The sequence below is a fragment of the Arthrobacter ramosus genome, from assembly GCF_039535095.1.
GTDB lineage: Bacteria > Actinomycetota > Actinomycetes > Actinomycetales > Micrococcaceae > Arthrobacter > Arthrobacter ramosus.
In genome coordinates this window covers 1-56910 of record NZ_BAAAWN010000001.1, presented here as the reverse complement: position 1 = coordinate 56910, position 56910 = coordinate 1, and the positions used below count along the sequence as shown (strand labels likewise).

Here is a 56910-nt window from a genome sequence, read left to right as displayed (position 1 = left end):
TCGCTGACGACGGCGATCGGCTGGGTGACCGTGTCCGGGTCGGCAGCGTGTGAAATCCGGCTGCTTGCGGCGAGTGAATCGATGATGGGTTGGCTGACGTTTGCCGCTGAGGGCGGTGGGGGTGCCAAAAGTAGTCCTTGGATAGACGTTTCGCTGGGATGCCTTTAACGCTAGGGTTGGCCGCGGTGATTATGGAAGTGAATTGGCCGTATAACTAGCATTGCGAAGTGCAATACACCGGCGCGAGCGGCGGTGAACGTAGCTATTCAAGGAGACCCGTGTTCGAACCCGTGCAGCTGCGGTCCTTCCTGGCCGTGGCCGAGACTTTGAGTTTCACGAAGGCAGCCGAGCGCCTCGGCCTGGCCCAGCCCACAGTCAGCCAGCACGTGAGAAAGCTCGAGGCGGCGGCCAAACGGGCGCTCGTAGCGCGCGACACGCGGGATGTCCGGCTCACGGACAACGGGGACGCCATGGCAGGCTTTGCCCGCAATATCCTCTCCGCGCACGATTCCGCAGCCAGGTACTTTTCCGGTTCCGCCATGCGCGGCCGTTTGCGGTTCGGAACCGCCGACGATCTCGCCATCACGGGCTTGCCTCGGATCCTGCGCGAATTCCGGCAGCTGTATCCACAGATCAACCTTGAACTTACCGTCAGCCAGAGCGACCAGCTCTACAAACGCCTTAACGCGGGCCAGTTGGACCTCGTCTTCGTGAAATGGGTGGGCGAGGCCAAGGACGGCACAGTAGTCCGGCACGATAACTTTGCTTGGGTTGGCGTCGAACAGACGGTGCTGGACCCTGCAAGCCCCGTACCGCTGATCTGCTATCCAGCCCCGAGCGTCAGCCGCAAACTGGCCATCGATGCCCTTGAGGCCATGGGCAGGACGTGGCGGGTCACCTGCTCAACGAAGCAGATCGCGGGCGTCCTGGCAGCGGTGCGTGCCGGCATCGGCGTCGCGGTCATGCCGTCATCCCTGGTTCCCGAGGACCTTACAGTGATCACCCGGCGCTTCGGCCTCCCGCCCGTGGGCGACGTCGACTTCACCCTGATCCGCAACCCGCTGGCGAACGCCGAAGTGGTGGATGCGCTGACGCAGGCGATCATCGGCAGGACGCTCAACAAGCAGGCGTAGCTAGCGCCTGTGCGGCCAGGAGGACAGTCCGGACGATCGCCTTCCGGCGCCGCTCCGCCCTGCTTGGTCCCTTGCCGGCCATGAGGCCGTCCAGCTCGGGCAGTACCGGCCAGGCGTCACACAGCGCAATGATGGTGAGCATCAGATCGGCCGCATCTTCCCTGGACGTCCCCGGCATGGCCCGGATGACACCGTCAACCTTGTTTCTGCAGTTCGCGGCCCGGTCCGGACGGTTCACCACATATTCACCCCGCTCCAAACCCTCCCAAAAAAGCAGCCTCGGAAGGGTGGCATCTTGATGGTGATGGTCGAACAGGCGTCCGGCATAGTCGGCCAAGGCTTCGGGACCAGCACCCTCGATGGGCACTTCGTCCACCACCTTGCTGAGCTGGGACGCGATCACGGCGTCGAAGAGAAGATCCTTCTTGCCGAAGTACTGATAGATGCGTTCCTTGTTGACTCCGGCCGCGGCGGCGATGCGGTCCACCCTGGCGCCGGCGAGTCCGAATTGGCAAAACTCGGCAGTCCCTGCCTCAAGGAGGAGTCGTTTGGTCCGCTCGGTATCCCATGCCATGGGTCCATCTTAACAGATTCCAACCAAGTAGTTGCAGTTTTTGATGGTGCGGTCTAGTCTGAACTCACGCCGAAAGCAACCAATTAGTTGGAGAATGTCATGAGCACCCAAATCCCCGTTGCCGCACCCGCGGACGCCGCCGCAGTTGAGCCAGTTGCCCCGCCCGCTGCGCACACGTCTTCTGCGCACTCCATGCACCTGCCTTCCGTACACCTACCTTCCGTGCACATGCCTTCTGTACACATGCGTGCGGTCATCACGTGGCTGGCCATCTTCCCCCTCGTGGCGATCGGCATGACGATCCTCGCTCCGCTCTCGGAGTCATGGCACCCCGCGCTGCGCGCCCTCGTCCTGACGATCGTTGTGGTTCCTGCCGCCGTCTACCTGGTTGTCCCCAAACTGCTCGCTGGCTACGGCTCCCTGAAGAGGCGGCAGGCACGGAAGGCCACCGCCAAGGCCTAGCCTGTGTCAGGCATCACCCGGCGATCGAGCGGCCACGCGCTAAACTTGTCACGTTATGAACCGCACAATGTTTAAGTCCAAGATCCACCGTGCCACGGTGACCCATGCCGACCTGCACTATGTAGGTTCAGTGACGGTCGACCTGGATCTGCTGGATGCTGCGGATATTCTCCCCGGCGAGCTCGTCTCCATTGTTGACGTGACTAATGGCGCGCGCCTTGAGACTTACACCATTGCCGGCGAACGCGGCTCCGGGGTCATTGGCATCAACGGTGCCGCAGCGCATCTCGTGCACGTGGGCGACGTCGTCATTCTCATCACCTATGCGGAGATGACCACCGAAGAGGCCAAGGCCTACCAGCCCAAGGTTGTCCATGTGGACAGGGCCAACAAAATCGTCCAGCTCGGCAGCGATCCCGCCGAAGGCATCACTCCGGGCGTCATGCGCCCTCCGCACGCCCTCAACAACGCAGACCTGAACTAGGTTCCCCTCTTCCGTTGCCCCTGAGGGCACCCCTTCTGCACGGTCCACATGGCGGAATATGCCGCCGTCGGGCCTTACAGCCGAATAAAGCTGATTTAGGCTGGGACTGTGAACCCACGCCGCCCCGCGCCCGTCCCCCTCCGGATGCCGTAGTGCTGGGCGTCCTTTCCGGGTTCTTCGTAGTGTGGGCCATCATTCTGGTGGGCATGTTCGTCGGCAAGCGCGGGATCCTGGGGGACAACGCGCGTTCGGTCCTCAGCGGCCTGACATTCTTCGTCGCAAGCCCCGCGCTCCTCTTTGAGACCCTGGGCAAGGCCCGTCTTCACGACATCTTTGCCGCTCCACTCCTTGTGACGGCGGTGGGCGCCGTTGCCACAGGCAGCTTGTTCTTTGTCATCGTGAAGTTCTGGCTCAAACGCTCCCTGCCCGAATCGCTCATGTCCTCCATGAGCGCTTCGCTGGCCAACTCCGCGAACCTCGGCATCCCCATCGCGGTGTTCGTCCTGGGCGACGCAAGCTATGTGGCACCGCTGCTGATCTTCCAGCTCGCGTTCTTCACGCCCATGTACCTGATGGCGCTTGACGCGAGCACCAGCGCCCACCGCACCACTCCCCTGCGGTTCGTCCTGATGATCGTGCGGAACCCGATGATCGTGGGATCTGCCCTCGGCTTGGTCGTGGCTGGAACGGGCTGGCAAGTGCCCTCGCTGATCATGGACCCGATCCATTTGATCGGAGGAGCCGCCATTCCCGCGATGCTGATGGCGTTCGGGATGAGCCTGAACGGCTCCCGGCCCCTGCAAAAGGACACGGGTCGCCGGACGGACGCGCTCCTGGCCAGCGGCTTCAAGTTGTTTGTCCACCCCACGATGGCGTACCTGTTCGCCCGCTTCGCGCTGGGCCTGGAGGCACATGCCTTGTTCGCCGTGGTGGTCACGGCGGCCCTACCCACTGCGCAGAACGTGTTCGTGGCTGCGAGCCGCTACAACACGGGAATCACCGTGGCCAAAGACACGGTCCTGATCACCACCGTGGTGGCGGTCCCGGCAATGATCGCAGTGGCCCTGCTGCTCACTTAGCCCAACTAGCTCGCATTAAGTGTCGTTTTGGGCGCTGAAAACGACATTAACTGCGAGCCAGTTGGGTGGGCTTACTGTTCGTCTACCGAGTCCAGGTACCTGTCCAGCAGCTGCGCGCAGCGGATGAAGCCCAAATGCGAATACGCCTGCGGGTGGTTTCCCAAGTGGGTCTCCGTGCCGGGATCGAACTCCTCAGGAAGCAGACCGGTGGGACCGAAGAGCGCCACGAGCTGGTTGAACAATTCCAGCGCATCGTCCAGCCGGCCCACGGCCAGGTACGCCTCGATCAGCCAGGTGGTGCAAATGTGGAACCCGCCCTCCAAACCCGGCAGGCCGTCGTCGTACCTGTATCGGAACACGGTGGGACCCACCCGAAGTTCGCGCTCGACGGCGGTGACGGTGTCCAGGAAGCGCTGGTCGCGCACGTCCAGCAGGCCCGAGAGCCCGATGTGCAACACGGCAGCATCCAGGTCCGGGCTGTCGTAGGCCACGGTGTAGGAACTCGCGGAATCATCCCAGCCCTCGCGGAGGACTTCCGCGCGGATGATGTTGGCCGTTTCCTCCCACTCGGCCCCGATGGGGCGCCGGAACCGGACCGCCGTCTGCATGGCCCGGTCGAGCGTCACCCAGCACATCACCTTGGTATAGATGTGGTGCCGTGGCGCCCGCCGGGCTTCCCAAATGCCGTGGTCGGGTTCGTGCCAACGGGCCAAGACGGCCGAGGCCATCTGCTCCATGAGTCTCCAGTGCTCGTCCGGCAAGGTGCCGCGACGCTTGCTGAGGGTCTGGATGAGCTCGGCGATCGGTCCGAAGACGTCCAGCTGCACTTGGTGGTCGGCGGCGTTCCCGATCCGCACGGGCCGCGAGCCGGCGTAACCGGGGAGGCTCTCGATAATGGCCTCCGTCGACAGCGGGGAGCCGGTCACGGAGTACAGGGGGTGCAGCCATTCCGGACCGGGCGCGTTCTCAAGGATGCGGCCCAGCCAGCGGAGGAACCCGTCTGCCTCCTCGGTGGAACCCAGGTCCACGAGCGCATTGACCGTCATGGAGCCGTCGCGGAGCCAGCAATAGCGGTAGTCCCAATTGCGGGTGCCGCCGATCCCTTCCGGCAACGACGTGGTTGGAGCTGCGAGGACAGCCCCGGTCGGCTCGTGCACCAGCGCTTTCAGGACCAGTGCCGAGCGCCGCACCAATGACGGTTTCATGTCGGGCAGTTCCAGCCCGCGGACCCACAGCCGGGATTGGTGCGCGACGGCGGCCCGCCGGGCGAGCTCTCCGGCGGGGTCCGGGGTCGTCGGCTCAGTGTCTCCGCACCTCAGGTTCATGACGACAGGACCGTACGCGAGGCTGACTTCCGCGGTGGCGGTGCCGTGTTTGCCGTCGCTCGTGACCGTGAAGGGCACTCCGGGAGCGAAGAGAACGATGGGATCCGAGGTGCCCACGACGTGCAGCTCTTCGCCGCGGACCTCCATGTTGAACGGGGCGTTGGCATAGTCCGGCCGCGGTGCGAAAACAATCCGCGCGCTGCCGGTTCCGGACAGGACCCGGACCAGGCTGGTGATGCCGTCCGGTGCCGGCTCAAGATAGTCGGTGACCGTCACGTCCGCCCAGCGCGTCTCCACGATCATGGTGTTGTCCACATAGCGCTGGCCCAGCACCTTCGATGTCTTGACCGGTTCCACGCTGAAGTGGCCGGCCGGGTCACCGCCAAGGATGTGGGCAAACAAGGAGCCGGAATCCGGGAGGGGATGGCTCATCCAGCAGATCTTGGCCTCCGGGGTGAGCAGCGCCGTCGAGGTCCCGTTGCCGATCATCGAATGCCGCTCCAGCCCCACCGCGTCCTCGCCGAACAGCCACGCACGGCGCAGCTCGAACAGGATGGCGAGCACTTTGGCGAAGGATTCCGGGTCCGGCAAGCGGTGGCGCGCCGTGGATTCTCCATCACCAACGTGCAGGCCAAGATCCGGGCCCCGCAAGGTGGCGATCGCGAACTCATCGCTCTCCGCGTCGCCGGCAAACAGGGCCGCGCTGGCCCCCAACTGTGTGCGCAGATGCTCCAGCGCGGCGTCTTTGGAGGGCTCCACGATGGACAAGTCCAGGACGGATCCGTCCACAATGAAAAACAGGCCCAGTTCACGGGCGATCTGGTGCGCCTCGCGCGTCACCCGTGCCACGACGGCAGGAGTGGCCGGCCTGGTGTGGATGGCTACCGCCACGGGCTTGCGCTCGATGCTGATGCCCTTTTCGAAACCGATGGATTCGTTCAAGGCGGTCGCTGCCTGCTGAAGGATGGCTTCTGTGGCCATCGAGACGCTGTACGCGTAGGTCATGTCGAATTCGGCGCCGTGCGAACCTACCAGGTGGACTTCCGCCGGCAACCGCGACACCGCGGCAAGGTCCCGCAGCGACCTGCCGGAGATGACGGCTGTGTGCGTGTTCGGCAGTGCTGCCAGAGCCCGGAGCGCGACGGCGGCACTCCCCAAGGGGAGCGTCTCAGTGGATACGCCTTCCGCAGCGCAGAGGGTTCCACCGTAATTACAGGCCACCAGGAGCCCCGGAGTCCGGGCCAGCATCCTCAGTTCTGCTAGCAGCTCCGGAGTGATTCCATCATGGGCCGCCTCGGATTGGACTGCCGTCCGCAGGAGGCCCAACGGAAGCGATTTTGTCAGCAATGCCGAATCGGCCACGGACAAATTGAGCGGAGTAGCCATGGGGGACGATCCTTCCGGGTGGTTCGTCCAGTTTCCGCCCGGCGGGTTTCGCCTCCATGACCCGCGTATTGCCGGGGTGTAACGAGTTTGCCGTGGCGCTACACCCGGGTCAGCCCCACGGCCTCCGCGACCAGCTCCACGGAACGCAGTCGCTGCTCTGTGCCGGTGCTTTGGTGGGCAACGATCAGTTCGTCGGCGTCGGCGTGGCGGGCAAATTCGTCAAGGTACTCGCGCACCACTTCCGGGGTGCCCACCGCCGAGTACTTCACCATTTGTGCGATGTGCTGGCCCTGCGGCGAGTCGAGGATGAGGTCCGCTTCGGCGTCGGTGAATTCGCGGCCGCCGCCCAGGAAACGCGAGACGCGGTCCCGCTTGATTTCGAGGAAGAGCCGTTGGGCTTCGGCCGCCGAATGCGCGGCCACCACGTTCACGCCCGCGATCACGTAGGGCTCCTGCAGCTGCTCGGACGGCTTGAACTCGCGGCGGTAGACGGCGACGGCGTCCTGCAGCGCGTTGGGCGCGAAGTGCGAGGCGAAGGCGTAGGGCAGGCCGAGCTGCGCCGCCAGATGCGCCCCGAACAAGGAGGAGCCGAGGATGTAGAGCGGCACGTTGGTGCCCTTGCCGGGCGTAGCTTCCACCCCTTGGATCCGCGTGGGTCCCGTGAGGTAGCCCTGCAGCTCCAACACGTCCTGCGGGAAGGTGTCGGCAGCCATGGGATCGCGGCGGAGTGCACGCATAGTGTTCTGGTCACTGCCGGGCGCCCGTCCGAGACCGAGGTCGATGCGGCCCGGGTGAAGCGTCTCGAGGGTGCCGAACTGCTCCGCGATGGTGAGCGGCGAGTGGTTGGGCAGCATGACGCCGCCGGCACCGAGCCGGATGCTGCTTGTGTTGGCGGCGATGTGGGCAATCAGCACGCTCGTGGCCGAGGAAGCGATCGAGCCCATGTTGTGGTGCTCGGCGTACCAGATCCGCCGGTAGCCGAGCCGTTCGGCCAGTTGCGCCATGGCGACGCTCCCGGCGAAGCTCTCCGCCGCCGTCTGGCCTTTGCCAATAATTGCCAGGTCGAGGATGGAGAGGGGAACAGTCACGTTATGCCGGCCTTTCGAAGGTGGTTTCGTTCGAGGGGCCGGTTTCCCGGCCACTCTTGCGACAACGACGGCGGCGCCCGGGTTATTTCTCTTCCTTGCGTGGGTTCCGTCTCAGCTCGTGAAGATGCCTTTGCCGGTCTCCATATCGATGGGCAGCGAAGAGTGCTCGTGGGAGATCTTCCAGGTGTCGTCCTTCTTCTCAAGGCAAATGGTGAAGCGGTTGGTCATCGCCCGGAGCCGTTCCCCATCAGCCGAGATCCCGGCGAAGGTCACGGCCGCATGCCCGAAAGCCACGTCGGCCCCGACGACGGACTGCACATCGTTGAATTCGACCTGCACGCGCTCATCGCCAAGCGAAGAGAACCATTCGCCCGCCATCGACCGCCAAGCCTCGATTCCCGTGTATTGCCATTGCCCCCAGGAGTCGTAGATGTGGACGTTGTCATCGTAGAGCGCTGTGAATGCGTCAACGTCTTTCGCGTGGACAGCAGCTGCGTAGGAATCCAGCGCCTGATTGACCGGGGTTTGCTCGTTGCTCACGAAAAATCTCCTCAAGTGTCGGCGGTTGTGTGGGAAGCCTACACCGTGGCTGCAGTGTGACTCTTCGGGACCTCGAATGAACCTCCGTTAACCCCTGTAGCCCAGCGTTTCACAGCGCTTTGACCGGTGCTGGGCCCTGCCGGATAGTTGCTGCAACGCACACCATCCATCACTTTCGAAGGGGACTCTATGGCTACTTCACGCCTCAAAACAGGCACTGCACTGGCACTCGCGGTGACCACTACTCTCGGCCTCGCTGCGTGCTCGGACCCGGGCGCCTCAGCCGCGTCAGCGCCGTCGTCGTCGTCCACTGGCTCTTCCGCTGGCAAAACCTTCAACCTGGCGCCCGAGCAGCACCGGTTCCCTGTGCAGGTGTCGCCGGAAGCCGCCGCCCTCGTGCCGCAGTCGGTCAAGGCAGACGGAAAGCTGACCGTCGCGGTGAGTCCCTTCGCCGCGCCGCTGGCCGTCTACGCCACGGACAACAAGACGCCGGTGGGCAACGAGGTGGACATCGCGGTCGCCCTGGCAGAATCACTGGGACTCAAGGCGGACATTGTCCCGACGGCGTGGGCCGACTGGCCGTTGGGCGTGGAATCGGGCAAGTACGAGGCCGTCATCTCGAACGTCACCGTGACTGAAGAGCGCAAGCTCAAGTTCGATTTCGCCAGCTACCGCGAGGACAAACTGGGCTTCTACGCCAAGAGCGACAGCTCAATCACGAAGGTGGACTCGGCTCCGGACGTGGCGGGCAAGCGGATCATTGTGGGCTCGGGCACCAACCAGGAAGCAATCCTGTTGCGCTGGGACGCCGAGAACAAGAAGAACGGCTTGAAGCCGGTTGAATTCCAGTATTACGACGACGACTCGGCCTCCACGCTCGCGCTGCAGTCGGGCCGTGCGGACCTGACGTTCGGGCCGAACGCGACCGCGTCCTACAAGTCGCAGACCGATGGCAAGACCAAGAGCGTGGGACTGGTTGACGGCGGGTGGCCGCTCAAGGCGAGCATCGCGGTGACCACCAAGAAGGGCAACGGCTTCGCTGCGGCGGCCCAGGCCGGCCTGAACTCGCTCATCAAGGACGGTACGTATGGGAAGATCCTTGACCGCTGGGGTCTTTCGGCGGAGGCAATCCAGACGTCGCAACTGAATCCGCCGGGCTTGCCGAAGAGCTAGGGTTCCCTGGGAGTGTAACTTTCCACATAGCCGCGATCCCTCCCAGCGAAAGGGAATTCCATGGTCCAGCGCCTTGCCATCCTCGACGACTACCAAGCCGTCGCCCACGACTACGCGCCGTGGGCTGAGCTCGCCGACGACGGCGTCGATGTCACCGTTTTCAGGGAGCCTTTGGCGGACGCCGTGGCCGCGCTCCGCGACTTCGACATCATCATGGCCATGCGGGAACGGACCGCTTTCGACGCCGAGTGCCTCCGGCAACTGCCCAAGCTGAGGCTCCTGGTCACCACCGGAATGGCCAACGCAGCCATCGACATGCGCGCAGCCGAGGAGCAGGGCATCACTGTCTGTGGGACGGGCGGCTCACCCTCCGCTGCTCCCGAGCTGACGTGGGCCCTGCTCCTGGCTTTCGCACGGAACGTGCCGTTCGAGGACCGTCGGCTGCGCGCGGGAAATTGGCAGAGCACCGTGGGTTTCGAAGTGTCAGGAAAGACGCTCGGCGTGCTTGGACTGGGCAAGATCGGGAGCAAGATCGCAGGCTATGGCAAGGCGTTCGGCATGGATGTCATTGCTTGGAGTCCCAACCTCACCGAAGAGACCGCCGCCGCGGCCGGCGCCAGAAAGGTGAGCAAGGAGGCACTCTTCCGGGAGGCCGACGTCGTCAGTGTCCACGTGCGGTTATCGGAACGGTCCCGGGGGCTTGTCGGGGAGGACGAACTGCGGCTCCTCGGCCCTAAAGGCGTCCTGGTGAACACAGCCCGCGGGCCGATCGTGGACGAGGCTGCCCTCCTCCACGGCCTCAACGAAGGGTGGCTCGGCGGCGCGGCCCTGGACGTGTACGACGTCGAGCCCCTCCCGGCGGACCACCCCTTGCTCACGGCGCCGCGAACCGTGCTGACACCGCACTTGGGTTACGTCAGCTCGCAAAGCTACGCCCGCTTCTATGGCGAGGCCTTCGAGGACATCCGCGCGTGGGTGCGGGGAAATCCGGTGCGGGTGCTCACGGCTTAGGGCGTCGATTGGGGTTGAATAGTCCAGTGGCTGCCGAATTCTCACTCCGTCCCGCCCTGCCCACCGCTGCCGACTGGATCGCCGAACTGCGCGCCGTCGTCATGCGTCCGGATTTGGAACGGCTTGGTCGCTGGGATCCGGTCCGGGTTCGCGAGCGGTTCTTGAATGCGTTCCAGTCAGATCACACCTTCGTCATTCTCGTCGAAAAGCAACGTGCCGGCGTCATTGCTGTCCGTCCCGAGCCCGAAGCGTTGTGGATCGAACACTTCTACATCGCACCTGGATTCCAAGGGCAAGGTCTTGGATCCGGCGTGCTTCAGCGGGTCATGGGCGAGTCCAAGGACCACCGACCGTTCCGGCTCAACGTGCTCCAAGGCAGCCCGGCCCGACGGCTCTACGAACGCCACGGCTTTGTCTTGGAGACCGAGGATCCGGTAGACGTTTTCATGGTCGCAGCCTGATTTGTTGCGAATGCGGTCGTCTACGGCTCTATTGTGCTGCAAACCGGGCTATCACAGTCGCATCCGGTTTATGGAACGTTCGCCAGTCCGAGCGAACGTCGACCCACCGTGCGCGGTGGCTCCGTGCGGCCTGGATCAGCGGTCGGCCACGTTGCGCCCCTCGGTGGCGGTTGTCGAATCCAGGTCTCACAGGAGCACGACAAGCTCCCTATGTACAATCCTGTGGATGCGTGTACAACCGAAACCCACCGCGGTCACGGATGATGTGCCGAGCTGGCGACTCACCACGAAACGGGCGAAAGCGGAGACGGTGGCCATCTTCGCCGGCTTCGCCCTCTACGCGGCCTTCGGGCTTAAGCTGCTTCTTTTCTCCCGTGTACCGGGTTCGGAGCGTTCGATCAATCTCATCCCGTTCGCAAGTATCGCGAAATACGCGTTCAGCCACTCTCCCGGGACCGAGAGAGTGGCGTTCGCCAACGTCGTCGGGAACATCCTGATCTTCATCCCGCTCGGAGTCTACGCATCGTGGCTCCGACATCGGGCGGCCGCATGGCTGACCATGCTCACGGTCGCCTCGGTCAGCGTCGCCGTAGAGATCATCCAGGGCGTGTTCGCGGTTGGAGCATCTGACATCGACGACGTGATCCTGAACTGCGTCGGAGGACTCATCGGAATCCTCGCACTCTGGCTGCTCTCCGCAATCCTGCACGAGCGATCCCGAATACGGACCGCGATGGCCGGGTTGTCACTGCTTTCAATGCCCGTCTGGTGCTACTTCCTCTTCATCATCCGACTACGCATGTGAGCACAACCCACAGTTCCCCTCACAGCTCGCTCGACCTCATGATCGGCCCACTCCACTGCTCCACTGCTGAGGGTATATCCATCGGCCGGCATGGACTTGCTCCGGCGCTGACCGAGCCCCGGTTCGTCAGGCCACGCGGATGCCGTGGTCAGCGAGGAACTCGCGGGCACGGCCCATCTGGCGGTCGGCGGAGAAGGCGTACCACTGTTCGCTAAGGTTCTCGCCGTGGACGAGATCGCGGAACCGGAAGAAGGCACCTTTGCCCTCGATCGCCCGCTCCAGCCGCTCCCGGAGGGCCTTATCGTGCTGCCGTTCCGCGAAGGCCGCCATGTCTTGCCAGCCGTTCCGGGAATCGGCGCGGCTGATTCGAAGCCAACGGTCCGGCTCCTCCACCACGTTGATGGCGGCGCCCTCCCCGACCATCATCGGGTCAGTGGCGGTCTCGTCGTACACCTGCCCGGTATACAGGTCGAGGTAACCGCCGGTTGACAGCCCGGGATCCCCTTCCAAGACGACACTGAGCATGTCGAGGTCGACAGACACGGCCCTGCCTGGCGGCGGCACACCGCGCAGATACGCCAGCAGGTCCTCGGCCAGTAGTTGGTCACCAGCGCCGCCGCGCCACATCAGCCGGTTGATGACCGACAGTGCCACCGACTCGGCCTCCCGGCGTCGCTGCTCCAGGGCCATTGGTATCCCGGCCCCCACCTGCTGCAGAACATCATCGATATCGTGTCCCATCACCACTGCGAGGAAACGAGCCGCATTTGCCGCGGCGATGGCTTCCCGCAGTTCGGGCAGGTCGAACCGGGGCGCCTGCACCTGTAAGGGCCAGGCATGCAGCAACATAGGGTGCGGCTGGCTCGGTTTCCCCGGCGCCCGACCTTCCCCATCGTCACTAGCCCACCGGCGCCCGTACTGGTCCGGGATACTGCCCCAACCCCAGTACGGCAAGGGGACCCCAGGGCGGACACCCAACACTTCCAGCGGGTCCACCTTCACCTCCCCGACCACGCAACGGTGTATCCAAGCGTCACCGAGGTCAAACGTAAACTGAAACTCAGCCCCCGGCTCCAGCGTCCGGACGACCTTGAGAGCAGCAATGTCCATCGGCGCGATGATCGGGCCGCGGATCGATCCGGCCATCTCAGCTCCCGTCTCTTCATCAGTAATAACCCGGCCATCGGCCAGGGTAAACAGTGACAGGTGCGAGCGGTCCCACCGGGCGAAGGCATCATTGATGGCATTGGCGAGATCCATGAAGGTGTGCGAGGGTCCGACCGCGAAGATGCGCCCGGGCCAGGGCCACAGCTCCTCGCCACGACCCCCGAGCAGTTCCACCGTCACCGATAACCAAGTTCGTGCCATACCCAAGGATGGCACGCGCCGCGGCGCTGCCGTGGTCGGGGAACTGCAGGGCCCCCGCGCGAGCCTCGAGAGGGATGAGCTAAAACCTATGCAGGCCCTTGAATGCGACGATGTCCCTGCGATCCGGCTCTATAACAAATTCCCTGTTATCCCGTTCGAGGATCGGTGAGCGCGCAATCGAAGTCGGTGTCGATGCTCTGGTGAGACAGTGCTAGCCGAGCATCCCGAGGTATTGGGGCGGCATTTCATCGCGTGGATGAGTTCTTCGCTACCGTCGTCCCAGACGAGCACCACGAGTTCCAGCAGCCGGCCGTGGGTGTCGAAGCCGAGGCGGAGGAACCTGCGCGGTTCGTCATCATCCCAAGGGAACTGATACCAGCGGCCATGCTGCCGCCTCGATCCCGTCAGCGGAGCTGATCCCGTGCTTGTGTGCGGAGCGGCGGACGATCACGCCACGTGCGACCAAGCGGCCAGTGCGGCGCGGATCGCCTCGGACCGGTTAAGGTGCTCGCGCTCGGCCCGGGCCATCACCGCTGCAAGCTCCTCGACCGTCAGCCTTACGGGAACGACCTGAGACGCCTCCGCGCCCCTGGCAGGGCGCCCCATCCGCGCCTTCAGCTCCTCAATGTCGTAACCGGCCTCGGCTTCCTCGACCCACCCATCGATCTCGGCTTCCGAGACCTCCCGTCCATGCATCTTGCGTTCCATGCAGACAATCGTATTACGAATCTCTCCCGGTGACCAGAGGAACTGACCGTTGTCCGTAAGGGGATCCCTGAGCGGTGCGTCCGCGCCGTGACCGTGGCGTCAAGCGGTGTTTCGGATTCCCGATTTGTCGGAGATCGGGTGCCCGCAGGGGAAGGATCAACGGGTGCTTTCTCGGGCGGGTCCGGCGCGACAGAATCACTGCCGCAGTCCTGGCGACCGTTGGCATCCAATCGTGGATGCTCGATGGCCTAAGAGTCCCTTCCCGTGGCGAGGACCGGAGTTCTCCGCCGGGTGGCGACGGCACCAAGTCCTAAGGCAATGACAGCGAGTAGCGGGCTCGCGATGCTCCACCAGGTAAGGAGTGCGAAGGGCACAGTGCCAAGGGTAAGCAGCGTCATGCGCAGCAGTTTGGAGGGAACCCATGGCGCGAGGACCACGGCGATGCCGCCAACGATTCCGATTGCGGCCATCCAGCCCACACCCGTGCCCACGGCCAGCATCAATTCGAACAGGCCGAGCACGCTCACCAATCCAGAAAGCCAATGCGTCACAACGAAGTGACGTGACTCGTGTGTCTCCCCCGCTCTGACCGCGAGAACCGTCGCTGCCAGCAACAGTCCGCCGGGCAGGTACCAGAGGACCCCCACCGTCGTGAAGCACAGCAGCCCCGGGATCAGCAGCCCCATCGCCGCCGCCAGTCGGTGCGGCGTGGGGAGCGGAATTCGACCGAGGGTGACCGCGCCGACGAGTGCGACGAGACACAGACTCACCGTGAGCACGCCCAGCCCGAATGGGTTGTTCTTATAGCCGCTCCACTCCGGGATCTGGGCTCCCAGGGTGGCCTGAACTACCCCCGCGACGAGACCGAGAGCAGCGCCCGCGACCCCAAGCCACAGCGCGGTTCGCTGGCGTAGCAGCATCCCGTTCACAGAACCACATCTTTCAATGGACGCCGAGGGCTGGGTCGGGATGCCCGTACCGGAGTCCCGAGTCGGAACGCGACCAACGGCACAACTCCGGCGGGCAGAAGCTCCCGCAGGCGCGGCGCAAATGACGCGGGAAGGCTCTGTTCGTGTTCGCGATCGATCCGTTCGGTGACCTGGTTCATGTGCTGCATTCCCAGCCCTCGTGAGGTGGCACCGAGGTGAACCCGCTGCAGAAGCCTGCCACCGGCCAGCCGCAGCCGGGGGTCGTCGGCATCAGTGACGGTGACAACACCGAAAGCGGCTGCCGTTGCGGTGTGAACCGTGCGGGTCTGGTCAAGCCAGAACTGGTCACCCTCAGCACGTGAATAGGCGGGCAGGAGCTTGGCGAGGGTGAGGGTGAGCGGGGCAAGTCCCTGTCCGTCGAGCGTGACGCCGTCGCGGAACCGGTCGATGTCGTCACGGTTGTTCCTGAACCGGATGAAGAACTCCTCCGACTGGCCGCGATCCTCAATGATCGCCTGGGTGGCCTCAATCACGATCGTGCTGAAGGCCTTCTTCTCTGCCGTCGAGGTGAGCCAGTGAACCCGGACGCCGCCATCCCCGGCGGGGCCAGCCAATTCGCCAAGCACCGCATCCGCAACCTGACCGTGTTCATACGGTCCACGATTCGAGTGCCTGTCCCCGATGGCATCGTGCAGGGATGAGGATGTCGCCTCCACAGAGGTCAACGTGACCGACGCCACATGAGTGGGATCGGCCGCGGAGGGCATCAAAATCACCTCTGAGTGATACCCACGGGCCAGCAGCCCGAGTACGAGATTCTCGATGGCGCAGCCGAGACCGACGTGATGTTCCCGCCGAAGTGGATCCGTCATAGGCATCTCCCGCGTCGGATCTGCGAACACGTCGACTGCCTGCGCGGTCACGCGGAAAGCCCAGCCCTGTTGATTATGGGGACTCGCGGCCAGGATCGCCGCCCCGACCGCCCCCACCGGCGTCGGGTCGGTACGCCAGTGTGTCCAGGCGTCGTAGGGCGCGCCGGATCCAGCATCCATCACACCGTTGTCGAAAGCGCGGTAGCTGACGAGCCCCGCGGCAGTCACCAGAATCGTGGCGCCCCCCCAACCCGAGACCCCGCACAACTGAGCGGCGCGAGACTATGCCGCTTGCGTCGGAAACCATGGTGCTAGACCGGCTGCAGGCAAAACATGGGGTGGCTGACCGCTTCGAACTGGATTTTCTCGTCTGAGGAGTCGGCCGTGACGCTCCTATACGGGCCGGTGGCCGGCACGGTGCGAATGCAGGGTCGGATGACCGACAGAACTTCGACCCCGGATGCCGGCCAGGCAGTCATCGTCTCCGTCCGGCGTCCCCTGCTCAATGTGATGCTGGGATGTGCCCGCGCGTTGCGCAGCCAATTCCGACAGGCAGCCCCCGACCCGGGTGTGGTCAACAATCCGAAAACCAAATTGGCTGCGCGTTGCGAACCGTCGAGCCGGCAGGTCTTGACCATCATTTGCTCCATCTCAGGGGTTGGATAAGCTCAGGATCGCTTTCCGGCGCCCGAACCACTAGGGCACTTGGTCCCGCGGACACTGCTGTGAATCGACTTCGTGGCGCTCAAGCGGGTTACGTGCAGTCCATCTCTTCGGAGCCAAGAGCCGATCGGGCGAGTCCTGCCCAGCTGATTCACGCACCACAGTCACCTTCACGCTCCGAACGGGAACCAACGCGACGAGAGCACCCGAGGCCTTGGTCTCATGACGCAAAACTGAGCCCGAAAGCGGGTCCCCCACCGGACTCTTCGGTCTGACCGGGCACTTCGTTGAAATGCCTGAAGGCGTCCGGACAGCCGCCTATCGGCGTCGGCAGTTCCGGATATGCAGGTAGGCCATGACTATCAGCAGCGGAACATGGATGGCCGGCATGTTGTGGGCGAACCATTTCGGAAGGTAAATGTCCGTCACCGCGCCGCTTTCGGCCCCGTAGTGTTTGGCGAGCTGCGTGAGCGGACACTGGAATCCGTTGCCGGCGAACACCAGAGATTCGCCTGCTGTCATCGGTTCCCCGGAAGGGATGGGTTCCCCGGAAGGGATGGCCCGAGACAAGCCCCACAGCTGAACCTACACAGCGCAGCTGACGTTCAGGATTACCAACGGTCTCGGCGCGGCGCGCCGATCCTCAACTAAACAAAGACTTCTGCAACTAGCAAATGAAACGAACTGCGACATTCGGACGAATCGGTGTGCGTGTTACAAGACGACCCGAGCGTCCGTAAGCCGGTCCTCCACCGGACAGGCCAGGCAATGATCTGCGCTCTGAAATGTGATTGTTAACTTCGTTTGGCGGTTTTTTGCAGCTTCAAATGGCGGTTCCGGGAATCCGAGCGGGCGTCTACACCGCCAACTGCGCCGCCCGGCTTCTGGAGGTTGAGGACTCCACGGCCATCGAGGCGAGAGTTCTTGCGGTTGCGGCGGAGTGGGGTGACTTGTCCATCTGTGCCGCGGTGACCGCGCCGTCGTAGAGGACTACAAGTTGTTCGGTCAGTTGCTGCGGATGTCGCACGTTCAGCGCTGCGACGAGGTCGCCGAAGAGTTCGTGCAGCCAGGATCGATAGTTGGCGGCGGCCTTGATCTCCGGTCCGTCGGTCGGCGCCTCGGCGACAGCATTCATGAACGAACACCCGCGGTAGCCGGGCTCGGCAAACAACGTGCCGAGCGCATCGAACACCGCGAGGATCTTCTCGCCAGGATCCTTCGACTCTGCGACAGCTTCATCGACACGAGCCGTCCATGCGGCGTGGCGTCCGAGCAGGTATTCCTTGATCAGGTCGTCCTTGCCGTCGAAGTTGTAGTAGAGCGACCCCCGGGCCACGGACGCCTTTTCGATGATGCGATCGATACCTACCGCATGGACGCCCTCGTTGTAAAAGAGTTCGTCCGCCGCGGCGAGGAGCTTCTGCCTCGGCGACGGCTTCTTTTCAGCTTTCTCGACCATTTCCCAACTATATCAGACCGATCTGTCTAAATCGGCCTTGCAGATTTAGACAGGGCGGTCTAAAGTATCTTCTATTAGACAGACCGGTACATACAAGGAGCAGGAAATGTCGGATACACAGATCAGAGACCTCGAAGGCCAAACGGCCCTGGTGACCGGGGCAACCTCGGGCATCGGGCGGGCGGTTGCCGTCCAGCTCGCGGCCCAGGGCGCGACCGTCCTGGTGCATGGACGTGACGTCGACCGCGGTGTCCAGGTCCTCGAAGAGATCGAGCTCGGTGGTGGCCATGCGCGCTTTGTGGGAGCCGACATCAGCACCACCGAGGGAATCCAGGAGCTCGTTGACGAAGCCGGTGACGTTGACATCCTGGTGAACAACGCAGGGTTCTCCTGGTTCGGGCCCTCCGTCGACCTTGACCCCGGAAAGTTTGACGCGCTGTTCGACTCCAATGTGCGCGCACCGTACCTGCTCGTTTCCGCCTTCGCCCCGGCGATGGCAGCCAAGGGAAGCGGCAGCATCATCAGCCTTGCCAGCATGGCCGGACTGGTCGGCCTCGCCGGCGGGGCGGCGTACGGCGCCACGAAACTCTCACTCGTCGCACTCACACGCTCGTGGGCCGCCGAGTACAGCCCGAGCGGAGTGCGCGTGAACGCTATCGCTGCCGGACCGGTTTACACCGCATCCGATCCCGCAAGGATCAAAGCCCTCGGCGAGACCACCCTCCTGGGACGGGCAGCAGTGCCCGAAGAAATCGCGAACGTCATCGGCTTCGTGGCCTCACCCCGCGCCAGCTACGTGACCGGCGCCGTCATCGCCGTCGACGGTGGTCGAACCGCAGTCTGAATCACCCCGGCACGCCGCCCTCACGGCAGGGCAGCGGCTCACACACCAAAAAACGAACGAAGGAACCAAACCATGACAACCACCATTCTCGGAGTCAGTTTCGACACGAACAACGCCGTCGCGATCGCGACGTTCTGGGCCGGCGCGCTCGGACGGACCGTGAACGAGGGCGCATCCGAAACGTTCGCCGCGGTCGCCGTAGGCGACGGCAGCCCGGTGCTGATGTTCCACAAGGTCCCGGAGCCCAAGACCGTCAAGAATCGGCTGCATTTCGATCTGAAGGCCGGCGACTTCACTGCCGAGTCGGACAGGCTTCTCGGTCTCGGCGCTACGCAACTCACCGCCCTCGCGGACAACGGCGGCAACTGGGTGACGTTCGCCGACCCTGACGGCAACGAATTCGACCTCATCCCCGGATAGCTCGCGCGGGTGGCTGAAGCCGGCCCCTTCGCTTGCTAGAAGGCGCCGGCCACTCACCGGACCGCAACCGTGGCCGACAGGGGGTGGGGTCCTGGCCTTTGTAGGCATGGCACTCGAGGCTTTTCAGGTAGCCGCGCTTGCCCTACACGCGGGATGAGATCCAAAGGACCGTTGTCCGGAGGAACACCTCAGCAAAGGATCGGTTGCTAAGACCAGACCGCTGGCGCATTAGGGGCTGGCAGGTGCGATTTGCAGTGGTACATACCGGACTTGCGCGGAGCTAAATGTCACCCCCGGTGTTCGTTTGCCGATCCTACACCGGATACCAGGATCTTGTAGTGGGGGCGGAGGACTTCCGGGGATATCCCGCGGGAAGATCAGGATGGTTTGTCCGTACTTGCTTCCCGTCCCTCCAGGGGACCGTGAAGAGTTTACACCGGGGTTTGTGTCCACTAGGCGTGCCACGATGGCCGCGTCCTGTCTCACCCCTGCCATCAGTGCTGAGCGACGGGTGAGCATGTCGAGACTGGAGGAGGCCGACGTCTCGAGGCGCTGCCCTTGCGTCGGAGACCACGGAGGTTCCGGCGCCATTGGGCATGCGGGTCCCGGTGGTGAGGGCATCGGTTATACGGTCCATCACGCGGCCCCTATTTCCCGCCGCCGCATGGCGATGAGCGCAATGGTCGTGAGAGCGGCAGCTATGCCGAGCATCCAGAACCCGCCGCTCCAGTCGCTGCCGGAGGCCGAGGGGACGGGCGTGTGGGTGAACGGCGAGAGGTCGCGGACACTCTTGTCCAAGCCGATCATGCCACCGTAGATGCCAATCATCACTCCCAGGATGAGCGTCCCCCAGCCCAGCGGCATGGTCCAGCGCGGCCAGAGGACAAACGCGGCCGCCGGCAGTGCGAGGTAGATGAGGGCCGCGGGAAGCTGGTCGGCGGCGGTCTGCCACACGTCGGTGACGGCGTTTGAGGTGTCCCCGGACGCGATGAGAGACGCCCACGCGCCCACGGCAGCGAACGCCATGACGAGCAACACCGAGGCTGCGCCCAGGGCCAGGAAGCTTGCGAGCAAGTGGACGCGGCTCAGCGGTTGCGCCGCGAGGAGCGCTGCCGTGCCGGCCGTTTCCTCCTGCCGCAGCCGGATGATTGCCTGCAGGCAACACGCCGCGGCGAGCACCCCGGCGAACTCGAACAGTACCGAGATCACGAGCTGGGTCATGGACGTGCCCTGGGCCTGGATCATGGCGCGCAGGACGCTCGTAATTGATGGGGCGCCGTTGAGGGCCTGCTGGACCGCTGACCCGAGAGCCCCTGCGAGGAGACCGGTCGCGAGGCCGCCCAGGCACCAGCCGATGATCGCACCCTGCTGGAGCCTGAGCGCGAGCGAGAACGGCCCGCGAAGGCTCGCCCTCGCGTCGGCTCGGCTCGCCCGGCCCGCGAGGACGCTCGCGCCGATATCGCGCCGTGACATGAGGACTACGGCGGCGGCGATGCACGCCGCTCCGAGCGCAAGCGGGAGCGCGATCGGCCACAGCCGGTTGCCCGTGTAGGCGAAGGTCTGCTGGCCACAGCCGGTTGCCCGTGTAGGCGAAGGTCTGCTGGCCCCAGCCGATGGGAGAGAGCCAGCTCGGCCAAGCCGCCGTGATCACGAGGCCATCCGGGCTGACCTTGCCCGTCGCGTCGCCGAAGCCCCGCAGGAGGTAGGCGAGTGCGACGAGCGCCGACGCGATCCCGTTCGCCCCGCGCGAGGTGCTCATGAACTCGGCCGAGAGCAGCCCGACGCCCAGGAACGCGATCCCGACGGAGCCCGCGGCCGCGCCGGCCACGAGCGAACCGCTCGGTTCGAGCCCGCCGACCATGAGGCCCGTCGCGAGGGCCGCCGCCACGAGGACATTCGCGACGAACCCGTGTGCGACTGTCACGGCCAGCGGCGCCCAGCGCCCCGCAGGGGTCGCCGAGACGAGCTCGGCGCGGCCGGATTCCTCCTCGGCGCGGGTGTGCCGCACGGCGAGGAACGTGCTCATGAACCCGGCCAGAAGCGAAATGAACGCGAAGAGCGCGAAGAACGTGAACGCGCCTTCGCTCGCGCCGCGGACGAGGCCGCGGAGCATGAGAATCGCGGGGGTCGCAGTCGCGAGCCGCAGGACCTCGGCACGGGAAGCCTCGTCGCCATAGGTCTTGGGGATCGTCGTGACCGACAGGAGTGCGAGCAAGCCGATCGTGATGACCCAGATGGCGAGCTGCCACCGGTCGCGGCTGAGCCGCTGCCCGTAAAGGGTCAGGAACGTGCTCATCTCAGGTTCCCGTCCGCTCCGCGTCCCGATGACGACGGCGGAGAGTGGCGCCGTCGTGCCGTGTTGCGAAGTCGGATTCGCCGACGGCCGGAGCGACCGTCACGCCGTAGTGGCGGAGGAATAGCTCCTCGAGCGACGGCGGCGAGATCAGGAGACCCTTGACTCTGAGGGTGCCGAGCAGCGGAAGCACCTCGTGGACGCTGTCGGAGTCCGCGCCGAACTTGACCCGGCCATCGGAGACGGTCAGGTCGTGCACCTGGGCAAGGTCCGAAAGGGCATGGGTGTCGACGTTGTCGGCCGCGAAGGAGACCTCGGTGCGGGTGAGGTGGCGCAGGGCGTCGAGAGTGCCGCCGTCGACGATGCGCCCGGCGCGGATGATGCTCACCCTGTCTGCGAGGTGCTCGACCTCGGACAGGATGTGGCTCGAGAGCAGCACGGTAGCGCCGTTCTCCTGCACGAGCAGGCGGATCTCGCGCATGAAGACGGCCTCCATGAGGGGGTCGAGCCCGCTCGTTGGCTCGTCCAGCAGGTACAGCTCAGCGTCGGTTGCGAGGGCCGCGACAAGCGCGACCTTCTGCCGGTTGCCCTTCGAGTACGCCCGGCCCTTCTTAGAGGGGTCCAAGTCGAACAGCTCGCAAAGACGGGCCTTGCGGTGCCTGTAGGCGCCGCGGTCTGCGGTGCCGCCGCGAAGGCGTGAGAGGAGGTCGATCGCCTCGCCGCCGGAGAGATTGGGCCAGATGGCCACGTCCCCCGGGACACTCGCGATGCGCCGGTGGAGTTCGACGGAATGTGTCCAGGGGTCGCGGCCAAGAACGGTTGCGCTGCCCGACGACGCCCGCGCCAAGCCCAGCAGGACGCGAAGGGTCGTTGTCTTTCCCGCGCCGTTGGGGCCAAGGAAACCGTGGATCTCGCCCGCGCGGACTTCCAGGTCGAGGCCGTCAAGAGCCTTGACGTGGCTGAAGTCCTTATGTAGGCCGGCAGTCCGGATGACGGCGTCCATAAAGTTCACGGTACGCAGGTTTCAGAATCTTGTGAACGGTCAACCCTGTCGGCGACGCGCCGGGTCCGGCAGTCTATCGGCATAGCCAAGACAGATCACGCCCAGTCCGCCCGGCTCGGGTCCCCGAGGCCCCATAAGTAGGTGGCCTTTCCTTTTCCCGCGCCAGCATCTTTTGCCAGTGAACATCTCGGGGTCCTCCGGTAGGGTGCTCATCGCTCCGCCGGTCAGCTCGCCACCTTCATGCCTTAGCTTCGAGAAAACCGATATGCAGGCACTCTCTAATTCCCGTATGACCCGCCCGATTAAATGCCCGGTGAAGGTGCCCTAAACGCTACACGCCACCATATCTCGTAACCCCAGAGATACGAGCCCGGCCCGCAGCCTTTACCAAGGCCACGGCATTATCTTGGCAACCCCGGATCAGGTGGATGTTTTCATGACTTCTTCCGGTTCTTCATGAATCCGTTCTAGAGCCACTGTTCCCATACCGTTAATTGAGCCGGACCAGTCCGTCATTGTTTGGACGCTCAAAACGGCGTTTACGGAACAATCGATGGAGGTTCAAAGCTGCACCGGAACCAGCGGTTCCGAGCGCACCGGCGTCGCCAGCCCCAGGTTCTCGCGGAGGGTCGAGCCGACGTATTCCGTGGGGTACACGCCGCGTTCCTGCAGTTCCGGCACGAGATGGTTCACGATGTCATCCAGGCCCGTGGGGATGAGCCACGGCGAGATGTTGAAACCGTCCACGGCACCGACGCGGGCATATTCAGCCAAGGTGTCGGCCACGGCTGCATAGGATCCCGTGAACGTCGAATCCACCCTGGACGTCCTGGAGCTCACGAACTGCCGGATGGACAGGCCCTTCTCCTTGGCCTCGGCACGCCACTGCTCGGCGAGCTGCCGGGCTTTGGCACCGTGGAAGCCGCTCCCCCGGGTCTCGGAGGTCTCCTCCACCACAGGATCGATCTCCGGAAGCGGACCATCGGGATCGTAAGCCGACAGCTCCCGGCCCCAGAACTGTTCGAGATACGCAACTGCCTGCTGCGGCCCGATCTGCAGGCTGCGGACCCATTCCTTCTTCTCGCGGGCTTCCTCGTAGGTTGCCGCGAGGATGAACTCGCTCGCCGGCATGATCTGGACGTCGTTGGCGCCCCGTCCAGCTGCCAGGGAGCGCGAGACAATATCGGCACGGAACTCCACGGCATCATCGAACTTCGGGTGCGCCGAGAAGATGACATCCGCCTGGCGGGCAGCGAAGTCACGGCCTTCCGGTGAATCGCCGGCTTGGAACAACACAGGCCTGTACTGGGCGCTGCGAGGCAGCCGGGGCGTGACGTCCACGGAATAGTGCTGCCCGGAGTGGTGCACGCGCCGCGCATGGCCGGGACCCGCCCAGGAATCCGCAGTGACGGACGAGGAAACCGCTCCGTCCTCCCACGAATCCCAGATCCTCTTGGCCGTCTCCACGAAGGCTTCGGCATGGACGTACCGATCGGCGTGGTCCAGGTAGCCGCCCCGTCGGAAGTTGGCCCCGGTCCAGGCGTTGTCCGTGGTCACGACGTTCCACGCCGCCCGGCCGCCGGAGAGCAAGTCGAGCGAGGCGAGCCGGTGCGCGAGGTCGGCGGGATCGTTGTACGTGGTGTTCTGCGTGGCAACGAGCCCGATATTGGACGTCACCGACGCGAGCGCCGCCAGCATGGTCTGCGCGTCCGGCCTGCCCGCGACATCCAAGGCGTGGGGGCGGCCGAGGTGCTCACGCAAGCGCAGGCCTTCGCCCAAGAAGAAGGCAGCGAACAGCCCGCGCTCGGCTGTCTGGGCGATCCTTCGGAACGACTCAAAATCGGTCTGCGAACCGGATTCGGGCGCCTTCCAGATGGTGCCGGAATTGACGCCCTGGAAGAAGATTCCGAACTGGATCTTCCCGCTCGGCTGGAATTTAGCACGGTTGTGCTGTGTCATGTTCTCTCCTCAGTTTTCCGAGCCAGGGCTCGCGTACCGGCTCAGCGGCCTCTCCAGACCCAGCAATTCCCGGAACGTGCCGCCCTGGGCAAAAGGCTTAAGCGCCCCGCGGCGACGAAGCTCGGGCAACACCAGCTGCGCCAACTCCTCGAGTTCCACGTCCAGCACCGCCGGATGCAGCCGAACGCCGTCGGCCACAGCAAGCAGCCCGGCAAGGAAGCCCGCCAGTTCCGCTGCCGTGCCGACAAAACGCGCGCGGGAACTGGACCAAGGAGTAAACGCGTCCAGTTCGGCGAGCCGCGCAGAGGCGCTCTGCCCGCGCGAGTCGAGGACGACGTCGAGCTCCGCCACCACCGCCGGGCCGATCCGATCAACGGCGCCGCCTCCAACAACGGCGCCGCCCCCAGCAATAGCCCGACGCACCTCCGCCACCTCCGCGGCAAGCAGTGAAGTCGTCGGAGCGGACACCAGCACCACATCGGCGTCCGAAGGAAGCAAACCGGCCTGCGCAACCACGGGCAACTGCCCCTGCAGCGGACGCGGAATGATGGAGGGTCCCTTCACCGAGTACCCGGGCCCTGCGAAATCCGATGGTGTCTCGAAGTCGACGTAATGGAGTTTGTCGACGTCGAGGTACCGCCCGGTAGCCACGTCGCGGATCACGGCGCCGTCCTCCCAGGAATCCCAGAGCCGCCGGCTCACTTCCACAGACGCCGCGGCCTCCTGCGCCAACGCGGCACCTTCAGCAAAAGAGCGCCCGACGGCGGCTGCCTCCTCCGTGGAGCCGCTCGCCGCGACGAGCCAACCGGCCCGTCCGCCCGAGACGTAGTCCAGGCTCGCCAGCTGCGTCGAAACGTGGAAGGGCTCGGTGTAAACCGTGTCGACTTCAGGGACCAGCACAATCGAACTTGTCACCGGCCCGGCGAAGGCGGCCCGCTGCAAGGCGTTCAGGCGGCCGGCAACGTCACGTCCAGAACTCACAGGCCCGTCGGCGAACGTCGCCACCTGAAACCCCGCCGACTCCGCCGCCAGCACCGTGCTCCGGATCCGTGCACCGTTCAGCAACTCATCCGGGGCATGCCGGGCTTTGCGCCAGGCTGCGGGGTGGGCGCCGTCGCCGTCGAGCTCCAAGGCCAAGAATCCGGGCCGGCCCGGACGAGAGTTGCCGCTCATTGCTGTTCCTGCCTTTCGTAAGGGATCCGTTCGCCGGCTTCGATGGCCACGCTCAGCCGGTTCTCGGCAGGCGGCAGCGGGCAGGTCGCAAGGTCCGTGTAGGCGCACGGCAGGTTGACCGCACGGTTGAAATCAAGCACCACGGAGCCGTCCGCTTCCGGGGTCACGGTGAGCGAGCGATTGGCCGCGTAAGTGGTCTTGCCCGAGGTCGCGTCCGTGAACAACACCGAGAGCGTGCCCGGAGCATGTCCATTGAAAGCCGTCAGCACCAAGTCCTGGCTCGCGAGCGTGAAATGGAGCTCGCCCGGTGCTTCGTAGACGTGCTGGATGCCCTCGACGGCGGCGCCCACGGTGGTCGGTCGGAGAACCGCGAACGGCACGAACGTACCGTTCACGGCGAACGAAGCATCCGGCGCGTATGCCGGTGTGCCGCGGTATTCATTGAGCAGCGGGTTCCCGGGATGTCGCGGCCGGACAATGTACTCGCCGCCACGCTTGGCGAGTTCGACGACGGCGTCCCCCGCCTTGAGGTCGAGGCCGTCCCGTTCCGCGATGGGGCCGAACGTGACGGTGGCCCCTGCGCCGTCGGGGTTGAGTTCGTGGCCGTCACGAAGCAGGCTTTCGCCCGGCCCCAAAACCACGGTGACCACGTCGTTCTCCACGCTCCACGTGCCCGGCACCCCGTCCAGGGGAGCAGCTGCGCCGCCAGGCCGATGCGAATGCCCAAGCCAGTGCAGGTGGGTGACGGCGAGGAATCCGTGCGGATCGGCGCGGTGGCGCTCATGCGCGGCGTGCCATTCCTGCCACGCGGCGGTGAAGGCCGCGGTGGTGGGGGCAGCCGTTTCAGTGGGCGTAGACATTTTCACTCCTGTGGGTTACGTGGTCTGCGGTGACGGTTCCGGCGGCGTCAGTCGAGGTGGCTCCAGCGAATTCCGGACGGCCGCCGAAGGGATCCGCAGGCTCCCACAGCGTGGTGGGCGCGGCGGCTCGGACCGCAGGAATGATCTCAAGCGCGAACCGCTCCAGGATCTCCAGCTGCTGCTCGAAGGGCAGGGTGGTGGGCAAGGAAATGGACTGCAGATCGTGGCCGTAGAGCGCGTGGTAGCTCAGGATTTTGTCGATGACCTGTTCCGGGCTGCCCACCAGCGCAGGACCTTCAGCCACAGCGTGGTCGATGTCCCGGAACGGCGAATTGTTGCCCGGGACGTTGCGTCCGATCGTCAACGCCTCGTAGACCGGCCCGAACTGGCGCTTGGCTTCCTGCGTGGTGTCCGCGATGAACACGCCACCGGCGCCGGAACCCGAACCGAGGTACTGGTGGCGCGGATCGTGACCGTGGCGTTCGTATTCCTCGCGGTAATGGTCGATCAGGATCTTGTAGTTCTCGCGAGGCTGGATGGCGTTGGCGGTGAACAGCGGATCGCCCCACTGTGCGGCGAGCGCGGCCGAGGTGAGGGTTGTAGCCGAGCCGTGCCAAATCCGTGGCGAACCCGCAAACGGTCGCGGCGTCGTCGTCGTTGCTTCGATCAACGCGGGTCGGAAACGGCCGGACCACGTGACGTTTTCCTCCCGCCACAGCCGCCGCAAGAGCCCGTACTTTTCGCCGAGCAGCTCCCACTGATCATCAAGGGAGAGCCCAAACAAGGGGTACTGCAGCACCTCGTTGCCCTTGCCGATCACGAGTTCCAGGCGGCCCCGGCTCAATTGGTCGATCGTGGCGTAGTCTTCGGCCACCCGCACGGGATCCAGCACGGACAAAACGGTGACGCCGGTCTGGAGCCTGATGCGGTTGGTGACGGCCGCAATCGCGGCGAGGACCGCTGTCGGGGACGAAGAGATGAATTCTCCCGCGTGCCGCTCCCCTACGGCGAAACTGTCAAAACCCAGCTCCTCGGCCCTGCGGGCAGTCTCCACCACCTGGTTGAGCCGCTCCGCCGTCGAGACAATTTCCCCGGTTACCGGGTTCTTCAGGTGCGGAATGATATCGAGTACCTGGAACTTCATTTCGCACTCCCCAAGTTGGCCTCGGTCACGGTTTTGGATTCCGGCAGGGCTTCCTCGGTCAGGCCCCAGCGATCCAGGACCTTGCCGTAGGAACCGTCCTTGATGGCCGAATTCAAGGCATCCGTGATGGCCGGAGCCAGGCCGTTTCCTTTGAGGGTGGTAGCCGCGACGAGGGTCTCGGAGGGCCAGCCGGCGTTGACCTTGCCCACCACTTTCAGGTCGTTCCGGGTGTTTTCCCGGTAGGACACGGACGGGTAGGGCGCGATGTTCAAGTCTGTCCGGCCGGAGGAGAGCGCCAGGATGGTGTCGGCGTCGGAGGAGTAGTACTGCAGGGTTGCAGGCGCCTTGCCGCGGGATTCCAGGTCCTTGTTCCAGGCCAGGAGGATCTTCTCCTGGTTGGTTCCCGAGCCCACCGAGACCTTCAGCCCGGAGATGTCATCCGCGCCCTTGACGTTGTACGTCGACGACTTCTTGGCCTCGAAGCCCATGTAGGCGGCGCGGTAGGTGGAGAAGTCGAACAGTTTAACCCGGTCCTTGTTGATGCCCACATTCGAGAACACGGCTTCGAAATCCCCCGACTGCGTCTTGAGCGGCCAGTTCTCCCAGGAGGTGACCTGCACGTCCAGGGCGAGGCCGAGCTTGTCGGCTACAAGTTGTGCGAGGTCCACCTCGACGCCGATCGGGGTCTTGTTGTCCGTCGCGTAGAAGGACAGCGGGATGGATCCAGCCGTGGTGGCAACGGTCAATTTGCCGTCCTTGCCGATCGCAGCGGGAACCGCGGCTGCCGCGGCGGGGTCCTTCTGCGCCCGGATGCGGTTCTGCTCGGGCGAGGTGTTGTAGACGACGCCGTTGCGGGCAGTACTCGCGAACAGGCTGGCGCCGCCGGCGGACGCGCCGGGGTCGGAGCAGCCGGCGAGCGCCGGGAGTACGACGGCGGGCAGCACGGCGAGCGCCAAAAATTTGAGATTAATGCGAAGCATGCGGGGGGGTCCTCAGATGTTGAATGCTGGTTCGATGACTTTGGAGAAGAAGCTCCGCGTCCGGGGTTCACGGGGATTCGCGAAGATCTCCTGGGGACTGCCTTGCTCCACGATCTGGCCTTGATCCATGAAGACCACGGTGTCCGCCACATCGCGGGCGAAGCCCATTTCGTGCGTGACGATGATCAATGTGGTGCCCGACGTCGCGAGTTCTCGGATGACGTCCAGGACCTCGTTGACCAGCTCCGGATCCAACGCCGAAGTTGGTTCGTCGAAGAGCAGGATCTTGGGGTCAAGGGCCAGCGCCCGGGCGATGGCAACGCGCTGTTGCTGGCCGCCGGACAATTGCCGTGGGTAGGCATCGGCCCGGTCCTTGAGGCCCACGCGGTCCAGGAGTTCCAGCGCACGCTTGCGCGCTTCGGCTTTGTTCCGGTGGAGCGCGACGACGGGTGCTTCGGTCACGTTTTCCAGTGCGGTGAGGTGCGGGAACAGGTTGAAGTTCTGGAACACCATGCCGATGTCCGTGCGCTGCTTGAGGATGTCCTTTTCGCGCAGTTCGTGCAGCTTGTTTCCACGGACCTGGTAGCCCACCAATTGGCCGTCGATGGTGATGTACCCGCCGTCCACCTTTTCCAAGTGGTTGATGGTCCGCAGGAGCGTGGACTTCCCGGAGCCGGAGGGCCCCACGATCACTGCGACTCCGCCGGGCGGCACCGTCAGGGACACACCCTTGAGGACTTCCGTGCCCCCAAAGGACTTGCGGACGTTGGTGATTTCCACATGGCCGCGGGTTGCAGCGGTACTCATCGGACTTCCTTCGCTCGGTCAGTGTTCACGGGTGCGTGGGTGGCAAAGAACTTCCTGGCCTTCTGCAGCGGAGTGAGCGGCAGGTTGCGGACGGCGCCCTTCGAGTAGTGCCGCTCGATGTAGTACTGGAAGACGCTCAGGACCGAGGTAATGGCCACGTACCAGAGGGTCGCCACGAGGAGCAGCGGAAGGACCTGCTGGGTGCGGTTGTAGATGACCTGCACGGTGTAGAAGAGCTCGGAATAGGCCAGGACGTAGACGATCGACGTTCCCTTGACCAGGCCGATGATCTCGTTGAAAGCGGTGGGTAGGATGGCCCGCATGGCCTGCGGCAACACGATCCTGGTGGACCGTCGCCAGGCCGGAATGCCCAGGGCCGCGGCGGCCTCGAGCTGGCCTTGATCCACCGAGAGGATGCCGCCGCGGATGATTTCCGCCGAGTACGCCGCTTGGTTGAGGGTCAGTCCCAGGACGGCCGCCGCGAATTGGCTGATGAGCGTGGTGGTCTGGACCTCGAAGAAGCGGATATCCGTGAAGGGGATGCCCAGGCTGATTTTCTCGTAGAGGTAGCCCAGGTTGTACCAAAGCAGCATCTGGACCAACAAGGGCGTGGAGCGGAAGATCCAGGAGAACGTCCAGGACACCGAGAGCAGCAGCGGCGAGGCCGAGAGCCTCATGAGCGCCAGAATGAAGCCGAGGACAAAGCCGAGCGCGCCGGAGATGGCCGTCAGCTTCAGTGTCTCCACGAGGCCGTTCACCACGGATTGCGCGGTGAACCATTGCGCCACGACACCCCATTCCCAGCGCGGGTTAGTCGCGAGGGACCAGGCCACGGCGACGACGCCAAGAGCGACCAGCACGGTGCCTACCCAGCGCCACGGATGCCGGGCAGGAACCATTTTGTAGCCGGAGTAGTCGGCTGCGGGCCGGGCGACGGCACTGTTGGCGTCGGCACTCTGGGCAGCGTCCGCCGTCGGGCTTTCCGCGAAGGCGCTGTGTTCCAAAAAGGCGCTGTGTTCCAAAAAGGCGCTGTGTTCCAAAAAGGCGCCGGGCGCCGGTTCCGGTGCAGATTGCTGTGCGGACTGCGCCACTGTGGTTGCTGCTGAACTCATGCGCCACCTCGCTTCGTATCGCTTGTTTTGTCGGATGGCTGCCAATCTAGGGGCGCTCTCGAAGGGGCTGCAAGGCGGATTTTTGCACTTCTTCATGGGGCTTCATGGCGCTTCGCGCGGCTTCATATGGAGCCACATGAGTCCGTTTTTTGCGCTTGTTGACGGGCCGTGACGCGGGGTGAACGGCCGTTACCTGCGCCTCGACCGAAGCCCCGCCGCGTCCCTAGGCTCGGGTACCACCAGCCACCGCCAACAGGAGTTGCCATGCCGTCCTTCGCCCCCACTATCGTGTTTATTGGCGGTGGTCCGCGCTCTGCCGGCATCCTCGAACGGCTCGCGGCCAACAAGCCCGGACTCTTCGACGGCCCACTCTCCATCCACGTCGTCGAACCGTACGAACCCGGTTCCGGGAGGATCTGGCGCTATGACCAGAGCCCGGGACTCCTGCTCAACTCGACTGCGGCGGACGTCACGATGTTCACCGACGGTTCCGTGGCCTGCGATGGTCCCTCGGTGGACGGTCCGGGTCTCGCAGCATGGGCGGCCGGCGTGCTGGACGGTTCCATCCGGGACATCCCGCAGCTGGAGCCCCATCTCCTTGAGCAGCTCCGTGCGCTGACACCGGGGTCGTTTCCCAGCCGCCAGCTCCAGAGCAGATACCTTGAGTGGTTCTTCCGCAGGGCCGTCGCGGCACTCGGCCCGGACGTCACGGTGACGGTCCACCGGGACACGGCTACCGCCGTCGAACATCTTGCTCCAGTGCCCGACGGCGGTGCGAAATACCGCGTGCGGCTCGCCTCCGACGGGGTGCTGGAGGCGGATCTCGTGGTGTACTCCCTGGGCCACACGGACTCCCGGGCCGATCCGGAATCAGCGCGGCTGGCCGATTTCGCCGCCCGCCACGGCGGATTCCACGCGGCGCCGTCGTACACCACCGACGTCGATTATTCGGCGATCGCACCCGGCCAGGACGTCCTGGTCTCGGGCATGGGACTCGCGTTCGTGGACCTTCTGGTGCTCTTGTTCGAGGGCCGCGGCGGCCGCTTCGAAGACAGGCCCGACGGCGGCCTGGACTATGTGCCGTCCGGCGCCGAACCGAGACTCTGGGCAGGCTCGCGGCGCGGAGTCCCCTACCACTCCAAGATCTCGTCGACCCTGCGAGGGGAACCCGTCGGCCTGCCCCGGTACTTAACCGCCGCCGCTGTGGAATCGCTGCTCGCCGCCCACGAGGAGCTGGATTTCCGGACCCAGCTCTGGCCGCTCATCGCCAAGGACGCCGGCTACGCCTATTACCGCGAGCTCTTCACCGGCTATCCGGAACGGGTCCACGGCGGCTGGGAGGAATTTTCGGCGCAATTCGATGCCCTGGATTGGTACAGCTGCGAACGCGAAGACCTCGTGGCCGCGGCCATCCCGGAACCCTCCCTCCGGCTCGACCTCGAAGCCCTGGACCAGCCTTTCAGCGGCTGCGCCTTCGCGGACCATGCAGCCGTGCAACGATCCGTGGTGAGCTACATCGAACGTGACCTCAACCTCCGTACCAGCCCGAACCATTCGGAAACCTTGGCCCTGTTCACGGCCTTGCTCCGCGTCTACATGGAACTCGGCCGGTTGGTCCCGCAGGAGCGGCTCAATTCGCGCTCCCAGCAAGCGGTGCACGGGTGGTGGCACGGTTTCTTCAGCTTCGTGGATTCCGGCCCGCCGCCCCACCGGCTGCGCGAAATCCTCGCCCTGCACCGGGCCGGATTGCTGCAGTTCCTGGGTTCGGGCATGTGGGTGCGCCCGGACGAGGCCAGCGGCCGTTTCGTGGCCGGTTCCTTCCAATCGCCCGTGGTGGTGGACGCAGCGGCGTACATCGAGGCACGGTTGCCGTCGCCGTCGGTGGTGCGATCGGCCAACCCCGCGCTGGCGGACCTGCACGACGCCGGTCGGGGCACCGAACAGTCGCTCCTCACCTCGGACGGCCCGCACTCCACCGGTAAGCTGTTGGTCTCGAGTTCGCACGAAGTCCTGGCTCCCGACGGCGGACGGCAGGCGGGCCTCTTCGCCGTCGGACCGTGGACCTCGGGTTGGGGCGCCGGTGCGTTCGCGCGGCCCGGAACGAACGCTGCATCGTTCCGGGAGAATGACGCCCTGGCCCGCCGCCTCCTGACCGAACTCTCCGCCCCTCACCCAAGCACCGGCCACCCAACTAGCTCGCAGTTGTTGTCGTTTTGACGCCTCAAAACGACAACAACTGCGAGGGCCCACGCCGCCAGGGTTCCCTGGCCGAGCTTGCGAGGCGAGGGTGGCGGTGGGGACTAGTTGGGGAAATTCACGAAAGGCATGTCATGAAAACAACGCCAACCCTGCCGTCGTCGGGCCTTTCCGTCCTGACCCTGCCCATGCGCGATCCACGGGTCAAGCCCCTTCTGGACGAACTCGCCGTCGAATACACCACGCGCTACGGGGACCTCTTCGGCAGCGGTGGCGCGGCCGAGGAGCTCAACAGGTACCCGGCCGGCGAGTTTGCCGCACCCCACGGCGCCCTGCTCATCCTGCAGGAGAGCGGCGAAACCGTAGCGGGCGGGGCATTCCGCCGCTACGACTCCGGTACGGCAGAGCTCAAGCGGATCTGGACGCATTCGGCCCACCGCCGTCGTGGGCTGGCCCGGGTGGTCCTCGCGGAACTGGAGGCCGAGGCGTCCCGGCGCGGCTACCGCCGGATCTACCTCACCACCGGTCCGCGGCAGCCCGAAGCCAAGAACCTGTACCTGGCCACGGGCTACACCCCGCTGTTCGACGTCGACGCGGATCCGGAAGAGATCAAGCACTTGGCGTTCACGAAGGATCTTGTGCCCGCTCAGGCGTGAGCCTACGCCCGGCCTGGCGCGCCGCGGCTTCGATCCGGGCCCGGTGATCGGCCCATTCTTCGGGGCTTCGCTGTGACAAATTCAGGTCCCCGGGGCCTTTCCCTGCCGAACCGTCGATAAGCTCACGAAGTATGTCGGCATGCCCCAAGTGCTGGGCCGTCTCGACGCACATGTGCACCAGGATCTGATGGAGCGTCACGTGTCGGCGTTCTTCCGGCCACCACGGCACTTCCCCGGGAGCGTCGAGTGGGAGCGACTCGATGGTTGCATCGCTGTGCTCGGCCGAGAACCGGTGCAATTCGATGATCTCGTCCCTGCTCTCTTCCGGGGGAACCCACAGGTCCGCGTCGGCTTCGGCATTGTCGGCGAACCACGGTAAGTCCCGGCCGCTGGGCCGGCCAAAGACTTCCCCGAAGTACCCCAGCTCCACGCTGGCCACATGCTTGACCAGTCCCAGGAGGTTGGTGCCGGTGGGGGTCATGGGCCGGCGGACGTCGTACTCGTCGAGTCCGTCAAGCTTGGCGAGGAGCTCGGCGCGACGGGCGCGCAGGTATTTGAGCAGAACCGCTTTGTCATCCATCCGGGCACTATACCGTTGCCGTCGCGAGTGTGTACCGTCTGTGCATGACGAAACTGATCTACGCAGGGATCATGTCCCTGGACGGCTACACAGCCGATGCCGACGGAAAATTCGATTGGAGCATGCCGGACGAAGAAGTGCACAGCTTCGTCAACGACCTTGAGCGGCCCATCGGCACATACCTCTATGGCAGGCGAATGTACGAGGTCATGTCCGCATGGGAGGACATGTCCCTTTCCGAGGAGCCACCGGTCATGCGGGACTACGCGGAGATCTGGCGTGCCGCGGAGAAGATCGTGTACTCGACGAGTCTGGAGAGTCCGTCCACCGCGAAGACACGCCTCGAGCGGGAGTTCGACGCCGGAGCCATCCGCGCGCTCAAAGAGTCGTCAGAGCAGGACATGTCCATTGGTGGCACGGTTCTAGCCGCCCAAGCCATCAAGGCCGGACTGGTGGACGAGTTCTGTCTCTTCCTCACGCCGGTCGTCGTCGGAGGCGGCAAGCAATTCCTCCCCGACGGCGTGGGCCTGACCCTTGAACTGTTGGACGAACATCGCTTTGGCAACGGCGTCGTCTACCTCCGGTACGCCAAGCGGGCATAAGCAGTACGGCCGGAATTGCTCCGCGGAGTGTTCGGAACCTCATCGCGCCGGCGCCGCTAAAAAGGAGCTGCCACCCGCCGTCGGGCCCTTCCCCAAAAGCATGTTCAGTTGTCACGTGAGGGGAGGGATGACGAGGTATTGCTGAACCGGCGGGTAACGTAAAGGGCGTGCAGTTGAGTCAAGCGTTGGTCAAGACCGCGGCCGGGTGGCTACTCGGCCTGATGCTTGCCGTGGCCGCTGCGATCGTTTCGATCAACCTGGTGAGCAACTCCATAGCCAGCCCGCAGCAGCAAGTTCGCGATTACCTCTCGGCCCTCCAGAAGGGGCACGGCGGGGAAGCCCTCGGGCTCCTGCACGCGTCCGTGCCCAACGCCAACGCCGCCATGCTGGACGGTACCGCCCTTCAGACGGCTGCGTCGAAGATCACCGATATCAAGCTCGGCAACGCCGAATCCCGTGGCGGCAACCGGGTGACGGTCCCCATGGACTATCAGATCGACGGCAAGGCGCTGCACTCGGACTTCCTGCTTGAACGGACGGGCACCGAGTGGCTGTTCTTCGGCAAGTGGTCGTTCGTGCCGTCATCCTTGCCGACGATCGAGGTCACCGTAGTGAACGCCAACGAGGCGACCCTGAACGGCGTCCCGGTGAACCTGCCCAATGGCCGAAACAGCTTTGCCGTGTTTTACCCCGGCCAGTACGAAGCCAGCCTCGCCGGCAAATACTTCTCGGCGCCGACTACGAGCACCTCGGTAACCACGGGCGCCCTGCCTCAGGCACCCCTCAACCTTCTGACCAAGCCCACCGACGCCATGATCAAGGTGGTGAGCGACAAGGTCAAGGAATTCCTGGACACCTGCGCCGCTGACGCCACCAAGCAGCAAAAGCTCCAGCCCGACTGCCCGTTCTACCACGTGACCAACAGCCGGGTGGTGGATGGCACCATCAAATGGCAGATCACGGAGTATCCCAAGGTCAGCATCGACCCCTTTAACGGACAGTGGGTCGTGGCGCCCCTCAACGGCAAAGCCAAGGTCACAGCCCGCGAAATCGACCTCTTCAGCGGGCAAGTCGGCGACCTCAGCGCCGTTCACGACTTCAGCTTCACCACACGTCTGGACATAGGGGCGGACACCATCACGGTCACCCCGCTGGTGAGCTTCTAGGCTGTGCCTCTGTTAACGGCCCCTGCCTAGTCCATCCCGCGCAGGTCAAGCACCAGCTCGGAGTCGCCGTCGGCCTGCAGGACCACGGGGATGCCCCAGTCCTGCTGGTAGAGGTGGCACGCCGCGTGATCGGGGATTTCGCCGTCCTCGGTCTCCGGGCCATCGCAGGCAGCCGCGCGGGCAGTGATGTGGAGGATCCCCTCAGGCACGTCGGCAGACAGCTCGAGGGTCCGCAGCAGCCCCACGGACGTGCCACCGCCGGAAAGCAGCAGTTCGGGCGGGGTCGACGAAATCTTCAGCTGAGTAGGGTCGCCCCAGCGGTCGTCGAGCTTCTGGCCGGTCGGGGCCGTGAAGCGCACGGTGAGCTCCAGGTTCCCCGGCGCCACGGGACTCTTTGGCCGCTGCGTCTGGGATGCTCCCTCGTCCACCTGCTGGGCTTCCTTGGGGATGGGAACCAGGACCAGTTGGTGCTTGTTGGATTCGACCACCACCAGCAGCGGTTCGCCGCCTTCCGGGTAGACCACGACGACGTCGCTCGGCTCGGCGAGCCCCCGCGCCAGGGTGGAAACCGTCTTAGTCGCGGGGTCGTAGCGCCGCACGGCACCGTTGTAGGTGTCTGCGATGGCGACGGAGCCATCGGGGAGCACTGTGACACCCAGGGGATGCTGCAGGCGAGCCGCGGTGGCCTCACCGTCCCGGAAGCCGAAATCGAACAGGCCCTTGCCCACTGCCGACTCAACGGTCACGCCGGTTTCGCCAAGGACCAGGCGGCGCAATGCCGAGGTCTCGGAGTCGGCCACCCAGATGTTGTCTTCCGCATCCACGGCCAGGCCGGAAGGTTGGGCGAACCAGGCTTCCTCGGCAGCTCCGTCAAGCAAACCTTCAAGGCCCGAGCCGGCCAGGATGGAGACCTCGCCGCTAAGAGGCTCGAAGGCAAAGATCTGGTGCGTGCCGGCCATCGCGATGACAACAAGCTGCAGCTTCTCGCTCCACACCACGTCCCACGGCGAGGACAGAGAGACCCCGGTCCCGACACCCAGTACCCCGACGTCGAGGGCGTCGGCCGCGAAGTCAGCCGGACCGGCGTCGTGGTGTTCAGCCCAAACGCCGGCACCGCTTTCCGTCACCCGGGCAGGGCCGGCGTCGAGCAGGCGCTGCACGCCGTTGCCGGCAACTGTTTGCACATAACCGGAGCTGAGCGTGACGCCGCGGAGGCGGTGGTTCACGGTGTCCGCGACAACTGCTTCGTACCCGAGCTGCCAGGCCAGCGACGACGGGAGCACCGCCACGCCCTGCGGCTCGTTGAACTGGGCAATTTCCGCCGCGCCGTCCAGGTAACCCTTCGTTCCGGAACCGATGACGCGCTCCACGGTCTCAAGGTCTGGACGAAGTTCCACCAAACGGTGGTGGCCCGAATCCACCACAAGGTAGTTGCCGTTGTCCAGCTGGGTCGCCTTGCCGGGGAAGCGCAGGGTGCCCGACGTCGGGACGGGAGCCACGTAGGGGCCGTCACCGCGGTGGAGGGTCCCCTTGGCTTCGTGCTCGGCAACCAGCTCTTCAAGAAGCACGGCGAGGCCGTCTGCGTGGCCCTCACCGGACAGGTGCGCCACGATGTAGCCCTCGGGATCAACCACCACCAGCGTCGGCCAGGCGCGGGCCGTGTAGGCCTTCCACGTGGCGAGCTCTGGGTCGTCCAGGACGGGGTGGTGGATTTCGTAGCGCTCCACGGCGGACGCGAGGGCCACGGGATCGGCTTCGTGTTCGAACTTGGGAGAGTGCACGCCGACCGTCACCAGGACATCGGAGTACTTTTCCTCGAGCGGGCGCAACTCATCGAGGACATGCAGGCAGTTGATGCAGCAGAACGTCCAGAAGTCGAGCAGCACGATCTTGCCGCGCAGGGCTTCCAGGTCCAGGGACTTCCCGCCCGTGTTGAGCCAGCCACGGCCCACCAGTTCAGAGGCGCGGACACGCAGTTGGGTGCGTACGGATTCGCTCATCAGCGTCCTTCCAGGTTGGTCTTGCTTTCGGGCTGCTTGAAATCCCGATCAGTCAGTTTCGCATCGCGGTCTGCAAGCCGCGCAAACATATCGTTGTAAGCATTAAGGTCGGCGTCGTTATTCCTGTCGGCCGCCCGGTCGGTGCGTTTGGTCTCCCGCGCGTCCGAACGCGACCACATGACCGCGACGCCGATCGCCACCAGCAAGGTGGGGACTTCGCCGATTCCCCAGGCCACGGCGCCGCCTGTCTGCTGGTCCAGCAAAGCCGATTGCCCCCAAGTCCGGCCGAGGTTGCCGAAGTAATCGGCAGCAAGCAGCCCGGTGCCTCCCATGATGGACACGCCGAAGAACGCGTGGAAGCCCATCGTGGCGAGCAAGAGGAGCAACCGCATGGGGTAAGGCGCCCGTCGGGGCAGCGGGTCGGTGCCGATCATGGTGAGGACAAAGATGTAGCCGGTCAGCAAGAAGTGCAGGTTCATCAGTTCATGGCCGACGTGCTCACGCATCGCCCAGCCGAACGCGTCCGAGAAGTAGAACAGGACGATCGAACCGGCAAAGTTCGCGGCGGCAAACAGCGGGTGGGTCACCACCTGGGAGAACTTCGAATGCACAAACACCAGAATCCACTCACGAAGACCACGTGAGCCGTCCCCGCGCGATCCCTCGCCGCGCGACGGCAGTGCCCGCAGCGCCAACGTGACGGGAGAACCCAGGACAAGGAACAGCGGGGCCACCATCGTCAACGCCATGTGGTCCACCATGTGCGCGGAGAACAGTACGCGACCATAGACCGACGGCGGTCCGGACGTGATGTACGTCAGGACTATCAGGCCGATCATCCAGTTCACGGCGCGGAACCATGACCAGGAGTCACCGCGGCGGCGGACCTTGACCACGCCAAGGATGTAGCTCGCCGCGCCGAAAAGGGCCACAGCCACCCAAAGCCAGTCGAAGCGCCACTCAGTCAGCCAGCGCGCGGGCGTCAGCTCGGGCGGCAGCTCGTAACCGGACAGGATAAATGCCGGCGAAGCGTCGGGCGCGTAAGTGGTGGGCAGCGGCGGTGCCGAACTAGCCAGCGCGACGGCGAGTCCCGACGTCGCGCCCATCACCAGAAGTTCAACCAACACCAGCTGCCACAGCACGCGACGCGTTGTCATGGACTTGCGGCCCAGCTGGGGGATCACCCACTGGCGATGCATGAAACCAATGCCGCCGAGGACAACAGTGGCCAACGCCTTCGCCAGGATGATCTGCCCATAGGGGGTGCCGACCAAGGCCGAAAAGCTGGTGACACGAATACTCGCGTTGACGACCCCCGAGGCGAAGACCAGCACGAAGGCAAAGCCTGCCAAAGCGGAGAACCGGCGGAGCGTCTGCTCGGTAATGTCCTTGGTGCCTGTTGCCTTGGAACCCCGCAGGAGGCTCGAGAGGACAGCAAGCATGATGATGCCGCCCACCCAGGTGGATACGCCCACCAAGTGAAGGCCAAGCGAATTGATGGCGCCCTCATGGTCGCTGGAACTCGCGGAGTGGCCGATCAGTGCGCTCGGCACCAGTCCGCCGAAGGCCAAGACAAGCGTCAGCGCCAGGCCCGCCAACGAGCGGACGCCGAACAGCGCCGTCGTGACAATCGCCGCGATGATCGTCACCGCGAGCCACGCCTGGCCCGTCTGGATGTCCGTCATGAAGTAGACGAGCGAAGCAGTGAACTGCGCGTCCCCGGAGAGGCTCTGCCCGGCCACATCCGCGTAGGTCAGCACAAGGACCGCGACAGCGGAGAGCGTCCAGACGGCGCCTGCTGCTGCCGCTACGGCCAAAGCACGGGTGAACGCGGGGTGTTCAGGGGCATCGTCGCCCCTGGATCGGGAGGTGTGCTTGGGAAGGATAATGACGGCGAAGATCAGCCGCCGATCACAGTCGCCACACAGTAACACGTTGTGAATGGCTTTGGCGACGGGCAGCCCCAGCGGACCAAGGCGCCTGGATCAGAGACCTGCCGCGCGGCCGAGGCGCCGAGAAGATCAGAGCACCCGCGAGAGCCAGGAAGAGCGCAGCGAAGCCCGCCAGCTGCCACGGCAAGGAGATCCCTTCCACGGAAGCGCCTGCCTTGGTTCCCGGCTTGGAAGCGGGCGAAGGGGCAGTGGCGGGAGATTTGGCTGATGGCACCTATCCATTGTCCGCTAACGTCGGCGGCGCGGCGAATCGAGCGGATTAAAGCAGAAAGGCGGCAACCCGCAGGTTGCCGCCTTTCAGGGCGTTCGCCGAAGTGTCTTACTTCTTGGCGACAGCTGCCTTCAGCTTGGAGCCGGCGGTCAGCTTGACGCTGTGGCCAGCGGCGATCTGGATGGTCTCGCCGGTCTGCGGGTTGCGGCCCGTGCGGGCTGCGCGGTCGGTGCGCTCGATGGCGAGCCAGCCCGGAATGGTGATCTTCTCGCCAGCGGCGACGGAAGTCTCGAAAACTTCGAACAGGGCATCGAGCACGGAGTTGACTGCAGCCTGGCTGGTGCCAGCCTTGCCAGCTACCTCGGAAACCAGTTCGCTACGGTTCTTAGCCATTTGTGTCCTCCTGGACTTTACGATTTTGGAGCTCACACACGGCATGCGTGCGAGCCACTGTTCGAAAACTTACCAGCTTGGGAGGACGCAGCCAGCAAATTCCGCGTGTTTCCGCGCTTTTTTGACCAAATTCACCCTATTTCGGGCGCTTTTGGGGCTCAATTCCGCCGCGGGCGAACTCCCCGACCCTCGATCCTCGCTCACTTATAGGGGGTTCTGGGCGGACGCCCGCTCACATATGCCGGGTCCTGACCGGACGCCCGCTCACGTATAGGGGGTTCCGGCGGGACGCCGGCTCACATACAACCGGTCCCGGCCCGACGCCCGCTCACATACAACCGGTCCCGGCCCGACGCCCGCTCACTTCCGCTGAGGGCGGGTGGGGGCACTGGCCGGCCCGGCTCATGGGTGAGCCGGGGTTTGGGATTTCCGGGTCATACGTGAGCCGGGGTTTGGGTTTTCCGGCTCATGGGTGAGCCGGGGTTTGGGTTTTCCGGCACATACGTGAGCCGGGGTTTGCCCGTGAGGCCGGGTCCCTGGCCTGGGGTTGGGGTGTTAAATGGGTGCAGGCCCCGACACGTGGTGTCGGGGCCTGACCGTTAATGGTTGTCCGGCGGTGTCCTACTCTCCCACACCCTCCCGGGTGCAGTACCATCGGCGCTGTGGGTCTTAGCTTCCGGGTTCGGAATGGGACCGGGCGTTTCCCCCACGCTATGACCGCCGTAACCCTGTTACCCGGTCCGCCGCACGGGGTGCGGGGCGGGAAGACTGGTGGTTACAACTTGTCCAAACCCGTTTGAGGGGTTCGGTGGTGTTGTTATTCAGTTGTTCGGTTCCTGGAGCAACAAACCGGTGGCGGGTTGTTGTTCGGGAACCACATAGTGGACGCAAGCAGTGATCGTGTTTGTGTGGTGTAAGTTGTCGGCCTATTAGTACCGGTCAGCTTCAACAGTCTTTGGTCCTGTCTTCCACATCCGGCCTATCAACCCAGTGGTCTGGCTGGGGGCCTCTCACACACGAGGTGCATGGAAATCTCATCTTGAAGCGAGCTTCCCGCTTAGATGCTTTCAGCGGTTATCCCATCCGAACGTAGCTAATCAGCGGTGCACTTGGCAGTACAACTGACACACCAGAGGTTCGTCCGTCCCGGTCCTCTCGTACTAAGGACAGCCCTTCTCAAATTTCCTGCGCGCGCAGCGGATAGGGACCGAACTGTCTCACGACGTTCTAAACCCAGCTCGCGTACCGCTTTAATGGGCGAACAGCCCAACCCTTGGGACCTACTCCAGCCCCAGGATGCGACGAGCCGACATCGAGGTGCCAAACCATGCCGTCGATATGGACTCTTGGGCAAGATCAGCCTGTTATCCCCGAGGTACCTTTTATCCGTTGAGCGACGGCCATTCCACAATGTACCGCCGGATCACTAGTCCCGACTTTCGTCCCTGCTTGAGATGTCTCTCTCACAGTCAAGCTCCCTTGTGCACTTACACTCGACACCTGATTGCCAACCAGGCTGAGGGAACCTTTGGGCGCCTCCGTTACTTTTTAGGAGGCAACCGCCCCAGTTAAACTACCCATCAGGCACTGTCCCTGACCCGGATCACGGGCCGAAGTTAGATGTCCAAAGTGACCAGAGTGGTATTTCAACGATGACTCCACCCGAACTGGCGTCCGGGCTTCAACGTCTCCCACCTATCCTACACAAGCCACTCCGAACACCAATACCAAACTATAGTAAAGGTCTCGGGGTCTTTCCGTCCTGCTGCGCGTAACGAGCATCTTTACTCGTACTGCAATTTCGCCGAGTTTATGGTTGAGACAGCGGGGAAGTCGTTACTCCATTCGTGCAGGTCGGAACTTACCCGACAAGGAATTTCGCTACCTTAGGATGGTTATAGTTACCACCGCCGTTTACTGGGGCTTGAATTCTCAGCTTCGCCTTGCGGCTAACCGGTCCTCTTAACCTTCCAGCACCGGGCAGGAGTCAGTCCGTATACATCGTCTTGCGACTTCGCACGGACCTGTGTTTTTAGTAAACAGTCGCTTCCCCCTGGTCTCTGCGGCCCCGATCCCCTCCCACCAGCAAGTGGTGTTCAAGGTTGGGGCCCCCCTTCTCCCGAAGTTACGGGGGCATTTTGCCGAGTTCCTTAACCATAATTCTCTCGATCGCCTTGGTATTCTCTACCTGATCACCTGTGTCGGTTTGGGGTACGGGCGGCTAGAACCTCGCGCCGATGCTTTTCTAGGCAGCATAGGATCACCGGATCCCCCCATGACGGGGGTCCCATCAGATCTCAGGAACGTCATCAAAGACACAGCGACGGATTTGCCTATCGCTGACCCTACATCCTTAGACCGGGGCAACCATCGCCCGGCCCGGCTACCTTCCTGCGTCACACCTGTTAATACGCTTACCTCCCGGGATCAGGTCCCGCGCTCGGCCAAAACCCGCACACCACAAGGGTGATTGGGCAGGCTCCGGGCGGTTAGTATCCCCCGCTTGGCATGGGCGGTCCTTCGCCGGTACGGGAATATCAACCCGTTGTCCATCGACTACGCCTGTCGGCCTCGCCTTAGGTCCCGACTTACCCAGGGCAGATTAGCTTGACCCTGGAACCCTTGATCATTCGGCGGACGGGTTTCTCACCCGTCTTTCGCTACTCATGCCTGCATTCTCACTCGTGTAGGCTCCACCGCTGGTTTACACCGCGACTTCACCGCCCACACGACGCTCCCCTACCACTCCAGACGACTGAACCACGAAGGCTTGTCTACTATCTGAAATCCACAACTTCGGCGGTGTACTTGAGCCCCGCTACATTGTCGGCGCGGAATCACTTGACCAGTGAGCTATTACGCACTCTTTCAAGGATGGCTGCTTCTAAGCCAACCTCCTGGTTGTCTTCGCAACTCCACATCCTTTCCCACTTAGCACACGCTTAGGGGCCTTAGTTGGTGGTCTGGGCTGTTTCCCTCTCGACTATGAAGCTTATCCCCCACAGTCTCACTGCTGCGCTCTCACTTACCGGCATTCGGAGTTTGGCTGACGTCAGTAACCTTGTAGGGCCCATCGGCCATCCAGTAGCTCTACCTCCGGCAAGAAACACGCAACGCTGCACCTAAATGCATTTCGGGGAGAACCAGCTATCACGGAGTTTGATTGGCCTTTCACCCCTACCCACAGCTCATCCCCTCCATTTTCAACTGAAGTGGGTTCGGTCCTCCACGACGTCTTACCGTCGCTTCAACCTGGCCATGGGTAGATCACTCCGCTTCGGGTCTAGATCACGCCACTACACTCGCCCTGTTCAGACTCGCTTTCGCTACGGCTACCCCACACGGGTTAACCTCGCGACGTAACACTAACTCGCAGGCTCATTCTTCAAAAGGCACGCCGTCACAACTACAAGGTTGCTCCGACGGATTGTAAGCACACGGTTTCAGGTACTGTTTCACTCCCCTCCCGGGGTACTTTTCACCTTTCCCTCACGGTACTGGTCCGCTATCGGTCATTAGGAAGTATTTAGGCTTATCAGGTGGTCCTGACAGATTCACACGGGATTTCTCGGGCCCCGTGCTACTTGGGATCCTCTCCAGGCGGCACACAACATTACGGTTACGGGGCTAACACCCTCTCCGGCCGGCCTTTCAAGACCGTTCACCTATGTCTGCACTCTCACCCCACCGGTCCGGCAGAACCAGTACGGAAAGTCCCACAACCCCGCCCATGCAACGCCCGCCGGCTATCACACATGGAACGGTTTAGCCTCATCCGCGTTCGCTCGCCACTACTAACGGAATCACTCTTGTTTTCTCTTCCTGCGGGTACTGAGATGTTTCACTTCCCCGCGTTCCCCCCACGCACCCTATGTGTTCAGATGCGGGTCACCAGATCACGAAAAACGCGTCTGGCGGGGTTTCCCCATTCGGACATCCTGGGATCACCGTTCGGTTATCAACTCCCCCAGGCTTATCGCAGATTCCTACGTCCTTCTTCGGCTCCTAATGCCAAGGCATCCACCGTGTGCCCTTAAAAACTTGACCACACAAGATCAAAAAACTTCTCGAGAGAACCACGGAAACCACGCCACGCCACACACCCCGAAAGGATGCACCACGCGGCCGGATCCAGGTTCATAAAAAGAAATTGCTGTAAGACACACACACCCCACCACCCCCGAAAGGAAGCAATGACCATGCGCGTGCCTAGATGCTCGCGTCCACTATGTAGTTCTCAAACAACAACCCCGTACCACACCCCCGCACCAACCACCCCAAAAACAGGGACGGCCACCAACGCACGGACCATGCAGCCAGGAAACCAGAAACACCCAAACCCGCGACAAAAGACACGCAAACCCAAACAGGCCACGCACCCCACGCCACGGCCCTGTTGCCTCAGGACCCAACAGTGTGCCAAACACGAAAAACCGGCTCACCCCCACCCGCACCGTTCCAGGACACTCGAAAGCATCCGTACTAGGGGGGGAAAGAACCAACCGGCCGCTATCTGCTGATATTCCACCCATGAGCACCCACCGCAGAACAGACGCCTGCGCAATGGGCTTTGCTTCCACACACCCCCACAGCCACCATGCGGCAACCACGGGAATGATAATGGTGCTCCTTAGAAAGGAGGTGATCCAGCCGCACCTTCCGGTACGGCTACCTTGTTACGACTTAGTCCCAATCGCCGGTCCCACCTTCGACGGCTCCCCCCACAAGGGTTAGGCCACCGGCTTCGGGTGTTACCAACTTTCGTGACTTGACGGGCGGTGTGTACAAGGCCCGGGAACGTATTCACCGCAGCGTTGCTGATCTGCGATTACTAGCGACTCCGACTTCATGGGGTCGAGTTGCAGACCCCAATCCGAACTGAGACCGGCTTTTTGGGATTAGCTCCACCTCACAGTATCGCAACCCTTTGTACCGGCCATTGTAGCATGCGTGAAGCCCAAGACATAAGGGGCATGATGATTTGACGTCGTCCCCACCTTCCTCCGAGTTGACCCCGGCAGTCTCCTATGAGTCCCCGGCCGAACCGCTGGCAACATAGAACGAGGGTTGCGCTCGTTGCGGGACTTAACCCAACATCTCACGACACGAGCTGACGACAACCATGCACCACCTGTAAACCGACCGCAAGCGGGGCACCTGTTTCCAGGCGTTACCGGTTCATGTCAAGCCTTGGTAAGGTTCTTCGCGTTGCATCGAATTAATCCGCATGCTCCGCCGCTTGTGCGGGCCCCCGTCAATTCCTTTGAGTTTTAGCCTTGCGGCCGTACTCCCCAGGCGGGGCACTTAATGCGTTAGCTACGGCGCGGAAAACGTGGAATGTCCCCCACACCTAGTGCCCAACGTTTACGGCATGGACTACCAGGGTATCTAATCCTGTTCGCTCCCCATGCTTTCGCTCCTCAGCGTCAGTTAATGCCCAGAGACCTGCCTTCGCCATCGGTGTTCCTCCTGATATCTGCGCATTTCACCGCTACACCAGGAATTCCAGTCTCCCCTACATCACTCTAGTCTGCCCGTACCCACTGCAGAACCGGAGTTGAGCCCCGGTCTTTCACAGCAGACGCGACAAACCGCCTACGAGCTCTTTACGCCCAATAATTCCGGATAACGCTTGCGCCCTACGTATTACCGCGGCTGCTGGCACGTAGTTAGCCGGCGCTTCTTCTGCAGGTACCGTCACTTTCGCTTCTTCCCTACTGAAAGAGGTTTACAACCCGAAGGCCGTCATCCCTCACGCGGCGTCGCTGCATCAGGCTTCCGCCCATTGTGCAATATTCCCCACTGCTGCCTCCCGTAGGAGTCTGGGCCGTGTCTCAGTCCCAGTGTGGCCGGTCACCCTCTCAGGCCGGCTACCCGTCGTCGCCTTGGTAGGCCATTACCCCACCAACAAGCTGATAGGCCGCGAGTCCATCCAAAACCGCAAAAGCTTTCCACCACCACCGCATGCGCGGAGCAGTCATATCCGGTATTAGACCCAGTTTCCCAGGCTTATCCCAGAGTCAAGGGCAGGTTACTCACGTGTTACTCACCCGTTCGCCACTAATCCCCGGCGCAAGCACCGGATCATCGTTCGACTTGCATGTGTTAAGCACGCCGCCAGCGTTCATCCTGAGCCAGGATCAAACTCTCCGTTGAAGTAAAACAAAAACAGACACAACCACAACCACCGGAAATAACGACGGAAGAGCTGCACAAAATTTGAAACCAGCTGTAAAAAACCAGCCCCGCACCACCGAAGCGACACAGAACCAGCCAAAACAACCAATTCATAAAAACAAATCGGTATCAACAAACTTGGCACACTATTGAGTTCTCAAACAACAGACACACCCGGCACCACCCACACCCACAACAGGGTCCAGGATCGCTCCGGAGCAACTTCCCAAACTTACCAGACCCGCCCTCTCCGCACAACTCCCGAACCGGGAACCGCGCCGGACAAAACACCATCCGAGACCCCCGGAAACCGCACCGGAACGCACAAAAGCGAACCAAGAATTTGGTTTCCATTTGGAAGGGAGTCTGTCGCAATTTTTCCGCATCAGCGGCGGCGACTCGAACTACTTTACACACCCACAAGACCCCACGCAAATCACCCCTCAGGCGACCAAGAACCGCGGTAATCCGGGACAAAACAGCCGGTTGCGCGCAAAAAGAAGCCACCGGCGTCGTAATTCGGCACTGTGTGCTGCACCACTTAATCGCAAAGCCGGAGACCCTCCGCATCAAAACCCGGAAACGGGCGCCTTAAACGCAAGAAGGGCCGGCAACCAAACGGTTGCCGGCCCTCCTAGTGCTTCTGGATTACCAGGAAGACTTGGTGATGCCCGGGAGCTCACCACGGTGAGCCATGTCGCGGAAGCGAACACGGGAGATACCGAACTTCTGGAAGGTACCGCGCGGGCGGCCGTCGATGATGTCGCGGTTACGCAGACGGATCGGGGAGGCGTTGCGGGGCAGCTTCTGCAGGCCGAGGCGAGCTTCTTCGCGTGCTTCGTCAGTCGCGTTGATGTCAACCAGGGTCTTCTTCAGTTCGAGACGCTTGGCAGCGTAACGCTCAACGATGACCTTGCGCTGCTCGTTGCGAGCAATCTTGGACTTCTTAGCCATGTTTAGCGCTCCTCTCGGAATTCGACGTGCTGGCGGATCTTGGGGTCGTACTTCTTCAGGACCAGACGGTCCGGGTCGTTACGACGGTTCTTGCGGGTTACGTAGGTGTAACCGGTTCCCGCAGTCGACTTCAGCTTGATGATCGGACGTACGTCCTTGTCTTTTGCCACTAGAGCTTCACCCCACGAGCCAGAACTTCGGCGACGACTGCGTCGATGCCGCGAACGTCGATGGTCTTGATGCCCTTGGCCGACAGGGTCAGCGTGACATTACGGCGCAGGGACGGAACCCAGTAGCGCTTCTTCTGGATGTTGGGGTCGAACCGACGCTTGTTGCGACGGTGCGAGTGCGAAATGCTGTGTCCAAAGCCCGGCTCGGCTCCGGTCACCTGGCAGTTTGCTGCCATGACGACTCTCCTAAAAAATAAAATGAAACGGCCAGCAGAGTTCCTGCTTCCCGTGCAATAGGCGACGTCCGCAACCAGTCCACACCGTTTTCGGTAGTTCCCGCAGGCTGGATCCCTCGACTGAAACCAGCCAATGATCACCGCTGCGGCGAAGGTAGTGGGTCCGGACAACAAGCCGGAATACTGGGCGAATACTGGAATGCACGCAACTTGAGCCCCTAACTACCGGCCCGCGGATATCCCGTTGTTACCAACAGTCACCGCCAACCGGAGCAATTGCACACGCTCCGCGCCACCTAGCGCCTAATAAGTCTAGGGGCTGGGGGAAATTAAGACCAATCGGGTGTATAAGAACCAACTCGCCCAACTCATAAGAGGGGGCTAGGCCCTTCACAGGAGAACGAAAGGTTGAGAGTTCAATCTTGAGACATGAAGTCACAACTCCTCGCCTCCCCAGGCCAACGTGTGGGTACGTCCCCGGGTCAGCCTCCAGTGCCCGCGCGGCGCAATCCCACCAGGGGAAGGTTCGCTGCGCAGCACCGCCGACGCATGTTCCGGACGGACATGCTCACGGTTGCGCTGTGGGCTTCCCTCGCAGCGGCGTTGGCTTTGTGGCTCGCCGACGGCGGGATGTCGTCCGTCGGGAACCTCACCCAGGCGGTCACCGCCGTCGGGATCCTGGCCGGGCTTGCCGGCATGGATCTGGTCTTCCTGATGCTTCTCCTCGCGGCACGCCTGCCGTTCGTGGACGGAGCGGTCGGGCATGACAGGGCGTTGGAGTTCCACCGGAAGCTAGGCAAACCGGCGCTCTACCTGTTGCTGGCACACGGACTTCTCCTGGCAACCGGCTACGGCATGGCCGAAGGACTGAACCCCGTGAGCGAGGCCGTCGCACTCTGGACCCTGGTACCCGATATGTGGCTGGCGTTCGTATCCATGGCTCTGTTCATTGCCGTGGTGGTCACCTCGCTTGTGGCTGTTCGGCACCGCTTTCCCTACGAATTCTGGTACTTCGTCCACCTGCTCACGTATTTGGCCGTAGCAGTAGCCCTTCCGCACCAGTTCAGTGTGGGCGGCTTGTTCGCCGAAGGCACTTGGCAGCGCTGGTACTGGCTGTTGCTCTACATCGGAACAGGCTCGGCGCTGGCTTGGTTCCGTATTGCCCGGCCGGTGATAGCCACCTACCGCCATCAGCTGACCGTGCGGCGGGTGGTGCCCCTTGTGCCCGGCGTCTTCAGCATCGAAATGAGCGGCCTGCGGTTGAACGAATTGTCGGGAAACGGCGGCCGGTTCTTCGTGTGGCGCTTCCTCGCTCCCGGCATGTGGTGGCAAGCGCATCCGTTCAGCCTGTCGGCGGAACCACAGGTCGGGAAATCATCGCGGCAGCCCACCTTGCGGATCACCGTCCGGAATCTGGGGGCCGGATCGGCCCGCCTCGCCTCCCTCAAACCGGGAACGAAAGTAGCCATCGAAGGTCCGTACGGGGTCTTCAGCACAGCAGCCCGAAGCCGGGAACACGTCGTGATGATCGGGGCTGGAATCGGGATCACCCCCCTCCGTGCGCTCCTGGAATCGACGCCGTTCGCGCCCGGCCAGGCGACCGTGCTGTTGCGCTGCAGCAGCACGGAAGAGCTGTTCCTAGGCGACGAGATCCTGGAATTGTGCCGGAAGCGGGGCGCCACGCTCTTCCATCTGACCGGCCCACGCTCCGCGAATACTCAAAGCGCCTGGCTGCCCGCTTCTGCCGGCACCTCGCGGCTGCGGGACTTCGTACCGGACATCACCGACGCGGATGTCTACATCTGCGGCCCGTCAGCTTGGCCCGCCTAGTGCTGGCTGAGGCAAAAGCGTCCGGCGTGCGGGAGGAACAACTCCACTACGAAAGGTTTGACTGGTGAGACTCAGGGCAGGAATTTCAGCAGCGCTAGCGTCGGCGGCCATCCTCCTGGTCGGTTGGCAGGCGGGCGCGCAGGTGACGGAATCGAACGCATCGGCGGTCACGACCTCCGCAGCCGGAAACACAGCCGGAACCGCCGGCGGGACGGCCTCAGGTACGGGCTCGACGGCGAAGGGAACCACCGGGAGCAGCGCTTCCGGATCGTCCTCGGGAACCGGAGCCGGCTCGAGTTCCAGCACGGGCTCCAGTTCCAGTTCCACCCTGGGAGCTTCGGCCAAGGCGGGCGGCACCTACGCAGGAACCGCAGTGGAGACCCGCTTCGGAACAGTGCAGGTCCAGGTGACCATCAAGGCCGGAGTGATCACGGATGTCACAGCCCTGCATCTGACTGACCAAGAGCAACGATCCGTCCAGATCAGCGCCAGGGCAGCACCCCTTCTACGATCCGAGGTGCTGAGCGCCCAGTCGGCGAACGTGCAGACCATCGGCGGGGCCACCTTTACCAGCGAGGCCTATTTGACATCGCTCCAGGCGGCTCTCGATGCAGCCCATTTCTAAGCCCAACGGGCCCGGACAGGGCAGTGCGGAGCCCCGCCTTCGTTCCCGGACGTTCACCAGCATGGGCACTGTGGTGAGCCTCGCCATCCCAGCTGCTCCAGGGACCGCTCCCCAAGCTGCGGTGGAAGAACTCGAGGCGGCCACCGCCGTCGTCGAGCAGTTGTTCAACAGGCTGGACCGGACGTTCAGTCTCTACCGTCCCGACTCGGAGGCGATCGCGATGGCGCGGGGCGAGCTGACCCTGATGAATGCCTCGGCGGACATGCGCCGGCTGTATGTCGAGGCGGCAGAATGGCGCACCCTCACGGAAGGTGCGTTCACGGCGGAGCGGCCCGACGGTGTCGTGGACTTGGCGGGGATCGTCAAGGCACATGCCATACGGGAAGCCGGAACGTCACTGCTCGCGCTGGGCTTGAAGGATTGGTGCCTCAATGCGGGCGGGGACGTCCTCGTGGACGGTTCGCCGACGCCGGGCGGTACGCGGCCGTGGCTGGCGGGGATCGTTGATCCGGAGGACCGGACGACGCTCCTGACCGCGTTTCCGCTGGTCGGGCACAGCTTTGGCAACAGGGGAAAGCACGCGCTGGCGACCTCCGGGACCGGCGAACGCGGCCACCACATTTGGTCTGCGGGCCTCCCAGCCGCCCGGGATGAAGGGTTCCGCCAGGTTTCGGTGGCAGCGGCCGACATCATCACGGCTGATGTCCTGGCCACCGCCATCATGGCCGGCGGCGCCCGGACCCTCGAGCTGGCGACCTCCCACTGGGATGTGGACGTACTCGCTGTGAAGAACGACGGCGGACTGCTCGCCACGCAGGGCTTCCGGAACCTCGCTCCTCGGAACAGTTAGGGCCGGGTGAGCTGGGGGTACTTCGGGCTGAGGTTGTCACCTGAAGACTTGCCCGTAACGCGGCGGACGACCCACGGGGCGGCGTGTTCACGGGCCCAACGCGCGTTGGCCCACAAAGCTTCCACCCGCGCAAGCTGCGGTTGTGTGACGGGCGGCGGGACCTCAAGGGAACCTTCGTGCTCCAGGACGGCCAGGACCCGGTTGGCCATGTTGATATGACCAGCAGTGGACATGTGCATCCGGTCCTGCGCCCACATGTGCCAGTCGTGGTATTCGCTGAAGCGCCAATAGTCCACCAGCAGCGCACCGTGGTTTTCGGCGATTTCCCGCAACAATTCGTTGTAGATCGCGGTGCGTCCGCGCATGGTCCCGAAAACCTTGGAGCTGCGGGCGTCGAAACCCGTAAAGAGAAGCAACGTGGCTCCGGTGGCGCTTAGTTTCTCAATGCCGGCTTCGTATTCCGCCATGAGCCTGTCGATATCGACTTTGGGGCGGAAGATGTCATTCGCTCCCGCGTACAGGGTTACCAGCGTCGGTTGAAGCGCGACGGCGGCATCGACCTGCTCTGCCATGACTTGACGGAGCTTCTTGCCGCGGATGGCCAGATTGGCGTAACCGAAGTTGTCGTTGCTTTGAGCCAGTTGATGGGCAACGAGATCCGCCCATCCCCTCACTCCGTTGGGGCGCGAGGGGTCGGCGTCGCCAAGTCCTTCGGTGAACGAGTCACCCAATGCCACATACCGGGCAGAAAAATCCATGGCGTCAGTCTTTCATCAGTGCGGGGCGGCCGTCACGCGCGGCGCCGACTACGCAGCGGCACGGCTGTCGCCGCGGCCGTGCTCGTAGCCGGCCGCGGCTTAGCGTTCGCGCAGGATCCAGTGATCGTCGTCCAACCGGGCCACGATCTTCTCGCCGATCCGCGCGAGGTCCGCAACGTCGTCGTCGGTCATGGCGTCCAACATCAAGGCGCGAACGGCATCCACATGCCCCGGGGCGAGGGACACGATGGTGTCCATGCCGGCCTCCGTCAGGTGCGCCACAGTGACACGGGCATCGCCCGGATGGGCCTCGCGCTCCACCCAGCCGCGTCTCTGCAGCTTGGTGACGACGTGCGACAGCCTCGACAAGGAAGCGCTGGTGCGGGCGGCAAGCTCACTCATCGGCAGGAACCGCCCCTCCGCTTCGGACAACATGGCGAGCACGTTGTAGTCGAACAGCGACAATTTGCCGGCCGCTTGCAGTTGGGTGTCCAGAGCTGCTGGCAGCAGTGTGTTGATACTGAGGAGGGCCAGCCAGGCACGGCGTTCGTCGGCGTTGAGCCAGCGCGGTTCGGTCATGGGTTCATCTTAGAAGGAAATCAATGCTTGACACTTCAACTTAAGGTCATTATTATTTTAGTTGAAGCTTCAAGTAAATGAATGTGAATCAAACATGAGCACTCAAGCAAAGGAAACAACAATGACTGACATCACCATCATCGGCACCGGCAACATGGCGTCCGGCATTGCGGCCCGCGCGGCCGTGGCAGGCAAGAGCATCCAGGTCCTCAGCCGCGACGCAGGCTCCGCAGCTGCGCTTGCGGCGACGGTCAACGGAACCTCAGGCATCACGGGATCCCCGGTGGAAGGCAGCGTCGTGGTGCTGGCCACTCCGTTCGAAGCCTCCAAAACAGTCCTTTCTTCCTATGGCTCAGCGCTCAACGGCAAGACGATCGTGGACATCTCCAACCCCGTGAACTTCGAGACCTTCGATTCCCTCACCGTCCCCGCCGGAACCTCGGCAGCCGAAGAACTCCAGGCCCTGGTCCCGGGCGCGTCGGTGGTCAAGGCGTTCAACACCGTCTTCGCAGCCACTCTCGGTGACGGCGAAGTGGACGGCCAGACCCTCGACGTGCTGGTGGCGGGCGACGATGCCGAGGCGACTGCCGCCGTCGTCGACTTCGTCAAAGGCGCCGGGCTGCGCCCGGTGAACGTCGGGCCGCTGCGCCGCTCGCGTGAGCTCGAAGCCTTCCAACTGCTCGTCATGACCCTGCAGATCAGCGAAGCCCACCCCGACTACAACTGGAACTCCGCAATCAAGCTCCTGCCGTAACGCTTGCGGTTTCGGAGGGCGGCCCGTTGGCCGTCCTCCGCGTTGTAGGCTGGGCGGCATGTTCGTCGTTTCGCTGACATACAAAGTTCCCGACGAGATCGTCGATTTCCACCGCCCTGCACACATGGATTGGGTCAAAGAAGCGTTCGACGCCGGCACTTTCGTTGCGTCCGGACGTCGCGTTCCAGCCATCGGGGGCGTGCTGTTGTCCAACGTCGATCGTGCAACACTGGACGCTTCCCTGGCCACGGATCCGTTCTACGTCAACGGAGTGGCCGACTTCGAGATCATCGAATTCACGGTCACCACGGCATCCACGGGTTTCGAAAACCTGCTGGACTAGCCTCATTGCGGGTCCTGGGCGTCACGCAGAGCACATTTTTGGCGCCTCGCCTCGGCGAGAACCCCGGAAATTCGGCTGCTGCGATGCCCGTCCATCCCAAAAAGTTGTCAGGCGTGACGCTGGCAAGACCACCGGCCAGCGTGCGCTCAAGTGATCGCCGCTCGAAACTCCCCTGAAACGACGCGAAAGCCAGGGTGCCACATCGCGCCTGAGCCACGCGGCGTTGTCGGCCATGATCTCGGCGCGGCTCCGCGGTTGCAGGGCTCCAAGCACCGGTGAGCCCAGCGAGTGCGCGGCGCCCAACACCTCCAAGACCTTCTTCGCCATGTATTCGTGTCCGATGCCGGACATGTGCAGCCGGTCCGGAGCCCACATCCGGCGGTCCTGGTACTTTTCGAAGCACCAATGGTCCACCAGAAGTGTTCCGTAGGCTGCGGAAATGCGGCGGATGTGCTTGTTGAAAACGGCCGTGCGCAGCTTGAGCGGCTCCAACACCGGCGAGAGCGGCACGTTGTACTCAGTGAACAGCAGGACTTGGGCACCAGTTTGCACGATCCGGGCAACGGCGTCCTCGAATCCACGGACCAGTGTGCGCATGTCCAGTCGTGCGCCGAGGAGATCGTTGCCTCCGGCGTGGAAACTGACCAGAGTGGGAGCCATCGCGAGCGCCGGCTCAAGTTGTCCAACCACGATCTGCCTGAGCCGACGGCCGCGGAGGGCCAGATTGGCGTACTGCGTCCGCGGCCGATGCCTGGCCAGTTCCTCGGCCACACGGTCGGCCCAGCCGCGGCAATCGTTGGGAAGGCGAAGGTCGGTGTCGCCGACGCCTTCGGTGAAGGAATCTCCGACCGCGACGAATCGCAGCGGTGTATGCATGCCCATGGTCATGTCCCCCCGTTGTTTTGAGCTTGTCCTTGTGCCTTGCTTCCAGTACCGGCGGCGCCCGACCCCGCGGCTTGGCGTTCCGCGAGTTTTCGCAGCCCGGCTTTCCGCGGCACCTTCACGAGCTCCGGCCATCGGGGGCGCAGGCTGTCCCCGAGCGTGACGCCGCGAAGCTTCCGGCCGAACAAAGGCAGGACCCAGTCGTTCACCCAGCGGCGCTGGCGACGTTCCCAGTCGCGCAGCTTGAACCGCTGCGGCGGTTCCCAGTCCTTGGGCGAGAACTTGTGCGGTACGCCGAGGTGATCCAGGACCTGCGACGCCATGTATTTGTGTCCGGCTTTGGACATATGGAGGCGGTCCGAGGCCCACATCCGGCGGTCGTGGTAGGCGTCTAGACACCAATAGTCCACGAGCACGGCCCCGTATTTCGCGGCCAGTTCGCGGACGCGTTCGTTGTAAAGGGCGTTCCGCTTCTTGAAGGGTTCCAGCACGGCCGAGACCTTGACGTCATACCCCGTGAACAAGACCAACGTAGCTCCCGTGGCTGCGAGGCGGGCCACGAGCCTTTCGTACTCGGCCATGAGGAGGTCCATGTCCGTGCCGAAATCCAGGATGTCGTTTCCGCCGGCGTAGAGGGTGATGAGCGTGGGTTCCATGGCCAGGGCCCGGTCCAATTGTTCCTCGACGATATGGCGGAGCCGTTTGCTCCGCACGGCAAGATTGGCATACTCCCAGCCAGGTTCGGCCTTGGCCAGTTTCTCGGCGACGCGGTCGGCCCAGCCCCGGACGCCGTTCGGTAGGGCCTCGTTCCGGTCCCCCACGCCCTCGGTGAAGGAATCGCCCAAGGCAACAAACCGCCGTCGTCCGTTCTGGTCAGCATGAAGCACGTTCCCAGCCACCACGCCAGCCTAGCCCCACCCGGTTGCCCGCCGGCAAAGCCCAGGTTAATTCGACGCCCGCTCACTTATGGGGCATTTTGGCCAAACGCCCGCTCACATATGGTGCCTTTCGGCCAAACGCCCGCTCAGATGATCTGAACGGGCGTTCCGACTTTTAGCGAGCTTCGAGCTTCGGTGCTGCAGGGACTTCAACGCACGGGATTTTTGGACAGCGAGGACGCCGTTTGCAAAGATGACAGAGCCGGTTGATTCAACGAACCGCGCCAGGGCCGCGAAAGCGGCGAAGATCGAGAGGATGAGCATGCGCACTGCACACGTTGGCGCTGCCATGGTTGGCGAGGTGGCCGTGTTGGCCTACTTTGCATCCCCCTCTGCGTCGGCCATCCCGCTCGGCGGCCAGGGGAACTAACCCCACCACCGCCCCGCACGGGAAGCACACGAAGGGTTCCTTTGCTGTGCCCCTGATCGCCGGACGCCAGCGTCCTTCCTCTTCGGAGCCCAAACGATCTGAAAGAACTTCGCCGTGCAGAAAATCACCGCTCAACAAATCCGTTCCTCATTCATCAATGCGAGCCGCTCGGAGGCCTCCAAACTCAACCTCCCGAAGGACTTCCATTCCCTCGACTGGGACAAGCTCGAATTCCTAGGCTGGCGCGACGAAAAGATGCCGATGCGAGGCTACCTCGTCCTCCCGAACGATGGTTCGCTCACTGGCATCATGCTGCGTGCGCCCGAGGGAGGCTCCGGCAAGAAGCGCTCGGTCCTTTGCGAGCTGTGCCGCGACGTGTTTTCCAAGGACGATGTCTATCTTTGGGTTGCCAAGCGCGCAGGCCAATCGGGTCGCGACGGCAACACCGTGGGGACGTTGATCTGCGCAGAATTCGGCTGCTGCGCCAACGTCCGCAAGGAGCCCCCGGCGAATGAGATCAATCCGGACCCGGCCGCCGTCGTCGTTCGCCAAATCGCCGGACTGCAGTCCCGGACCGCCCAGTTCCTGGGGCGGGTCCAAGGAAAGTAGCCGCCCGCGGCGGCAAACGCCCGCTCACTTTTAGTGAGCGGGCGTCCGCCGAAAGTGCCACATAAGTGAGCGAGCGTCGGGGCTAGCGGAGCACGATGTCCACGGGGTTGGCTTCGGAACGCCATTCGCCAGGCACGCCCGGGCGCCGATGACTGGAGCCGTGAGCACGCCGGAGCGGTTGGTCCGTTTGTCGCGCAGGATTTCCGTGACCGAACCAAGGTGCCTGGAGAGGTCGATGACGTTTTCGGGCGCGGCCAGCAACAACTGGAAGCCAAACTCGTGCAGGGCCTTGATGCCTGCACCGGCGAACTCCTCCGAGGCCAGGACGAACGCCTCGTCCATCATCACCGTTCCGTAGGTCGTGAACCCCTGCTCGGCGATACCCAACTGGTAGCTCAGGGCCGCTGCCATGATGAACGCCGTGAATCGCTGCCGCTCGCCGCCGGACATCGAGCCGGTGTCAGCGTGCATGTACACCTCGGTCTTCTTGCCACCCCTCGGGCCTTGGACGGAACGGTGCTCCTTGCACAGGATGAACAGATGTCCGCGGACATCCAGCACCTCGGCTCGCCACCGCCGGTCCTCGGGGGTCTGCGAACCGAGCCGCTTGACCAGGGTTTCGAGCGACTTGTAGCGGTTGGTGAGTTCGACGTCGTCGTCCGGCTCGGGCGAGGCCCCGGCACCCGAAGCTGCGCCAGCCGCGCGGGAAGGCCTCGAGTGACGCGTCTTCAACGCGTTGTGGATCGCGTCCTTGAACTGCTTCGCGGTGGCGGGCAGCGTCTGCTTGATGTCGAGTTCCAGGAAACTGCCCTCATGGAAATTGACCTCGGACAGGATGCCGTTGAGAGGCAGGATGCGGCTCGTGATGGCTCGGCGTTCCTCGTCGAGCAGGTGGAGCAGCGTGCTGAACGATTCGTGCGTGCGCTGGTTGAAGAACTGCCGGAATTCGGCTTCCTGGGCGGGC

Annotated in this window: 52 protein-coding genes, 3 rRNA genes and 2 pseudogenes (1 of these 57 only partly in view); 22 read left to right on the top strand and 35 right to left on the bottom strand. The window is 63.6% G+C overall.

The window, feature by feature from the left end; translation table 11 throughout:
- On the bottom strand, window positions 1-128 hold the beginning of the coding sequence (locus ABD742_RS00285) for an MFS transporter (protein WP_234750948.1). 1270 nt of this gene lie to the left of the window's left edge; the window shows 128 of its 1398 coding nt (coding positions 1-128); its start codon is at window positions 126-128; the stop codon falls past the left edge of the window.
- Window positions 129-278: 150 nt separating this feature from the next.
- On the opposite strand from ABD742_RS00285, the gene ABD742_RS00280 reads away from it, so the two are divergent.
- Entirely contained in the window at window positions 279-1133 is an 855-nt protein-coding gene (locus ABD742_RS00280; RefSeq protein WP_234750946.1) for a LysR substrate-binding domain-containing protein, read from the top strand.
- Here ABD742_RS00280 and ABD742_RS00275 read toward each other — a convergent pair.
- Window positions 1117-1707, bottom strand: a complete 591-nt coding sequence (locus ABD742_RS00275; RefSeq protein WP_234750944.1) for a TetR/AcrR family transcriptional regulator — start codon at window positions 1705-1707, stop codon at window positions 1117-1119. The two genes, ABD742_RS00280 and ABD742_RS00275, sit on opposite strands and share 17 nt — an antisense overlap.
- Before the next feature lie 99 nt (window positions 1708-1806).
- Between ABD742_RS00275 and ABD742_RS00270 the strand changes: the two genes are divergently transcribed.
- From ABD742_RS00270 to ABD742_RS00260, 3 genes are all read left to right on the top strand, one after another.
- Window positions 1807-2169 (top strand): putative antibiotic biosynthesis monooxygenase, encoded by a 363-nt coding sequence (locus ABD742_RS00270; protein WP_372460923.1) that lies wholly within the window; start codon window positions 1807-1809, stop codon window positions 2167-2169.
- Between the two features lie 55 nt (window positions 2170-2224).
- A complete protein-coding gene (gene panD, locus ABD742_RS00265) occupies window positions 2225-2653 on the top strand; it encodes an aspartate 1-decarboxylase (RefSeq protein ID WP_234750942.1) in 429 nt (142 codons plus the stop codon).
- Window positions 2654-2805: 152 nt separating this feature from the next.
- Window positions 2806-3732 (top strand): AEC family transporter, encoded by a 927-nt coding sequence (locus ABD742_RS00260; protein WP_234750938.1) that lies wholly within the window; start codon window positions 2806-2808, stop codon window positions 3730-3732.
- Window positions 3733-3803: 71 nt separating this feature from the next.
- Here ABD742_RS00260 and ABD742_RS00255 read toward each other — a convergent pair whose 3' ends face one another.
- From ABD742_RS00255 to ABD742_RS00245, 3 genes are all read right to left on the bottom strand, one after another.
- The gene (locus ABD742_RS00255) at window positions 3804-6443 is read right to left on the bottom strand and encodes a trehalase-like domain-containing protein (RefSeq protein ID WP_234750937.1); all 2640 of its coding nucleotides are present in this window, start codon (window positions 6441-6443) and stop codon (window positions 3804-3806) included.
- A 98-nt stretch (window positions 6444-6541) separates the two neighbouring features.
- Entirely contained in the window at window positions 6542-7531 is a 990-nt protein-coding gene (locus tag ABD742_RS00250; protein ID WP_234750936.1) for an LLM class flavin-dependent oxidoreductase, read from the bottom strand.
- 111 nt (window positions 7532-7642) lie between these two features.
- The gene (locus ABD742_RS00245) at window positions 7643-8071 is read right to left on the bottom strand and encodes a YybH family protein (RefSeq protein ID WP_234750935.1); all 429 of its coding nucleotides are present in this window, start codon (window positions 8069-8071) and stop codon (window positions 7643-7645) included.
- 189 nt (window positions 8072-8260) lie between these two features.
- Here ABD742_RS00245 and ABD742_RS00240 point away from each other — a divergent pair, with 189 nt between their 5' ends.
- The 4 genes from ABD742_RS00240 (at window position 8261) to ABD742_RS00225 (ending at window position 11521) form a co-directional block, all read left to right on the top strand.
- Complete coding sequence (locus tag ABD742_RS00240; protein WP_234750933.1) at window positions 8261-9244, top strand: ABC transporter substrate-binding protein; 984 nt, start codon at window positions 8261-8263, stop codon at window positions 9242-9244.
- Between the two features lie 60 nt (window positions 9245-9304).
- Window positions 9305-10255, top strand: a complete 951-nt coding sequence (locus ABD742_RS00235) for a D-2-hydroxyacid dehydrogenase family protein (protein ID WP_234750931.1) — start codon at window positions 9305-9307, stop codon at window positions 10253-10255.
- Window positions 10256-10281: 26 nt separating this feature from the next.
- Window positions 10282-10716, top strand: a complete 435-nt coding sequence (locus ABD742_RS00230) for a GNAT family N-acetyltransferase (protein ID WP_234750929.1) — start codon at window positions 10282-10284, stop codon at window positions 10714-10716.
- A 226-nt stretch (window positions 10717-10942) separates the two neighbouring features.
- A complete protein-coding gene (locus ABD742_RS00225; protein ID WP_234750927.1) occupies window positions 10943-11521 on the top strand; it encodes a VanZ family protein in 579 nt (192 codons plus the stop codon).
- Between the two features lie 126 nt (window positions 11522-11647).
- Here ABD742_RS00225 and ABD742_RS00220 read toward each other — a convergent pair whose 3' ends face one another.
- The 4 genes from ABD742_RS00220 to ABD742_RS00205 all read right to left on the bottom strand — a co-directional run bounded on the left by ABD742_RS00220 (window position 11648) and on the right by ABD742_RS00205 (window position 15626).
- Window positions 11648-12781 carry a UPF0158 family protein gene (locus ABD742_RS00220; RefSeq protein WP_234750925.1) on the bottom strand — a complete coding sequence of 378 codons (1134 nt, stop codon included), beginning with the start codon at window positions 12779-12781 and terminating at the stop codon, window positions 11648-11650.
- Window positions 12782-13336: 555 nt separating this feature from the next.
- Window positions 13337-13597 (bottom strand): ribbon-helix-helix protein, CopG family, encoded by a 261-nt coding sequence (locus ABD742_RS00215; protein WP_234750923.1) that lies wholly within the window; start codon window positions 13595-13597, stop codon window positions 13337-13339.
- A 248-nt stretch (window positions 13598-13845) separates the two neighbouring features.
- The gene (locus ABD742_RS00210; protein ID WP_234750922.1) at window positions 13846-14526 is read right to left on the bottom strand and encodes a hypothetical protein; all 681 of its coding nucleotides are present in this window, start codon (window positions 14524-14526) and stop codon (window positions 13846-13848) included.
- A complete protein-coding gene (locus ABD742_RS00205) occupies window positions 14523-15626 on the bottom strand; it encodes an Acg family FMN-binding oxidoreductase (RefSeq protein WP_234750921.1) in 1104 nt (367 codons plus the stop codon). The genes ABD742_RS00210 and ABD742_RS00205 overlap by 4 nt, the downstream gene beginning before the upstream one ends.
- Before the next feature lie 207 nt (window positions 15627-15833).
- On the opposite strand from ABD742_RS00205, the gene ABD742_RS00200 reads away from it, so the two are divergent.
- Window positions 15834-16064, top strand: coding sequence for a hypothetical protein (locus ABD742_RS00200; protein WP_234750920.1), 231 nt, complete (start codon window positions 15834-15836; stop codon window positions 16062-16064).
- A 315-nt stretch (window positions 16065-16379) separates the two neighbouring features.
- Here ABD742_RS00200 and ABD742_RS00195 read toward each other — a convergent pair whose 3' ends face one another.
- Window positions 16380-16583: a hypothetical protein gene (locus ABD742_RS00195; RefSeq protein WP_234750919.1), complete on the bottom strand. Its 204-nt coding sequence runs from the start codon at window positions 16581-16583 to the stop codon at window positions 16380-16382.
- A 334-nt stretch (window positions 16584-16917) separates the two neighbouring features.
- On the bottom strand, window positions 16918-17520 hold the full coding sequence (locus ABD742_RS00190) for a TetR/AcrR family transcriptional regulator (protein WP_234750918.1): 603 nt from the start codon (window positions 17518-17520) through the stop codon (window positions 16918-16920).
- Between the two features lie 106 nt (window positions 17521-17626).
- Here ABD742_RS00190 and ABD742_RS00185 point away from each other — a divergent pair, with 106 nt between their 5' ends.
- Window positions 17627-18364 carry an SDR family NAD(P)-dependent oxidoreductase gene (locus ABD742_RS00185; RefSeq protein ID WP_234750917.1) on the top strand — a complete coding sequence of 246 codons (738 nt, stop codon included), beginning with the start codon at window positions 17627-17629 and terminating at the stop codon, window positions 18362-18364.
- A gap of 72 nt (window positions 18365-18436) precedes the next feature.
- Entirely contained in the window at window positions 18437-18784 is a 348-nt protein-coding gene (locus tag ABD742_RS00180; protein ID WP_234750916.1) for a VOC family protein, read from the top strand.
- Between the two features lie 636 nt (window positions 18785-19420).
- On the opposite strand, the gene ABD742_RS00175 is transcribed toward ABD742_RS00180, so the two are convergent.
- Window positions 19421-20257, bottom strand: a complete 837-nt coding sequence (locus tag ABD742_RS00175) for a hypothetical protein (RefSeq protein WP_234750915.1) — start codon at window positions 20255-20257, stop codon at window positions 19421-19423.
- 284 nt (window positions 20258-20541) lie between these two features.
- On the opposite strand from ABD742_RS00175, the gene ABD742_RS00170 reads away from it, so the two are divergent.
- Window positions 20542-20961, top strand: a complete 420-nt coding sequence (locus ABD742_RS00170) for a hypothetical protein (RefSeq protein ID WP_234750914.1) — start codon at window positions 20542-20544, stop codon at window positions 20959-20961.
- Between the two features lie 120 nt (window positions 20962-21081).
- On the opposite strand, the gene ABD742_RS00165 is transcribed toward ABD742_RS00170, so the two are convergent.
- The 8 genes from ABD742_RS00165 to ABD742_RS00130 form a co-directional block, all read right to left on the bottom strand.
- On the bottom strand, window positions 21082-22080 hold the full coding sequence (locus tag ABD742_RS00165; RefSeq protein WP_234751065.1) for an ABC transporter ATP-binding protein: 999 nt from the start codon (window positions 22078-22080) through the stop codon (window positions 21082-21084).
- Window positions 22081-22641: 561 nt separating this feature from the next.
- Entirely contained in the window at window positions 22642-24039 is a 1398-nt protein-coding gene (locus ABD742_RS00160; RefSeq protein WP_234750913.1) for an NtaA/DmoA family FMN-dependent monooxygenase, read from the bottom strand.
- A gap of 9 nt (window positions 24040-24048) precedes the next feature.
- Window positions 24049-25212, bottom strand: coding sequence for an LLM class flavin-dependent oxidoreductase (locus tag ABD742_RS00155; protein ID WP_234750912.1), 1164 nt, complete (start codon window positions 25210-25212; stop codon window positions 24049-24051).
- Window positions 25209-26072, bottom strand: coding sequence for a DUF1684 domain-containing protein (locus ABD742_RS00150; RefSeq protein ID WP_234750911.1), 864 nt, complete (start codon window positions 26070-26072; stop codon window positions 25209-25211). Before ABD742_RS00150 ends, ABD742_RS00155 begins: the two co-directional genes overlap by 4 nt.
- Window positions 26056-27216, bottom strand: coding sequence for an LLM class flavin-dependent oxidoreductase (locus ABD742_RS00145; protein WP_234750910.1), 1161 nt, complete (start codon window positions 27214-27216; stop codon window positions 26056-26058). Before ABD742_RS00145 ends, ABD742_RS00150 begins: the two co-directional genes overlap by 17 nt.
- Complete coding sequence (locus tag ABD742_RS00140) at window positions 27213-28196, bottom strand: ABC transporter substrate-binding protein (RefSeq protein WP_234750909.1); 984 nt, start codon at window positions 28194-28196, stop codon at window positions 27213-27215. Before ABD742_RS00140 ends, ABD742_RS00145 begins: the two co-directional genes overlap by 4 nt.
- A gap of 12 nt (window positions 28197-28208) precedes the next feature.
- A complete protein-coding gene (locus ABD742_RS00135) occupies window positions 28209-29003 on the bottom strand; it encodes an amino acid ABC transporter ATP-binding protein (protein ID WP_234750908.1) in 795 nt (264 codons plus the stop codon).
- Complete coding sequence (locus tag ABD742_RS00130; RefSeq protein WP_234750907.1) at window positions 29000-30115, bottom strand: amino acid ABC transporter permease; 1116 nt, start codon at window positions 30113-30115, stop codon at window positions 29000-29002. The genes ABD742_RS00135 and ABD742_RS00130 overlap by 4 nt, the downstream gene beginning before the upstream one ends.
- A 264-nt stretch (window positions 30116-30379) precedes the next feature.
- On the opposite strand from ABD742_RS00130, the gene ABD742_RS00125 reads away from it, so the two are divergent.
- The gene (locus ABD742_RS00125) at window positions 30380-32332 is read left to right on the top strand and encodes an FAD/NAD(P)-binding protein (protein ID WP_234750906.1); all 1953 of its coding nucleotides are present in this window, start codon (window positions 30380-30382) and stop codon (window positions 32330-32332) included.
- 113 nt (window positions 32333-32445) lie between these two features.
- Window positions 32446-32967 (top strand): GNAT family N-acetyltransferase, encoded by a 522-nt coding sequence (locus ABD742_RS00120; protein ID WP_234750905.1) that lies wholly within the window; start codon window positions 32446-32448, stop codon window positions 32965-32967.
- Here ABD742_RS00120 and ABD742_RS00115 read toward each other — a convergent pair.
- On the bottom strand, window positions 32936-33547 hold the full coding sequence (locus ABD742_RS00115) for a DinB family protein (RefSeq protein ID WP_234750904.1): 612 nt from the start codon (window positions 33545-33547) through the stop codon (window positions 32936-32938). The two genes, ABD742_RS00120 and ABD742_RS00115, sit on opposite strands and share 32 nt — an antisense overlap.
- Window positions 33548-33591: 44 nt before the next feature.
- On the opposite strand from ABD742_RS00115, the gene ABD742_RS00110 reads away from it, so the two are divergent.
- Together ABD742_RS00110 and ABD742_RS00105 are read left to right on the top strand one after the other, a co-directional pair.
- Complete coding sequence (locus ABD742_RS00110; RefSeq protein WP_234750903.1) at window positions 33592-34149, top strand: dihydrofolate reductase family protein; 558 nt, start codon at window positions 33592-33594, stop codon at window positions 34147-34149.
- A gap of 173 nt (window positions 34150-34322) precedes the next feature.
- Window positions 34323-35315: a zinc ribbon domain-containing protein gene (locus ABD742_RS00105; RefSeq protein ID WP_234751064.1), complete on the top strand. Its 993-nt coding sequence runs from the start codon at window positions 34323-34325 to the stop codon at window positions 35313-35315.
- Between the two features lie 26 nt (window positions 35316-35341).
- On the opposite strand, the gene ABD742_RS00100 is transcribed toward ABD742_RS00105, so the two are convergent.
- The 9 genes and pseudogenes from ABD742_RS00100 to rpmB all read right to left on the bottom strand — a co-directional run bounded on the left by ABD742_RS00100 (window position 35342) and on the right by rpmB (window position 47408).
- Window positions 35342-37315 (bottom strand): NHL domain-containing thioredoxin family protein, encoded by a 1974-nt coding sequence (locus tag ABD742_RS00100; RefSeq protein ID WP_234750902.1) that lies wholly within the window; start codon window positions 37313-37315, stop codon window positions 35342-35344.
- A pseudogene (locus tag ABD742_RS00095) lies at window positions 37315-39481 on the bottom strand (bifunctional copper resistance protein CopD/cytochrome c oxidase assembly protein). Before ABD742_RS00095 ends, ABD742_RS00100 begins: the two are co-directional and overlap by 1 nt.
- 105 nt (window positions 39482-39586) lie before the next feature.
- Window positions 39587-39871 carry an HU family DNA-binding protein gene (locus ABD742_RS00090; protein ID WP_184739845.1) on the bottom strand — a complete coding sequence of 95 codons (285 nt, stop codon included), beginning with the start codon at window positions 39869-39871 and terminating at the stop codon, window positions 39587-39589.
- 608 nt (window positions 39872-40479) lie between these two features.
- Window positions 40480-40596 (bottom strand): 5S ribosomal RNA (rrf, locus tag ABD742_RS00085).
- Between the two features lie 183 nt (window positions 40597-40779).
- Window positions 40780-43918, bottom strand: a 23S ribosomal RNA gene (locus ABD742_RS00080).
- A 587-nt stretch (window positions 43919-44505) separates the two neighbouring features.
- A 16S ribosomal RNA gene (locus ABD742_RS00075) occupies window positions 44506-46027 on the bottom strand.
- The 16S, 23S and 5S rRNA genes sit together here, the layout of an rRNA operon.
- A gap of 669 nt (window positions 46028-46696) precedes the next feature.
- Entirely contained in the window at window positions 46697-47002 is a 306-nt protein-coding gene (rpsN, locus tag ABD742_RS00070) for a 30S ribosomal protein S14 (RefSeq protein ID WP_234754509.1), read from the bottom strand.
- 2 nt (window positions 47003-47004) lie between these two features.
- Window positions 47005-47172, bottom strand: coding sequence for a 50S ribosomal protein L33 (rpmG, locus tag ABD742_RS00065; RefSeq protein WP_003798558.1), 168 nt, complete (start codon window positions 47170-47172; stop codon window positions 47005-47007).
- Window positions 47172-47408, bottom strand: a complete 237-nt coding sequence (gene rpmB / locus ABD742_RS00060) for a 50S ribosomal protein L28 (protein WP_078107326.1) — start codon at window positions 47406-47408, stop codon at window positions 47172-47174. Before rpmB ends, rpmG begins: the two co-directional genes overlap by 1 nt.
- A 429-nt stretch (window positions 47409-47837) precedes the next feature.
- Here rpmB and ABD742_RS00055 point away from each other — a divergent pair, with 429 nt between their 5' ends.
- From ABD742_RS00055 to ABD742_RS00045, 3 genes are all read left to right on the top strand, one after another.
- Window positions 47838-49238: a ferredoxin reductase family protein gene (locus tag ABD742_RS00055; RefSeq protein ID WP_344786808.1), complete on the top strand. Its 1401-nt coding sequence runs from the start codon at window positions 47838-47840 to the stop codon at window positions 49236-49238.
- 64 nt (window positions 49239-49302) lie between these two features.
- Window positions 49303-49863 carry an FMN-binding protein gene (locus ABD742_RS00050; RefSeq protein WP_234754505.1) on the top strand — a complete coding sequence of 187 codons (561 nt, stop codon included), beginning with the start codon at window positions 49303-49305 and terminating at the stop codon, window positions 49861-49863.
- The gene (locus ABD742_RS00045; RefSeq protein WP_308193904.1) at window positions 49847-50713 is read left to right on the top strand and encodes an FAD:protein FMN transferase; all 867 of its coding nucleotides are present in this window, start codon (window positions 49847-49849) and stop codon (window positions 50711-50713) included. The genes ABD742_RS00050 and ABD742_RS00045 overlap by 17 nt, the downstream gene beginning before the upstream one ends.
- Here ABD742_RS00045 and ABD742_RS00040 read toward each other — a convergent pair.
- Window positions 50710-51471, bottom strand: coding sequence for an SGNH/GDSL hydrolase family protein (locus ABD742_RS00040; protein ID WP_234754503.1), 762 nt, complete (start codon window positions 51469-51471; stop codon window positions 50710-50712). The genes ABD742_RS00045 and ABD742_RS00040 overlap by 4 nt on opposite strands.
- 99 nt (window positions 51472-51570) lie before the next feature.
- Window positions 51571-52050 (bottom strand): MarR family winged helix-turn-helix transcriptional regulator, encoded by a 480-nt coding sequence (locus ABD742_RS00035; protein WP_234754501.1) that lies wholly within the window; start codon window positions 52048-52050, stop codon window positions 51571-51573.
- A 121-nt stretch (window positions 52051-52171) separates the two neighbouring features.
- Here ABD742_RS00035 and ABD742_RS00030 point away from each other — a divergent pair, with 121 nt between their 5' ends.
- Window positions 52172-52804, top strand: a complete 633-nt coding sequence (locus tag ABD742_RS00030) for an NADPH-dependent F420 reductase (RefSeq protein WP_234754499.1) — start codon at window positions 52172-52174, stop codon at window positions 52802-52804.
- A gap of 58 nt (window positions 52805-52862) precedes the next feature.
- Window positions 52863-53147, top strand: a complete 285-nt coding sequence (locus tag ABD742_RS00025; RefSeq protein WP_234754497.1) for a YciI family protein — start codon at window positions 52863-52865, stop codon at window positions 53145-53147.
- 21 nt (window positions 53148-53168) lie between these two features.
- Here the strand turns inward: ABD742_RS00025 and ABD742_RS00020 are convergent, their stop codons facing one another.
- Both ABD742_RS00020 and ABD742_RS00015 read right to left on the bottom strand, forming a co-directional pair.
- Complete coding sequence (locus ABD742_RS00020) at window positions 53169-54029, bottom strand: SGNH/GDSL hydrolase family protein (protein WP_234754495.1); 861 nt, start codon at window positions 54027-54029, stop codon at window positions 53169-53171.
- A gap of 2 nt (window positions 54030-54031) precedes the next feature.
- The gene (locus tag ABD742_RS00015; RefSeq protein WP_234754493.1) at window positions 54032-54928 is read right to left on the bottom strand and encodes an SGNH/GDSL hydrolase family protein; all 897 of its coding nucleotides are present in this window, start codon (window positions 54926-54928) and stop codon (window positions 54032-54034) included.
- A gap of 523 nt (window positions 54929-55451) precedes the next feature.
- On the opposite strand from ABD742_RS00015, the gene ABD742_RS00010 reads away from it, so the two are divergent.
- Window positions 55452-55946, top strand: coding sequence for an FBP domain-containing protein (locus ABD742_RS00010; protein ID WP_234754491.1), 495 nt, complete (start codon window positions 55452-55454; stop codon window positions 55944-55946).
- 82 nt (window positions 55947-56028) lie between these two features.
- Here ABD742_RS00010 and ABD742_RS00005 read toward each other — a convergent pair.
- Window positions 56029-56910: pseudogene (locus ABD742_RS00005) on the bottom strand (SbcC/MukB-like Walker B domain-containing protein); the annotation flags it as partial.

Coding starts and splice junctions, on each gene's coding strand:
- ABD742_RS00150 (WP_234750911.1), bottom strand. CDS start 26,072: ATGTCTACGCCCACTGAAACGGCTGCCCCCACCACCGCGGCCTTCACC.
- ABD742_RS00160 (WP_234750913.1), bottom strand. CDS start 24,039: ATGACACAGCACAACCGTGCTAAATTCCAGCCGAGCGGGAAGATCCAG.
- ABD742_RS00055 (WP_344786808.1), top strand. CDS start 47,838: ATGAAGTCACAACTCCTCGCCTCCCCAGGCCAACGTGTGGGTACGTCC.
- rpmB (WP_078107326.1), bottom strand. CDS start 47,408: ATGGCAGCAAACTGCCAGGTGACCGGAGCCGAGCCGGGCTTTGGACAC.
- ABD742_RS00275 (WP_234750944.1), bottom strand. CDS start 1,707: ATGGCATGGGATACCGAGCGGACCAAACGACTCCTCCTTGAGGCAGGG.
- ABD742_RS00240 (WP_234750933.1), top strand. CDS start 8,261: ATGGCTACTTCACGCCTCAAAACAGGCACTGCACTGGCACTCGCGGTG.
- ABD742_RS00130 (WP_234750907.1), bottom strand. CDS start 30,115: ATGAGTTCAGCAGCAACCACAGTGGCGCAGTCCGCACAGCAATCTGCA.
- ABD742_RS00190 (WP_234750918.1), bottom strand. CDS start 17,520: ATGGTCGAGAAAGCTGAAAAGAAGCCGTCGCCGAGGCAGAAGCTCCTC.
- ABD742_RS00020 (WP_234754495.1), bottom strand. CDS start 54,029: ATGGGCATGCATACACCGCTGCGATTCGTCGCGGTCGGAGATTCCTTC.
- ABD742_RS00195 (WP_234750919.1), bottom strand. CDS start 16,583: ATGACAGCAGGCGAATCTCTGGTGTTCGCCGGCAACGGATTCCAGTGT.
- ABD742_RS00200 (WP_234750920.1), top strand. CDS start 15,834: ATGACCGACAGAACTTCGACCCCGGATGCCGGCCAGGCAGTCATCGTC.
- ABD742_RS00180 (WP_234750916.1), top strand. CDS start 18,437: ATGACAACCACCATTCTCGGAGTCAGTTTCGACACGAACAACGCCGTC.
- ABD742_RS00140 (WP_234750909.1), bottom strand. CDS start 28,196: ATGCTTCGCATTAATCTCAAATTTTTGGCGCTCGCCGTGCTGCCCGCC.
- ABD742_RS00235 (WP_234750931.1), top strand. CDS start 9,305: ATGGTCCAGCGCCTTGCCATCCTCGACGACTACCAAGCCGTCGCCCAC.
- ABD742_RS00040 (WP_234754503.1), bottom strand. CDS start 51,471: ATGGATTTTTCTGCCCGGTATGTGGCATTGGGTGACTCGTTCACCGAA.
- ABD742_RS00255 (WP_234750937.1), bottom strand. CDS start 6,443: ATGGCTACTCCGCTCAATTTGTCCGTGGCCGATTCGGCATTGCTGACA.
- ABD742_RS00175 (WP_234750915.1), bottom strand. CDS start 20,257: ATGTCACGGCGCGATATCGGCGCGAGCGTCCTCGCGGGCCGGGCGAGC.
- ABD742_RS00025 (WP_234754497.1), top strand. CDS start 52,863: ATGTTCGTCGTTTCGCTGACATACAAAGTTCCCGACGAGATCGTCGAT.
- ABD742_RS00215 (WP_234750923.1), bottom strand. CDS start 13,597: ATGGAACGCAAGATGCATGGACGGGAGGTCTCGGAAGCCGAGATCGAT.
- ABD742_RS00030 (WP_234754499.1), top strand. CDS start 52,172: ATGACTGACATCACCATCATCGGCACCGGCAACATGGCGTCCGGCATT.
- ABD742_RS00155 (WP_234750912.1), bottom strand. CDS start 25,212: ATGAGCGGCAACTCTCGTCCGGGCCGGCCCGGATTCTTGGCCTTGGAG.
- ABD742_RS00145 (WP_234750910.1), bottom strand. CDS start 27,216: ATGAAGTTCCAGGTACTCGATATCATTCCGCACCTGAAGAACCCGGTA.
- ABD742_RS00115 (WP_234750904.1), bottom strand. CDS start 33,547: ATGGATGACAAAGCGGTTCTGCTCAAATACCTGCGCGCCCGTCGCGCC.
- rpsN (WP_234754509.1), bottom strand. CDS start 47,002: ATGGCTAAGAAGTCCAAGATTGCTCGCAACGAGCAGCGCAAGGTCATC.
- ABD742_RS00100 (WP_234750902.1), bottom strand. CDS start 37,315: ATGAGCGAATCCGTACGCACCCAACTGCGTGTCCGCGCCTCTGAACTG.
- ABD742_RS00125 (WP_234750906.1), top strand. CDS start 30,380: ATGCCGTCCTTCGCCCCCACTATCGTGTTTATTGGCGGTGGTCCGCGC.
- ABD742_RS00035 (WP_234754501.1), bottom strand. CDS start 52,050: ATGACCGAACCGCGCTGGCTCAACGCCGACGAACGCCGTGCCTGGCTG.
- ABD742_RS00120 (WP_234750905.1), top strand. CDS start 32,446: ATGAAAACAACGCCAACCCTGCCGTCGTCGGGCCTTTCCGTCCTGACC.
- ABD742_RS00220 (WP_234750925.1), bottom strand. CDS start 12,781: ATGGATCTCGCCAATGCCATCAATGATGCCTTCGCCCGGTGGGACCGC.
- ABD742_RS00090 (WP_184739845.1), bottom strand. CDS start 39,871: ATGGCTAAGAACCGTAGCGAACTGGTTTCCGAGGTAGCTGGCAAGGCT.
- ABD742_RS00135 (WP_234750908.1), bottom strand. CDS start 29,003: ATGAGTACCGCTGCAACCCGCGGCCATGTGGAAATCACCAACGTCCGC.
- ABD742_RS00045 (WP_308193904.1), top strand. CDS start 49,847: ATGCAGCCCATTTCTAAGCCCAACGGGCCCGGACAGGGCAGTGCGGAG.
- ABD742_RS00110 (WP_234750903.1), top strand. CDS start 33,592: ATGACGAAACTGATCTACGCAGGGATCATGTCCCTGGACGGCTACACA.
- ABD742_RS00185 (WP_234750917.1), top strand. CDS start 17,627: ATGTCGGATACACAGATCAGAGACCTCGAAGGCCAAACGGCCCTGGTG.
- ABD742_RS00225 (WP_234750927.1), top strand. CDS start 10,943: ATGCGTGTACAACCGAAACCCACCGCGGTCACGGATGATGTGCCGAGC.
- ABD742_RS00165 (WP_234751065.1), bottom strand. CDS start 22,080: ATGGACGCCGTCATCCGGACTGCCGGCCTACATAAGGACTTCAGCCAC.
- ABD742_RS00270 (WP_372460923.1), top strand. CDS start 1,807: ATGAGCACCCAAATCCCCGTTGCCGCACCCGCGGACGCCGCCGCAGTT.
- ABD742_RS00170 (WP_234750914.1), top strand. CDS start 20,542: ATGAACTCGGCCGAGAGCAGCCCGACGCCCAGGAACGCGATCCCGACG.
- panD (WP_234750942.1), top strand. CDS start 2,225: ATGAACCGCACAATGTTTAAGTCCAAGATCCACCGTGCCACGGTGACC.